Consider the following 57671-nt stretch of genomic DNA (forward strand, 5'->3'; position numbering starts at 1 on the left):
TGCGCTCCCCGGTGGCACGGTTGCCGATCTGGTCGTGGTTCTGCAGGCAGCCGACGAAACGTCGCCCCGGCACGTCACTGGCCGGCCGGCCGTGAGCGCGCCGGCGGTAGCGGGAGTAGCGGCCGTCCAGGGCGAAACCGCGGGTAAGCACGCGGGCAAGGTGCTCAAGTCGGCCGAAATCCGCGAAATAGCCCTGCGTTTCGCCGGTCAGCAGGGCATGCAGGGCATGGTGAAAATCCTCGTTCCACTGCGCATCCAGGCCGTACCCGCCGACCTCGACCGGCCGGATCAGGCGCGGATCGTTCGCATCGCTTTCAGCGATCAGCACCAGCGGTCGGCCGGTCTGCGTCTCCAGACGCCGAACCTCGTCGGCCAGGGCCTCCATCAGATGGACGGGGGAGGTGTCGACGATGGCATGGACCGCGTCCAGGCGCAGGCCGTCGAAGTGATAGTCGCGCAGCCACATGCGGGCGTTGTCGAGGAAGAAGCGTCGCACCTCGTCGCTGTCGGGGCCGTCGAGGTTGACGGCATCGCCCCAGGGCGTGCTGTAGGTGTCGGTGAAATAGGGACCGAACTGACCGAGATAATTGCCGTCCGGGCCCAGGTGGTTGTAAACGACATCCAGGAGCACGGCGAGGCCGCGCCGGTGGCAGGCGTCCACCAGGCGCTTCAGGCCGTCCGGGCCGCCCAGGGCGTGATGCGGGGCGAACAGGCTGGTCCCGTCGTAGCCCCAGCCGCGGTCGCCGGGGAACTCGGCCACCGGCATCAGCTCGATGTGGGTGATGCCCAGCCGGACGAGGTGGTCCAGACGGTCGATCACCGCATCGAAGGTGCCGGCCGGCGTGAAGGTCCCCACGTGGATCTCCATGATGACCGCGGAGGCCAGCGGCGGGGCGCGCCAGCCCGCATCGTTCCAGTGGAATCGGGAATGCTCCAGCCAGCGCGACGGCCCGTGGACGCCCTGTGGCTGCCAGGGTGAACGCGGGTCCGGGAAGGGGCCGCGATCGTCGACCCGGAAGGCGTAGTCCACGCCGTGCGTCAGGGCGGGCGCGTCCACCGCCCACCAGCCACCCTCGCGGCGCGCCATCGGGAAGCGTTCGCCGGCGCATTCCAGCGTGACGTGGCCGGCGTGCGGGGCCCAGACCGTCACCCGCGTCACTGCGGCTCCCCCACCCGCTCCAGAAGGGCGACCGGGAACGCGGCCAGCAGATCCGCGAGCGGGATGTCGCCGCCTTCGAGGTCTTCCCCCGTGAGGACGTTCCGCCAGTGCCCCGGTGGCAGGGGAAGCACGGTGTCCTGCCAGTCGTCGGCCAGTCCGAGTATCAGCCGGGGCACCAGGGTCAGCACCTGGTCGCCGCGCAAAAAGGCTACGGCGTGGTCGGCCCGGGGGCCCCGGGCGGCGACTGGCTGATAGCTGCCGTCGGCGGCCCCGAACGCCCCGGGCCGGCGCCGACGCAGGGCCAGTGCCTCGCGCAGCAGCCACAGCTTCGGGAGGCCTTCATCGGCGCGCCCCAGGATCTCGGCGGGGGACAGCCCGTCCAGTCGGGCCAGCTGCTCACGGCGCAGCCTGAAGTCCACCGGCCGCCGGTTGTCGGGATCCACCAGGCTGAGGTCCCACAGTTCCGTCCCCTGGTAGGTGTCCGGCACCCCGGGTGCCGTGCACCGGATCAGGGTCTGCGCCAGGCTGTTGACTCGCCCGGGCGCCACCAGCGGCCGGACGAAGGCCTCGAGCGCCTCGACGAATGCCCGGTCGTCCAGCAGGCTGCGGGCGAAATCCATTACGGCCCGTTCGTAGTCCGGGTCGGTCCGGGTCCAGCGCGTGTGCTGCTTCGCCTCGCGGATGGCCTTCTCCAGGTAGGCGCAGAGGCGTTCGGGGTCGATGGGCCAGGCACCCACCAACGTCTGGTAGATCAGATACTCCGTTGCGGGGTCGGGACCGGTACTCGCACGGTAACGGGCGTTGCGCTTGCGCCATTTCTCCACGGTGCGGCCCCAGTCCTGCGGGATCTCCGACAACAGCAGCAGGCGGGCGCGTACGTCTTCGCTGCGCTTGGTGTCGTGGGTGGATGTGGCGAGCATGGCGTCCGGGTGCTGTTCCAGGGCGTCGCGACAGGCGCGATGGAAATCGGCGGGGGATACCCCGAACCGGTCCGGCGCGCCGCCCACCTCGTTGAGCGCCACCAGCCGATGAAACCGGTAAAAGGCGGTGTCCTCCACGCCCTTGGCCATCGCCGGGCCGGTGAGCTGCTGAAAGCGCAGGGCCAGCTCGGACTCCTGCTCCCCTTCCACCTCCAGCGAGAGCAGGGCGCGCAGGAAGTCCAGGAGCTCGGCATCCAGCTCCGGGGCTTCGGCATGCGCCTGTTCGATGGCGCTGCGGATGTAGCGGGCATCGGCCTCGGTCACGTCGGCGCCCCGGGCCAGATAGGTGCGGTAGACGGGAAAGCGGGCGGCGACCTCCAGCAGCACGTGATGCAGCTGCTCGCGGGTGTAATCACGGTGGCGGCGATGGCGCTCGCAGATCAGCACGAACAGCGAGGTCAGCCGGTGGAGTTCACTGCCCAGAAGCTCCCGCAGGACCTGGCGCTTGCTCGCGACCACCACGGTGTCGCAATCCGCGGGTTCCCCGGTGAAGCTCTCGTACAGCGAGGTCATCGGGGGCTCCCCGGCGGGATCCACGAACAGGCCCTGGACCCGGTTCAGAAAGTCGTAGCCCGTGGTCCCCGCGATCGGCCACTGTGGTGGCAGGCGCTCGCCGGGTTCCAGGATCTTCTCCGCCACGATCCAGGCCTCCGGGCAGGCCTTGCGCAGGCGCCGGAAGTATTCCCCGGGGTCGCGCATCCCGTCGGGGTGGTCGACCCGCAGACCGTCCACGGTGCCTTCGGCCGTCCAGCGCAGGGGCAGCTCATGGATCGCGTCAAAGACCTCGCGCCGCTCCACGCGCAGCCCGGCCAGATCGTTGATGTCGAAGAAGCGGCGGTAGCCCAGATCCTCTGCGGCGGTGCGCCACCAGGCAAGCCGGTAGTTCTGTTCACCGATCAGGGCGTCCAGCGCATCGGGGCTGGCGTTGATGGCATCGACCTCGGCCTGCACGGCGGTGCGGGTCCCGGCGTTGTCGCGACAGGTCTCGTCCAGTAGCCGCTGGATCACATCCTGGTCGCGCCGGCGCCGTTCGGCCGGCTCGCCGCCGGTCACCCGCGGGCGTGGCAGGCGTGCGCAGGACTCGGCCAGAAAGCCGAGCAGCTCCGGGCCGCTGCGCCGGTAGACCCGCTGGAGCAGGTCATGCAGCGAGGAGGGGTCGACGGGAAAACGGTGTTCGTAATAGTGCAGCATGAACCGGCCTTCGGCGAACCGCAGCTGCAGTTCGCCCGCCTCGAGGATACGGCCGTAATGGTCGCCCAGGACCGGCAGCAGTACCTTGTCGGGCCAGCGTTCTTCCGCGGCTTCCCAGTCGACGTCGAACCAGGGGGCGTGGCGGCTGGAGGGCCCGTTTTCGAGGACATCCCACCACCAGGGGTTCTGGTCGCCGGCGATCGCCATGTGATTGGGAACGATGTCCAGTACCTGCCCCATGCCGGCGCGGGCGAGGGCGACGTTCAGCCGTTTGCGCGCCGCCTCGCCGCCCAGTTCGGGATTCACGCGGCCCGGGTCGACGACATCGTAGCCGTGGGTGCTGCCGGTGACGGCCTGCAGGAACGGCGACAGGTAGACATGGCTGATGCCCAGGTCGGCCAGGTACGGCACGACCGCGGCCGCGTCATCCAGGGTGAACCCTGGATGCAGCTGGAGACGGTAGGTTGCGACGGGTCGAGCGCTCACCCCTCTCTCATAGCACGAAAGCGCCGCCACCGGAACGCCCGGTCGGCCCGGTTGCGGATCAGGTCCGGCCCAGGTTGATGCCGGTGGAGATCAGCCCGACGTGACTGAACGCCTGCGGGAAGTTGCCGAGAAAGGCCCCGCTGGCGGGGTCGATCTGTTCCGGCAGCAGGCCCAGCGGGCTGGCTCGGGCGCACAGCGATTCGAAGAGCTCCATCGCGGCGTCCCGTTCGCCCTGGCCCAGAAGGTTGTCGGCCAGCCAGAAGCTGCACAGCAGGAAGGCACCCTCGTGGCCGGCCAGTCCGTCGGGGGATTCATCGGGAAGATAGCGGAACAGCAGTCCGTCGCCGGCGCCCAGCCGACGCACCACCGCGCGAGTGGTAGCGACCATGCGTGGATGGTCGGCGGGAATGACCCGCCGCAGGGGCAGGGCCAGCAGGCTGGCGTCGATCCCGCCGCCGCCGAGGTGTTCGGTCAGGGTCTGCTGGTGCGGGTCCCAGGCCTGCTCGAGGATGGCCGTGCGGATCCGCTCGCACTCCATTTCCCAGCGTCGGGCATCGGTTTCCATGCCCATGGATCGGGCCATGCGCGCCCCCCGGTCCAGTGCCACCGCGCACAGCGCCGCGGAATAGGTGAACGGGCGCCCCGGTGTACGCACCTCCCAGATCCCGTGGTCGGGTGTCTGCCATTCTCTCGCCGCCGCTTCCACGAGGCGCCGCAGCCGGTCCCATAGCGCGGGTTCGAGTGCGCCGCCGCGACGCACCCATTGCCAGGCGCAGTCCATGATCTCGCCGAACACGTCATGCTGGCGTTGCTCGGCGGCGGCATTGCCCCACCGCACCGGCGCAGACCCGCGGTACCCCTCGAGTCCGGGGTCGTGCCATTCCGGTGGGGGGGCGTGGCCGTCCACGTCATACAGCACGCGTGGCCGCCCGGCCCGGTCCACCGCATCGAGTACCCAGCCAAGAAAACCCTCGGCCTCGTGCCCCATGCCGATCTGGGCAAGCGCATAGACCGAGAACGCCGCGTCGCGGATCCAAGCATAGCGGTAATCCCAGTTGCGCGGTCCCCCGATCGCCTCCGGCAGCGAGGAGGTGGGTGCGGCGATCATCGCGCCGGTCGCGGTGTAATCCATCATCTTCAGGGTGATCGCGGAGCGGCGGACCAGTGCCGTCTGCGGACCCTGGTAGCGGAACGAGCGCATCCAGTCGCGCCAGACCGCGATGGTGTCCGCGAGGAGTTCTTCCGGCGGGCGGGGATGGAAGCGGTGCCCCGCGGATTCCCAGCTGAGGATGAGGTGGTGGCGTTCGCCCGCGGACAGCTCGTGGGTGGTGTCCAGCCCGGCCAGCGGAAGCGAGGAGGCCAGGTGCGGCTCGAGATCCGGGCGGCGCTGCAGGCGCAGTTGCAGGCCCGCGGCATGCGGCCGGCACTCGGCGTCACCGCGCGGTTCCAGCCGGACCCGCAGGCGCACGCGCCCCTCCACTACCTCGACTATCCGCAGGAGTTCGCCGCGCCCGGCGGGGGCATCTTCGGACAGGTCGGCGCCGGCGCGGAAAGTCAGCGCGTCGGTCACGCGGACGCGCCCCTCCGGCCCCGAAAGGTCCGTTACGAGCACCCCGGTGTCCGGCTCGTAGCGCTGCGTGGCACCGGTCAGGTTTTCCGGAGCTACCGTGAAGGAGCCGCCGTTGCGATGGTCCAGCAGGCCGCAGAACAGGGCGTCGGAATCGAACCGCGGAATGCAGAGCCAGGAGATGGAGCCGTCGCGCCCCACCAGGGCCGCGGTGGTGCCGTCGCCGATCAGCCCGTGGTCCTCGATCGGGAGGTAGCCATCGCGCGGGTACGGGGGCAGCTCGGTGGCGTTCAACGGAACCCCCTGAAGTCTTGTCGTTAGCCAGAAGATTGGGGTTTCGTGACGAATCCTGTCAATGCGTATGATGGAAGTCGCACTGCCCACCACGTTGCGCGGGCGCCGTCCCGCCGGAGGCCAGCGGATGAGCGTTCAGACCGTCGACGAACTCCTCGCCTCGCGTTCCCCCGAGTCGGGACGCGAGGCGGTGGTGGCCATGACCCGCGATGGCCACGAGGCCACCGAGCGGGCGGAGCTGCTCGAAAGGGCGGCGAGACTGGCGGCCGGGCTGCGCGAGGCGGGCCTGGAACGCGGGGACCGCGTGGTGCTGCTGGCCCCCAACAGCCCGGACTGGATCGCCTCGGCGCTGGGCGTGATGAACGCCGGCGGCAGTGTGGTGCCCCTGGATACGCAGATGCCGTCCGAAGACCTGCACCACGTTCTTGCGGACTCGGCTCCGCGCTTCGTTTTTACCACCTCGGCTCTGGAAGAACGACTGGCGGATGCCCATGGCGAGTGGCAGGTCCGCCTGTTCGACGCCGCAGAGGATGCCCCGAACGCCTGGGCGACCCTGCTGCAGGCCGAGCCCGCCGACTCGATCGCTCAGGCCGGGGATGTGGCCGCGGTGTTCTACACCTCCGGCACCACCGGTCCGCCCAAGGGCGTGCCGCTGACCCACCGCAATCTGGCCAGCAACGTGGAGGCCCTGTGCGCCGAAGAGGTCGCGGACCATAAGGATCGAGTGCTGGTGCCGCTGCCGTTCCACCACGTGTATCCGTTCACGGTCGGCATCCTGGTGCCGCTGACCCTGGGCGCCTCCATCATCGTGCCGTTTTCCCTGGTCGGGCCGCAGATCGTGCGCGGCTTGCGTGATGGCGAGGCGACCGTGATGCTGGGCGTGCCCCGGCTCTACGAGGCCGTGTGGAAGGCGCTGCAGAATCGTGTCGCCGGACGCGGGCGGGTACCGGCGCTGCTGTTCCGCGCGATGCTGGGGCTGTCAAAACTGGCGCGCCAGCGCTTCGGCCTGCGTCTGGGCCGTCGCCTGTTCGGGAGCCTGCATCAGCGCCTGGCGCCGCGCCTGCGCATGGTGGTGGCCGGGGGCGCGGCGCTCGACCCCGCGCTGGGCCGCAACCTGCAGGCACTGGGCTGGGAGGTGGCGACCGGCTACGGCCTCAGCGAGACCTCGCCCATCCTCACCTACAACCCGCCGGAGCGGGTGCGTCTGGACGCCGCGGGGGTGGCGCTGCCGGGGGTCGAACTGGCCATCGACGACGGCGGATCCGGCGACGGCCGGGGCGAGGTGATGGCCCGCGGGCCGAACGTATTCGCCGGCTATCTCAATCTCCCGGACAAGACCGCGAAGGTCCTGGACGCGGACGGCTGGTTCCGTACCGGAGATACCGGCGAGATCGATGCGGATGGATTCCTTTATCTGCACGGTCGTGAATCCGCCATGATCGTGCTCTCCGGTGGCGAGAACATCGATCCGGAACGCGTGGAGGGCACGCTGCAGTCGGCCGAAGGCGTCCGTGAGGCGGGCGTGCTGGAGCATGACGACCGGCTGGCGGTCGTGGCGGTGCCGGATGCGGGCCTGATGCGTGAGGCCGCCGGCGAAGAGCTCGAACGGCGGACCCGCGAGGCCGTCAACGAAGCGGCGAAGTCGCTGCCCACCCATCACCGCCCGGGCGTGGTACGCCTCGCGCTCGATCCCCTGCCGCGCACGCGTCTGGGCAAGCTGCGCCGGCACAAGCTGGAAGAACTGTTCGAGGAGCTGGGGCACGAAGACGCGGTCTCGCGGGCCCGTCCGGAGCCGGTCTCGCCGGAATCCATGGCCCCGGAGGACCAGCAGCTGCTGTCCGACCCGGGCGCCGAGCGCACCTGGAACTACCTCGCCGAGCGTTTCCACGACCGGCGTCTGACCCCGGACACCGGCCTGGCCGACGAACTGGGCATCGATTCGCTCAGCTGGGTCGACCTGACGCTGGCGCTGCAGGACCGCGCCGGGATCGATCTGGACGACTCGGCGATCGAACGGGTCGAGACGGTGCGCGATCTGCTGCAGGAAGCGGCGGCCGCAGGTGCGGCCCGCGAGGGGCAGGCCGATCTGAAGGAACAGCTCGCGGATCCGGAGTCGCTGCTGGAGGCCGACCAGCAAACCGCGCTGGAACCCCCGGGGGCACTGCGCCGCGGCGCCGGGGTGCTCCTGCTGGGCGGGGCGCGTCTGCTCTCCCGGCTGCTGATGCGCGTGGAAGTACACGGTCAGTTCCCCGCGAACGGCCCGTACGTGATCGCCCCGCGCCATCTGAGCTTCGTCGATGCGCTCGCGCTGCTGCCGGCCCTCGACCGGCGGCGTCTGGAATCGCTGTACTGGGCCGGGCTGCAGGGCTATCTGTTCACTGGCCCGCTGTCGCGGGCCTTCAGCCGCACGGCGCGGATCCTGCCGGTGGACCCGGGGGCCGCACCGCGTCGCAGCCTGGCCCTCGCGGCGGCCACTGTGCAGCGCGGTCACGGACTGATCTGGTTTCCCGAGGGCCAGCGCTCGCCGGACGGCAGCCTGCAGCCCCTGCGTCCCGGCATCGGGCTGGTGCTGGCCGCGCAGCCCGTCCCCGTCGTACCCGTGTGGATCGAGGGCACGCGCGAGGTGATGGCCCCGGGGCAGCGTCTCCCGCGGCCGGGCGGGAAGGTGCGCATCGTGATCGGGGCCCCGGTGGATCCGACGACCGCCGGCGGAGATGAACGGGCGATCGTCCGTGAACTGCAGACGGCACTGGAGGAACTGGGGCAGAAATGCCCCGGTTGACGCATGCCGAATGCCGGAAGTGCTCGGCAAGGAGCCTCCGGGGGTACTGGAACGATCCCGGGGTGTGTGAGGATCCGGGTCGCCGCATGGAGCAGCGAGGTCGTGCTCGGGAAGATTCTGGCATGCGTTTCGCTTGGAAAGGCTGCCCCGGCTTCGTTCATGCGGAGCGGGAAAACCCTTCGAGCAGGAGCACGCCATGATCAACAGCATCGGACCCAATCCGGCCACCATGGCCCAGACGGCGGGCATGAACGGACCGAATGGCGCCGGGAACCAGGGCCCCGCGGCCGCGGCCGGGCAGAACCCGGCGGGCCAGGCGACCGGGCAGGCCGCCGGCATGGCCGCGGCGCAGCAGGCCCAGCCGGCCCAGGCGGGCGCGCAGGGCGGCATGCAGGCAGCGCAGCCGGCTCAGGCCGCGGCCAGCCCGGCCATGGGACAGGCCCAGCCCGGACAGAACGCCACCCAGGCGGCCGCTACCCAGAGCCCGGCGGCTCCGACCGGTTCCACCGGCAATACCGGGAGCACTTCCGGAATTGGCGGCACCGAAGCGACGCAGTCCGCGGGCGAGATCGATACCGGACTGTCCGTCGATTCGGAGATGCAGGCGGGCGACTCCTCCACGGACACCGGCTCTGGCAACCCGGATAACGGTGCCGCGCAGGACGAACCGGGCGCCGAGGAAGAGATGGGCTCCACCTTCATGGCGGACGGCAGCCTGGCCAGCACGGGTCCGGACACCACCGGTTCCAGCGTCAACATCCAGGCCTGATCGACCCGCAGACCTGTCCGTCCCCGGAGTGGCCGGCGATTTGCTAGCCCCTCCGGCATGGACTGCCCAGGGACAGATCGAATACGCGGGCGAGCCCGGCGGCGATGCCGTACGGCCGGGTACCGCCGGCGTGGCAATGTGCCACATGGGTCGTGCGGATCCGTCGCGTTTCGACACATAACCCCGAACTTCGAGTTCGGGGCCGAAGTTGCTGGCGCGAGCAGGGTGGCCGCATGACCGCCGTCTCGGCATCGCGCCTGGAGGGCCTGGATCTGGCGCGTGTGCTGGCCGTGGCCGGCATGCTGTCGGCGCATGTGGGGCCGGTGGGCCTGGAGACGCTCGGCGGGCAGCTGTACGCGTTGCCTCAGGGTCGGGCGTCGGTGCTGTTCATGCTGCTGGCCGGGGTGGGAGTATCTTTCCTGGCCGCCTCCCGGCGTCCGCGACGCGGCGGGGCCGAGGCCCAGTTGCTGTGGCGGGCCGCGCTGCTGTTCCTGATCGGGCTGGGGCTGCAGGCCCTGGAGCCCGACGCCATCTACGTGATCCTGCCGGCCTACGCGGCACTGTTCGTGCTGGCGATCGCCATGCTGCGCATGCCGTCACCCGGACTGCTGGCCATCGCTGCATTGATGCTGGCCCTCGGTCCGGCGATCTTTCTGCACGGGCAGCTGACCAGCCCCGACGTGTTCGACCGTTCGCCCGTGATGCCGGGGCTTGCTGCGGGCGAGATGCTGCACCGTCTGGTGCTGTCCGGCCCGTATCCGCTGGTGACCTGGATCGTGCCGTTTGCGGTCGGGATGTGGCTGGGCCGGCTCGACCTGCGCAGTACCGCCGTGCGCCGGCGTCTGGTCGTGGTCGGGGCGGTAGGGACGGCCGGGGTGCTGCTGGCCAGCGCCGGGCTGCAGCGGGCGCTGGGGGTGGATGCCGACGACTGGGGCTGGAACCGGTTGCTGGTCACGCAGCCCCACAGTCAGATGCTGTTGTGGCTGGCCGGCTCCGTGCTGACCGCCGGCGCGGTGCTGGGGCTGTGCCTGCTCCTCGCCGATCGGGCGCGCCGCTGGCTGTGGCCCCTGATCGCGTCCGGGCAGCTGGCGCTGACCTTCTACGTGACCCACCTGCTGGTGCTCTGGCTGCTGCGGGAAACCCTCGAGAGTTCGGGCCTGGACGACCACGTGATGGACTCCCCCGCGATCGCGACCGTGGTGACCCTGCTGGCGATGGCGGCCTTCGCCGCTTTCGCGGTCCTGTGGCGTTCACGGTTCCAGCGCGGTCCGCTGGAGAGCCTGCTGTTTCTGCCGTGGATCGCGCGGCGGCAGAGCCGGGACCGGCCACGCTGAGCGGGCTCTGAGCCGCGTCGCCCCCTCCTTTTGGAGGGGGCGTTCTTTTGTGCATTGCGCGATCCTCTCAAGGGGAACATCGGGCCAATCAATGGCACTGAGGGGAGCGGACAATGTACGGAAAACTCTGGCGCCGGGCCGTGGCCGGCGGTTTGCTGGCCGGCGCATTCGGCGTGGCGTCGCCGGTGATGGCCGATGATCACGTGAGCATCATGGTGTTCGATGCCTCGGGGTCCATGTGGGCGCGGATGGAAGACGACAAGTCGCGCATCGAGGTGGCGCGCGAGGTGGTCGACGAGTTCGCGGCCAGCCGCGACGCCAGCATCCCCTTTGGCGTGGTCGCCTACGGACATACCCGGCGTGGCGACTGTGACGATATCGAGGCCGTCCTGCCGCTGGACACCCACGAGGGTCACGAGATCGCGCGTACGATCCACGATCTCAACCCGCAGGGCATGACGCCGCTGACCGACTCCATGGCCAGGGCTCGCGAGATGATCCCGCGCACCGCGGAGTCCGCGGACATCATCCTGGTGACCGACGGCCTGGAAAACTGCGGTGGCGATCCCTGTGCGCTGGCCGCCGAGATGGCGGAGGAGGGGATCGACCTGCGCGCCCATGTGGTCGGCTTTGCGCTCGAGGAGGAAGAGGTTCAGACCCTTTCCTGTGTGCCGGAGCAGACCGGTGGCCAGCTGTTCACCACGCAATCCGGCGAGGAGCTCAGTGCCGCCCTGGACGAGATCGCGGTAGCGGAACCCGAGGCGCTGCGCGTGCAGCTGCGCGCGCTCGACGAACGCAATCCCGAAGAGCACGTGCGCCGGGTGGACTGGGAGGTCGCCGACGAGGCGGGCGAGTCGATCTTTTCCGGGGAGTCGCGGGGGATCATCGACCTGGAGCTGGTGCCCGGTCGTTACACGGTCGAGGCCGAAGCGGAGGTCTTTGCCGGCGAGACCGAGTTCGAGATCACCCCGCAGACCGACGAGCCGGTCGACATCATGATGGCGAAGACGCAGGCCACGCTGGAGCTGAGCGCCGAGGACGCCGAAACCGGGGATGCCCTGGGCGGGGTCGACTGGGTCGCGCTGAACGTGGAGACCGAGGACGCGATCGAGGTCCGCAGCGAGGATGCCGATCCGCTGGAACTCCACCTGGAGCCCGGGGAATACCGCATCATTGCCGAACGCGGCGCGACGAGCGGTGATGCGCGGGAGATGGCGACCCTCGCGGAAGACCGGGAAGTGGTCGTGACGCTCGAACAGGAACTGCCGGACGCCGAGCTCCATGCCCCGGACACCGCCGGCGTCGGTTCCATGGTCGATGTCGGCTGGGACGGGCCCGGCGAGGATCGTGACTTCATTGCCGTGGTGGAGCCGGGCGCGCCCGAGGATGATACGGGCCATTCACGTCGCGCCAGCGACCGCGTGCAGGGCGAGGAGCAGGTAACCCTGCAGATGCCGGATGCCCTCGGGCCCCACGAGCTGCGTTACGTACATCGGGAAACGGGGGCGGTTCTGGCCACCCGGACCATCGAGCTGGAGCCGGTGGAGGCAGCCGTTTCCGCATCCGAGGAGGTTCCGGCCGGGGCGCAGTTCGAGGTCGAGTGGGAAGGTCCGGTCAACCGCAACGACTACATCGCGATCGTGGAAGCCGGGGCCCCGGACGACGACACCGGGCATGGCCGGCGGGCCACTGCGCGGGTTTCGGAGGACGGCGAGCCGGTGACCCTCCAGGCCCCGGATGCGCTGGGCACCTACGAGGTGCGCTACGTTCTCCGGGACAGTCGGCGGGTGCTGGCCTCGCAGGAAGTGACGCTGACCCCGGTGGAGGCTTCCGTCTCCGCACCGGAGGAGGTCCCGGCCGGGGCCTATTTCGAGGTCGAGTGGGAAGGCCCGGTCAACCGGAACGACTACATCGCGATCGTGGCGGCGGGCGCGCCGGACGATGAAACCGGGCATTCCCGCCGCGCCACGAGCCGGGTTTCGGAGGACGGCGAGCCGGTGAAGATCCAGGCGCCGGATGCGCTCGGCACCCACGAGGTGCGCTACGTGCTGCGCGACAGTCGCCGGGTGCTGGCCTCGCAGGAGGTGACGCTGACTCCGGTCGAGGCGTCGCTGGAAGCGCCGGACACCGTGCTGCCGGGTGCCGATTTCGAAGTGCGGTGGGAGGGACCGGAGAATCGCAACGACTTCGTGGCCATCGTGGAGCCGAACGCGCCCGAGGGTGACAGCGGCGACAGCCGCAGCGCCAGCAGTCGTGTCTCCGGCGACACCGAGACCCTGACCGCGCCGGACGAGGAGGGCGAGTACGAGATCCGCTACGTGATCCGCGATTCCGGCCGCACCCTGGAGGCCATTCCGATTGCCGTCGGTGGTACCGACGTGACCCTTTCGGCCGAAGATACCGTGGCCGCCCGGAGTACGGTGGAGGTGAGCTTCACCGGGCCGGGGCGCTTCGAGGATCTGATCGAGATCGTCGAGGCCGGCGCGGACCCGGACGCCAGCGCGGTGCAGGATGCACGGGCCTCGCAGGGCAGTCCGGTGCAGCTGTTCGCACCTTCCAGTGCGGGCAGCTACGAGATCCGCTACCGCGCTTCCGACAGCGGCGAGGTGCTCGAAACTATCCCTCTGGAGGTGGAATAGGGGGCCGGGGCTCAGGCCGTCTCCAGGGGCAGGCGCCCCTGGGCGGCGAGGCGCAGGCAGGCATCGACCGCCTGCGGGTCATAGAGGGTGCCGCGGCGTTTCTGAACCTCTTCCAGGGCGACGTCCAGCCCGAGCCCGGGACGGTACGGGCGGTGCGAGTGGATGGCCTCCACCACGTCGGCGACCGCCAGGATGCGCGATTCGAGCAGGATGGAGTCACCCTGGAGGCCATCCGGATAGCCGGAGCCGTCGAGGCGCTCGTGATGCTGGCGCACGATGGTGGCCACCGGCCAGGGGAAATCGATGCCCTTGAGAATCTCGTAACCGGACGCGGGGTGCCCCTTGATCAGCTCGAATTCCGTCGCGGAAAGACGTCCGGGCTTGGCGAGGATCTCCACCGGGACCGAGATCTTGCCGATGTCGTGCACCGCGCTGGCCACGTGCAGGCCCTTGCGCCGTTCCGGGTCCAGGTCCAGTTCCACCGCGATCGCGTCGGCGAGCTGCGTGGTGCGCTGCTGGTGCCCGGCGGTATACGGGTCGCGGACTTCGATGGTGGCGGCCATCGCCTCGATGGTGCGTTCCAGCGAGTGTTCCAGCGCCGCGCGCGACTGCTGGGTGCGCAGGCCGTACACGAGATCGCCGGCGAGTTCGCTCAGCAGGGCGACGTCGTCCGGCTCCGCGAAGGCATCCCGCGAGCGGGCCGCGACCTGCAGATCGCCCAGCGGCCCCCGGTCGTCGCTCAGCGGCAGCACCAGGACCAGAAGGGGGAGATCGACGGTCCTGCGCACCAGGCAAGGACCGTCCGGTTTCGTCCGGTCGGGGCCCGGTGTCACCGGTTCCGTGTCCATGCCCGCGAGCTGTTGCCGACCGTCCCGCAGCCGGACCCGAGCGGCGGCGTAGCCACCGGTGGTGGTGATGGCGGCGGTCATGCCGCGCAGGAGCTCGTCCGGACTTTGCGCGTGTACCAGCGCACGGTTGCCGGCGGAGACGGTATGCAGTGCACGGGTGCGCTCGTGGACCAGGGCCTCGAGCGCCTGGTGGGACTGGTGCATGGCCAGATGGCTCTTCACCCGCACCAGCACCTCCTCGGCGACGAAGGGCTTGGTGATGTAGTCCACCGCCCCGGCGGCGAAGCCCCGCAGCTTGTCTTCAGGCTCGCGCAGGGCGCTGAGGAAGATCACCGGGATGTCGGCGGTTTCAGGGGCTTCCTTCAGGCGCCGGCAGACCTCGAAACCGTCGAGGTCCGGCATGCGGATGTCCAGCAGGATCAGCGCGGGCCGCCGCTCGGCGACCGATTCCAGCGCCATGCGGCCGCCCGGCGCCACGCGCACCGCCAGCCCCGCCTGCTGAAGCACGTCGACCATCAGGCGCAGGTTGCTGGGGTTGTCGTCCACCACGAGGATCCCGTCGCCGGCATCGGAGGACATGGCCGGGTGCGGGTGGCCGGAATCGTTCTGCGGGTTCACGTCCGGTTTTCTCCAAGCGCCTTGAGGAGGTCTTCGTAGCGGAACGCCTCCGCGGCCTTGTGGATCACCCGGGCGCGCTCGGGGTCCTCTTCGTGCAGCGTTGCGACCCACTCGTTCATGCCCTGAAGGTCGCCGGAACGTACGGCGCGTGCCAGTGCCTCGCGGCGTTCCGGAGAAAGGGGCCGCAGCTGTGCGGCCAGGGTTTCCGGCGCGGGCGCGTCGTCCGCCGGGGTCGGGGTGTCCGTTTCGGCATCGGCGTAGCGGAATTCCACGCCCAGGTGGCGTTCCAGCGTGCCGAAGATGTCGTTATCGCTGTAGGGCTTGCTGATCAGATCGGCACAGCCCGCCTCGCGGATCTCGCGGGCCTGGGCGAGGGAGGCCGAGGCGGTCAGGGCGACCACCACCGTGTCCTGGCCGCCGGGGGCCTCGCGGATAGCGCGCGTGGCCTGGTAGCCATCCATGCGCGGCATGCGCATGTCCATCCACACGAAGTGCGGCTGCCATTCGCGGTAGACCTCCACGGCCTCTTCACCATCCGCCGCCAGACGGACATCGAATCCGGCCTCTTCCAGCTGCCGCTGCAGCAGGATGCGATTGGATTCGGAGTCGTCGGCCACCAGGATGCGCCAGGCCGGCTGACCCGGCGCCAGGCCCAGCACCCGACGCGCGGCGGGGGCCGGTGTATCGGCGGTGTCGTCGGCCGCTTCCAGCGGCAGGTCCACGCTGAAACGCGACCCCTGACCCGGCGCACTCGAGACATCCACCGAACCGCCCAGCAGTTCCGCGAACTGGCGAGTGATCGACAGCCCCAGGCCGGTCCCCTCGGTGGTGCCGGCCGCGCCACCCTGAACGAAGGGTTCGAATATGGATTCCTGCTGTTCCGGCGGGATGCCGGGGCCGGTGTCCTCCACGCCCAGCTGCAGGCGCCGTTCGCCCGCCGGATCTTCCCGCGTCTCGGCGCGGAGCTCGACGCCCCCGGTTTCGGTGTACTTGATGGCGTTGCCCACCAGATTGATCAGGATCTGGCGCAGCTTGCGCGCATCGCTGCGGATGAAGCGGGGCAGCTCGGGATCGGTGTCCAGGGTCAGCGTCAGGTTCTTCTCCCGGGCTCGTGCGCCCAGCGTTGCAACCACATCCTCCAGGGTCTGCGGCAGGTCCAGCGTGACCGGCTCCATGGTCAGGCGGCCGGACTCGATCCGGGCCATGTCCAGCACGTCGTTGATCAGCGACAGGAGGTGATCGCCGTTGCGTTCGACCAGGCCGAGGTGGTCGCGCTGTTCGCCCGTGAGGTTGCTGCCCCGTGCCGCCAGGCGCGAGAACCCGAGGATCGCGTTCAGCGGGGTGCGCAGCTCGTGGCTCATGCTGGCGAGGAAGACGCTCTTGGCGCGATTGGCGTCTTCCGCCTGTCGCCGGGCCTCGTCCAGTTCGGCGGTGCGTTGTTCGACGCGGCGCTCCAGTCCGGTGTTCAGCTCGCGGATCTGCTGTGCGGCGGCATGCTGGGCACGGACGTCGCGACTCAGGCGCCGGGCGCCCGCACTCAGTCCGGCCAGGCCCAGCAGCCAGACGCCGGACAGCGCTGCCAGCGTGACCGTGGCGGTCTCCGCCTCGCGTTCGCGGTAGTCGTCCAGGGGCACGGCCACGGACACGCCGCCGCGGATGTCGCCCACCTCGTATCCCTGATGGGCATGGCATTCCAGGCAGCCGCGCTCCACGCGCATGGGCGCCATGTAGCGCAGATGGGGCTCCTCGTCGATGTCCGCCACTTCCAGGCGTTCTTCCGCGCCTTCCCGGAAGGCCTGCAACGCCTCCTCCTCCCACGGATCGGGCGCATTCTCCGGGCGCAATGGCTGCAGGCTGGTGATATTCCCGCGTACTCCGAACAGGTCGCCGAACTGCTCGTTGAGATGGCGCAGCATGTAGGCGGGGTTCATCAGGGTCAACTCCTGACCCGAGGGCGTAGTGATGTTCCGCTCCGGCAGGTGTGCCAGGTACGGGTTGGGCTGGACCAGATCGCTCACCGGCACGTAGACCCCGCTGTGCAGGGTGCCCCAGAAACGGAAGGCCTGATCCTTGTTGAAGTTCGCCTGCGCCTCCTGATAGGCGAGATCCAGGGTCATCGTCCGGAAGTGGTCCAGCAGCCACAGGCTCAGCCCGGCAAAGAACAGGGTCCACACAAGCGCCGCCAGCGCCACGTACTTCCGCAGGTGTCGCAGTTGCGCCCGGAAGGCGGTGTCGGCATGCGCGTCGGACATGGGACTGTGAACATCCATCGTGATGGAGTTCACAGTCTAACAGTTCACTCGGGCAGCACCCCTACTGACCGATGCGGTAGCGCGAGGCGAGGTCGCGCACCCGCGAGGCGATATTGGTCAGCTCGTGGCTGGCGGTCTCGGTCTGGTTGGCCCCGCCAAGGCTCTCGCTGGTCGCCTCGTTGATGGAAATGATATTGCGGTTGATCTCCTCGGCCACGGAGTTCTGTTCCTCGGCGGCACTGGCGATCTGGGTGTTCATGTCGCGGATGCGTTCCACCGCCGCGACGATCCGGCTCAGCGCGTCACCGGCCTCCTGCGCATTGCTGGCGGTGTTTTCGGCCATCTCGCGGCCCCGGCCCATGGCATCCACGGCGTTGCGGGTGCCGGCCTGCAGGTTCTCGATGGTCGACTGGATGTCGGCGGTGGAATCCTGAGTGCGGGAGGCGAGGGTGCGGACCTCGTCGGCCACCACCGCGAAGCCGCGCCCCTGCTCGCCGGCGCGCGCGGCCTCGATCGCGGCGTTGAGCGCCAGCAGGTTGGTCTGCTCGGCGATGCCACGGATGACGTCCAGCACGCTGCCGATCTTCTGGCTCTGTTCGTCCAGGGACTGGACGGCTTCGGCGATCTGCCCGACCTCGGTTGCAAGCCGGCCGATGTCGCCGACGACCGATTCCACCACCTTGCCGCCCTCCCGCGATTCGCGATCTGCTTCGTGGGTGGCGCTGGAGGCGTCCGAGGCGTTGCGTGCGACTTCCTGCACGGTAGCCGTCATCTCGTTCATCGCGGTGGAGACCTGTTCGGTCTGTGATCCCTGTTGATCCAGGTTCGTCTTGGTCTGGGTCGACACCGCCGAGAGTTCTTCCGCCGCCGAGGCCATCTGGTCGGTCATGCCGCGCAGCTCGCCGATCGTGTTCTGGAACTCGTCGAGCATGGTGTTCAGGCAAGTGGCCGTGGAACCCAGTTCATCGTGGCTTTCGACGTCCACTCGTCGGGCGAGGTCATGGTCACTGACGATGCCCTCCATGGTTTCGCGCATGCGGCCCAGAGGGACGGCAACCCCCCGGTAGGTCATCCATCCGGTGCCGAGTACGACGATGAATCCGGCGAGGGCGACCGCGATGAAAACGAGGACCGAGCGGTTGTACAGCTCGGCGATCCGGGTCGCTTCCTCTCCGGCGACACGGAGTTGCAGGTCCACCAGTTCGTTGATCTTGTCGCTGATCGGATCGATGGATGCATACAGCGGGCCGTTGAATTCGCTCAGTTCGCCCGAGACGTTGCCGGACATCCCCGAAAGGGCGCGTTCCAGTCGGTCCAGATCCGCGTTGGCATCGCGAAACAGGCCGCGGGCTTCCTCGGCCAGGCGCGCCTCCTCTGCGGTGAGTTCGGTCGCCATGTAGGTTTCCCACTGCTGATCGATATGCGAACGGGCGCCGCGCACGTCCTGCAGGGCCTCTTCGGCGGTGAGCATCCCGTGATCGGCCTTGTTGACGGCGTCAATCACCAGCACCGCGTAATCGTCGGCGATCTCCTTGAGCTGCTGCAGCGGGATGACGCGGTCCTGGTGTACGCGGTCCACGCCGGCCTCGATGTCCCCCATGAAGCGCACCGAGAGCAGCGCGATCACGATCAGCGCGATCAGCGGGAGCGCCACCAGGAGCTGGATTTTCGCGCGAATACTGAGAGTTTTACCCATCGGGGATTCCTTGATCATTTGGGCGGGCAGAGTCGGCAAAGAGGGCGGATCGTACAGGTTGTGACGACTCCCCTGCCGAAAACTAAAGCGGATCAGTGTTTCCTCAAGGCCTGCACGACGCCTCGGACGGCACCCCGGACATGGATCATCTGCAATGACGGCTTTATCACCCCAACGAGAAGTCCGGGCGGCGGTGGAGCGGTATTTCGATCTCTACTTCCGGACCAGGCTCTGTATGCCGCCAGGGCCGGCGGACGCGATCGCGTGGAACGAGGCTGACCCCCCACGGCCCTCGCGTTTCGTGTATAGTGCGCAGCTGACCGTGTGGTCATTCCTTTTCGCCGGGCCCGGGGCACTCCTGTGCCGTCGCTGTTTCCGGCCCGTGTGAGTACTGTGTGATGTCCGAATCTCCCTCCTTTGACCAGCTCGGTCTGTCCGAGTCGCTGGTCCGTGCCCTGTCGAATCTGGGCTTTGCCACCCCCACCGCGGTTCAGGCCGCCTGCATCCCCGCCCTGCTGGGTGGTCGCGACGTGCTGGGCGAGGCCCAGACCGGCACCGGCAAGACCGGTGCGTTCGGCCTGCCGCTGGTGGATGGCGTGGACGCGGCCCTGAAGGCGCCGCAGGCCCTGGTGCTGGCCCCCACCCGCGAGCTGGCCGGTCAGGTGGCCGACGCCCTGAGCGGTTTCGCGGCGGGTCTGGACGGCATCGAGATCCTGCCGGTCTACGGCGGCCAGCCGATGGGCCAGCAGCTGCGCGCCCTGCGCGACGGGGCCCAGGTGGTGGTTGGCACGCCCGGCCGCGTGGCGGATCACGTCCGCCGCGGGAGCCTCGATCTGTCCAGCCTGCGCATGGTGGTGCTGGACGAGGCCGACGAGATGCTGCGCATGGGCTTCGTCGAGGAGATCGAGTGGCTGCTGGAGCAGACCCCGGCCGAGCGCCAGACCACGCTGTTCTCCGCGACCATGCCGGCGCCGATCCGGCGCATCGCGCACCGCCACATGCGCGAGCCGGAAGAGATCCGCGTGGGTGCGGGCAACGAGGCCGGCGTCGACATCGACCAGAGCTACTGCCTGGTCGATCAGCGCAACAAGCTCGAGGCCCTGACCCGCCTGATGGAGACCGAGCCGGATCTGGACGCGGCGGTGGTCTTTGCCCGTACCAAGGCGGCGACGGTCGAGATCGCCGATCGGCTGGGCGCCGCCGGCGTGGCCGCATCGGCGCTCAACGGCGACATGGAGCAGGGCGAGCGCGAGCGCGTGGTCGCCAACCTGCGCGACGGTCGTCTGGACGTGATCGTGGCCACCGACGTGGCCGCACGGGGGATCGACGTCCCGCGCATCAGCCACGTGTTCAATTTCGATGCCCCGGGCGATGCCGAGGTCTACGTGCACCGCATCGGGCGGACCGGCCGCGCCGGGCGCAAGGGCCGCGCGATCCTGTTCCTGGAGCCGCGCAAGCGGCGCATGCTGAAAGACATCGAGCGCCTGACCGGCAAATCCGTGCGTGAACAGGCCGTGCCCGACCGTGAGGCGGTGCGGGCACGGCGCGAGGATCGCTTCGCCGAACGCGTGCGGGCTGCCGTGGCGGATGACGCCGGGGTGCGTCACGCGGCCCTGGTGGAACGCCTGCTGGCCGATGGCGAGACCTCGCCGCAGGATCTGGCCGGTGCCCTGGTGGCGCTGGCCACCGAGGGCTCCCCGCTGGATGCCTCCGCCACCGCCGGTGCCGACCCGCTGGCCGGCGCGGCCCGTGCTGCGCGCGACGAGCGCTCCGGTGGCCGCGACAAGGGCGAGCGCAACAACAAGCGCCGCGAAGGCGGCCGCCAGGGCGATCGTGATGCAGGTCCCGAATCCGGCATGGTGCGCTACTACATGCCCGTGGGCCGCACCCACGGCGTGGCGCCGGGCGCGATCGTCGGCGCGCTGGCGAACGAGGGCGGGCTCAAGGGCCGCGACATCGGCCGCATCGGCCTGCAGCAGGAACACTCGCACGTGGATCTGCCGGAGAGCCTGGACGAGGGCGCGATCCGCAAGCTGGGCGGCATTCATGTCGCGAACCGTCGCCTCGGGCTGACGCTGGAGATCCCGGCGCCGCAGGGCCCGGGCGGTGATCGCGGCAATGGCAATGGCGCACGCCACGACGCGCCGGCGCGCAAGTCGAAGCCCGCATCCCGCAAGCCCGCCGGTGGCAAGCCGGCGACCGGCAAGCGCCCCGCGTATCAGGCGACGGGCAAGGGCTCCGGAAGGGCTTCGGGCAAGGGCCAGGGCAAGAACAGTACCGGAACCCTGGGCATCCGCCGCAAGGCCGCCAACGGCTGATCGCCGAAGAGGCGGCCGGGGGCCGGCTCAGATCCTCAGCTTTCGCAATGCTCGCAGACGGCGTCGGCGGAGGCGTCGTCCGGATATCCGCCCAGCCGCCGGCGGACCTCCTCCTCGTCCATCGCCCGGATATCTTCGGCCAGGCGGTCGAGGTGCGTGAGGATAGTCGCGGAGCACTGCTTGAGATGGGGTAGCAGCTCCCGAGCCCGGTCCAGCCGCCGGGTGTCGTCGAACCCGGTGGAACCGAACAGCCGTGCCAGCGGTGTCGGCTTTTCGGTCTGTTCCTCGAACAGGATGTTGAAGATCCGCCGGTAGGTGGCGTGGAGTTCGTCGTGTGGCGGTTCGATCCGGCAGTAGGAAGCCAGATCCGACAGGCCGCGCCCTTCGCCGTAGTACCCACTGGCCGAACTTGCAGTCGGTGGGGGCGACCGGGACCTTGTCCTGGTCCAGCGGGATCCCTTCGATCAGTCCGTGGGCGTAGCTGACCCACATCTTGTGGCTCAGCCGGGCGCGGTGGATCCGCTTGATCACGTCCGCTTTGGTCATCTTCGTCTCTCCGAGCGACGCGGAGCGCCGCGGCAGAGGGGGTATTCAGGGATGAAGCGATCCCAATTCTGGCCTGCCTGCGGCGCGGATGGGACGACCGGAATGCGGAACCGTTCACGGTTCCGCACATCGTCCGGGAGTCAGTCGGCGGTTTCGTGCTCGAGGTGGTCGATCAGGTGCTGGATGTCGGCGGGGTCGGCCGCGGCGGGGAGGCGCTCGAGGACGCGCTGGCGGCGTGCTTCCGGCGTGAGGGGGGCGCGTTCGTCGACTACGCCACGCTCGCGCAGGAATTCGTGCAGCTGTTCGCGATGGCCGGCCCGCAGGCGCTGTTCCGTGCCGCTGGCCATGGTGATCGGGTGCTGCTGCAGGCTTTCCAGCAGGGCCTGCGGGTCGCCTTCGAGTTCCGTGGCGCGCTGCGCCACGCCCTCCAGCGCGTTGTCGGTGAGCACGCCGGCATCACGGGCCTCTTCCAGCAGGCCCCGGTCCACCGTCCGGTTGCGGCCGATGCGCCGGGCCGCAAGCCAGTGTTCCAGCGCGAGGGAGCGATATGCCAGCGCGGCGCGCCGGTGCTCGTCGGGCAGGGCGCGGCGTGCGATCCGTCCATCCAGCAGGCTGCGCAGCGGGCCCACCCGATCGACCCGCCAGACCTGCATCAGGTCGCGCGCGGTCGCGGGATCATCGAACAATACATGCAGCAGGTGGACGTCTTCGGGGGGCCCCGTCGGGTCCGGTCGTGTCACCCCCAGTTCGCGTGCCCAGGCGGCCAGGTCCTTGCCGGCCGGCTCCGGGATGGCGGGAACCGCGGGGAGCTCGAACCGGGCAGGTTCGGTCGCCTCCGCGGGGAGCCCGCGCAGCGCCTGCAGATCCACGCGGTGCGGCCATTCGCCGGTGGCCTGGTGCCATAGCTGCATCTCGTAGTCGCTGGCGGCCAGGTACAGGATCTGGCGATCCCCGTCGCGGGCCAGTTCCTGCAGGGTACGGAACATCACGCGGGCGCGTTCGGGGTCGGTGGTGGCCAGGGCCTCGTCGATCAGCAGCGGCCAGTGCCCTGCTCCCTCGGTCGCCTCGCGCGTCTCGACCCGGGCCAGGCGCAGCGCCAGCAGCAGCTGCATGCGGGTTGCAGTGGAGAGTTCGCCGGGGGGACGCAGCGCGCCCTGCACGCGGTCCTCGCCGACAAAACCGTCCTCGTCCTCGCTCAGCCGCAGCGCCCACTGGTGGTGGGTGAAGCGGGCAAAGGCCTCGCGCGCGCGGCGCAGCAGTTCCGGTTCTTCCTCGCGGCGGAACTCCTCCTGGATGTCGTCGAGCAGGAAGCGCCCGGCTTCGGCGTCCAGGGCTTCGTCGCGCCGACGTTCCAGGTCTTCGCGGGCATTCTGCTCGGCCGCCAGGGCCTGCTCGCGCTCCTGCTGGCGTCCGGTCTGCTCGATGCGTTCGCGGATCTGGCTGCGCTCCTCCTGCAGGGCCTCCAGTCGTGCGGCCCGGTCGGCGGCCTCGTTCCGGCGCCGCTCGAGGGTGTCGCGATCGCCGGGGCCGTCTCGGGAACCGGCCAGGGTCAGCAGGTCCGGGCGGGATTCCAGCTCGCGAACCCCGTCGTCCCGCCGCCGGCGGGCGTCGTCCCGTTCCTGCCGCAGCGCCTGCCAGGCTTCACGTTGCTGCAGACGGTGATCGAGGAGATCGCGCTGGTCGGGTTCCAGACCGGCATCGGCCATCTCGCGCGCCTGCTGACGGTCGATCTCCTCCAGCGAGGTCTCCAGGCGGCGGCATTCGCGGTCCATCTCCGCGATGCGGCGTTCGGCCTCGGCGGCGTCGCGGGCGCGGGTCCGCAGGGCCTCCACCGCCGGGGCCCGGGCCTCGGGGTCGGGCCAGCGGGCCAGGGCGTCCTGCAGTTCGCGTGCGAGCGTGCGGGTGCGTTCCGCGATCTCCGCGCGTCGGGCCTCGGCCTGGTGCAGGGTCAGCTCCGCCTGCTGCAGGGCGCGGGTGCGCTCGAGGAAGTCGTCCAGCCGTCCGGCCAGCGCGGGGTCGAAACCGGCCTCGCGCGTGAATGCCGCCGCTTCCTCCTCGAGTTCCCGCAGCTCGGCATCCACGCGGTCGCGTTCGCCCCGCAGGGTTTCGGCCTCCTCGAAGCGCCGGCGGGTCATGCGCAGCTCGTCGCGCCGGCGTTCGACGGTCTCGAGCAGGGCGCGCACGGCGTCCGCATCCGCTTCCCGCAGTGCTTCGCCGGCAGCCGGCTCCAGGCCCAGCGCGGCGAAATCCCGCGCAAGGCCGTCGCGCCGAGCGTCGCGCGCGCGGCCCTCGTCGGTGCGGCGCAGGCGTGGCGGCAGCAGCCGGGGAAAGACCAGCGGCAGCAGCGCGAGCAGCATCAGGCCGCCGCCGAGCGCGGCCAGCCAGCCCGGTCCCAGGATCCCGCCGACCACCGCGATGCTGCCGCCGAGCCCGGCCCCGACCACCGTGGGGAGCACGGGACGCGCGGGTTCCGCGGGCTCCGCCAGGGTCAGCCAGTCGTGCAGCAGACGGGCGCCGCGCTCGTGGCGCTGCAGGTCCTCTTCCGGCGAGTTGTCCGGGGCGCCCTGCAGACGGGTCTGCAGGGCTGCGTGGCGGTCTTCCAGCTCGCGGCGGCGGCGGGCGAGATCGCGCGCGCGGTCGAGGCTGGCGTCGTCCAGACGGGGCAGCTCGCGGGCCGCGGCCGCGCGGGTGTCCAGCCGGGCGATCGCGTGCTCGCGCGCGCTGCGGGCGTCGGTGCATTCCCGCTCGGCGGTGGCCAGCGCCTGTTCCTGCTGGTGCAGTTCGTCGAGGCGCCCGCGCAGGCGGTCGAGTTCGGCCTCGTCCGGCCGCCGTTCCTGCAGGCCGGTGGCCGCGAGCTGCTCGCGGGCCTGCTCGCGGCTGCGCCCGGCGCGGTCCAGGTCGTCGCGGACGCGTTCGCGCTGCTGCTCCAGCTCGTCCAGGCGTGCGGCTTCGCGGCCGGTGAGGCGGTCCATGTCCGGCGGGAATTCCGCCAGCCGCGCATCCAGGCCGCGCAGGGCCTGCTCGGCTTCGTACAGCCGCAGGGCGGCGTCCAGGGCACGGCCTTCCTGCTCCGCGTCGCGGGCCTGTGCAATGGCCCGGTCCAGCTCCGGCAGGCGACGTTCCTGCTCGGCCACCCCGTGCTGGTGGCGTTCCACCTCCTCGCGTTGCCGGCGCGCCTGCTCCAGCGCGCGGCGCTCCCGATGTCCGGCGCGCGGGGCGGACGTAAACAGCGCCTCGCGCAGGGCCGGCAGGTCGAGCCCGCCGTTGAGTTCGCGCCGCAGGTGGCGGGCCAGGGCCTGTTCCCCGCGCCCCTGGATGCGGACCAGGTCCTCGACGCCGATCAGGTAGCTGTCCAGCAGGTCGGGGGGCGGCGGAGCCGGCGGATCCGCGGGCCGGCCGTCGCATTGCCACGTGACGTGGGTGCCGTTGCGGTCCACCGTCCAGCGGTGCTCGCCATCGTGAAAGCCCGCGGTCAGGGACAGCTGGTGCGGATCGCCCGCGCGGTGACCGGCCAGCAGGTAGCGCAGCGCACGGATCAGACTGCTCTTGCCGGAGGCGTTGGGTCCGGTGACGAAATTGATGGTCGGGTCCAGCTCGTTGACGGAAAAACTGCGGTCGATGCCGGGCAGTCGGCGGATGTCGATATGCTGCAGTTTCACGGGCGGGCCTCCGTGTCCGGATCGGCCAGCAGGTGTTCCAGTAGCCGGCTGCCGCTGTCGGCCAGGCGCGCAGCGACGGCCTCGTCATCCAGTCCGGCCTCGGGCAGGCCGCGCCAGCGGGCGTCGGTGGCGACCGAAGCCAGGCGCTCGCGTGCCTGTTCCAGCAGGGCGCGGCGGTCGGGATCGTCGACGGGATGTTCCAGCAGCCGCAGGCGGCGGGCGAGCAGGCCGGCGTGGTCCTGGCGCCGTGCCAGCTCGTCGAGATCGACGGGCGGGCGGGTGTCGGCAAGGATGCGTTCGATGAAGGTGAAGCGCTCGGGGCTGGCGGCAATGCTTTCCTCGCGGTGCTCCTCCAGTTGCTGCGCGACCTCGCCGGCCAGGGTGGTTTGTCCGGTCAGGCGCAGGCGCAGGCCGAGGGCGCGTGGCGGGGCGGGGCGCGCATCGAGTTGGGCTTCCAGCTCGCGCAGGCCCTGCAGCAGGCGCGTGCGGGCCTGCTCCGGGGCCTCGAGCCCGGTGAGGTCCAGATCCAGTCGCGCCCAGTGCAGCGGCGCCAGGCATTGCTGTTCGATCGATCGGATGCGGTCGCCTTCGACGGTGATCAGCCACGGGCCGCGGGGGCCGTGTTCGCCGGGGTGCAATCCGGTAACGGACCCCAGGTAGCCGCCCGAGTAACGCGGCGCAGCCGACGAGGTTCCCGGTCCGGCGAGCGTGTCCAGGGCATCGGGTCGATGGATATGCCCCAAAAGCCATGCGTCCAGCCCGGCGGCGGCGAGTTCGGCGGAGCTGACCGGGGCGTAGTGCGAGTCGCGCGCGTCGCGGTCGGCGTGCAGCAGGCCCAGTTGAACGCCGGCCGCCGCGCCTTCGCCCCGCGCATGGAAGTCATGTCCGGCGAGCGGGCTGGTGGTCACCCGCCGCAACGGGAACGACCAGCCGTGCAGGGTCACCCGGTCCTCGTCCGTACCGAGGGTGAGGCGCTCCCAGGTCCCGCCACGGCCCAGCAGGTGGAAGCCCTCGAGTTCGTCGGCCAGGCGTGGCAGCACGGTGACATCGTGGTTGCCGGCGACGCCCACCACGGTGATGCCGGCCTGATCGAGCTGCCGAATCCCCTGCAGCAGGAGGCGGTAGGCCTCGAAGAAGTCGTCCTCGCGCTCGACCAGGTCACCGGCCAGTGCTACCGCGTCCACCTGCTGTTCAATGGCCAGGCGGACACAGCGCTCCCAGGCCTCGGCCGGGCCCAGTTTGGCGCCGTCGTCGGCCAGCGCGGCTGGCAGGCTGGCCGGCCGGCGCCCCAGGTGCATGTCGCCCACGGCGAGGATTCGAACGGGCATGGAGATCCCTTTCCGGTATTCGGGGCCCTATGGTCGCATCGCCGCATACAGGGGAGAAGTGGGGCCGCCCCCTGTATCCGGAGGGGGACAGGAGTGTCCCAGGTGGGTGATGCTGGTGGAGATCACAACGGAACCTTTTCGGGGGGCAACGCCATGAAGGACTTCAGCATGCGGGAGACCCTGGGTCTGCTGCGCAGTACCGCACCGTTTCTGGTGTTCCGTTTCGTCATCTACGTGGGGATCACGCTGGCGTACGTGATCGGCACGGGGGTCGGTGCGGGCCTCGGCTACGGGATCGGATATATCGGCGACAACCCCGGGGTATTCGGTCTGTGGGGCGGCTTCATCGGCTTCGGCCTGGTGGGCGCGGTGGTGTACTTCTTCCGCGAATACCTGCTGTACATCGTCAAGGCCGGGCATATCGCGGTGCTGGTGGAGCGCATGGACGGGCAGGAGCTGCCGCAGGGCCGCGGCCAGATCGAGCACGCGCGCGAGGTGGTGCAAGAGCGCTTTGCCCAGGCCTCGGTGCTGTTCGCGGTGGATCAGCTGATCAAGGGCGTGCTCAAGGTCTTCAACCGGGCCTTCTTCAGCATTGCGGCGCTGATCCCGCTGCCCGGTACGAAGGGTCTGGCGAGCTTCATCAACACGGTCATTAACCTGTCGCTCACCTATCTGGACGAGGTGATCCTCGCCTACAACATCCGCACCCGGGCCGAGAACCCGTGGGCAGCCAGCCGCACCGCGCTGATCCTGTATGCGCAGAACTACAAGGCGTTCCTGAAGAACGCGTTCTTCCTTGCCTTCTTCATCTGGGGCATGACCTTCCTCGTGTTTCTCGTCATCCTTGCCCCCGTCGCCGGCCTGGTGGCGCTGATCCCGGCGCTGGCCGGCCCGCTGACGGTGATCATCGCCCTGGTGCTGGCCTGGGGCGTGAAGCAGGCGGTGATCGAGCCGGTCGGCATGGTCGCGCTGATGCAGGTGTTCAACCGCGTGACCGAAGGACAGGAGCCCGACCCGGAATGGGAAGGGCGGCTGGAAAAACTGACCGGCAAGTTCGGCGAGATGCGGCAGAAGGCCGCGGCCTGGACGGGCGGCTCCGGGCGTTCCGATGAGACGGACGATATGGCGACGGCCGGTGCCGCCAGCAGTGGTGGTGAAGGGGCTGACAGTGATGCCCCGACAACAGGCCCTGGCGAGCAGGATCCCGAAGATCGTGGGCGGGACGCCCCGGATCGGGGCGTTAGGTAAACGCCGGTTCATCGACCCGGGTTTATCGACCCGGATTTATCGCAGTTTCGCCGAGGCACACGGATGTGCCCCGATCAGCCGACCCTCCGTTTGGAGGGGGGCACCGGCTGGCCTACAATCAACGGAATGCGCCTTCGTCCCGAGCATATAAAAGCAATCCGCGAGGTCGTGCGCCGAGAATGCGGTGCGAGCGCCCGTGTTCGGCTGTTTGGCTCGCGTCTGGACGATGCAGGGCGAGGTGGCGATGTCGACGTGCTGGTTGAGCTGGATGACCCGGTCGAGCGCCCGGCCATGCTTTCCGCCCGTCTCTCGGCCATGATCAGCCGCCGGCTCCAGGGGCGTGCAGTGGACGTTGTCCTCTCCGCCCCGAACATCACCCGGAGCCCGGTTCATGACATTGCCGAAAGAGAAGGGCAGCTTCTGTGAAGCTCGGGCACGAACAACTGGAACGTCTGCGGTTTCTCGCGCGTGTCGTACAGCGTGAGCAACAGCATCTTCTGACCACCGACCAGCGCGTATTCAACGAGCCATTCACCCAGGCCCGTGCGCGCGACCTCGCCGAGAAAGTAGACGAGGCCGAACGAGTGGAAGCCTTTGTCAGCCGATTTGGCCGCCTTCAGGATACCCTGGGGGACAAACTGCTCCCGCTCTACCTCGAAGCGCTGGGAGAACATGTTGGCGCCGCCATTGACAACCTTGACCGAGCCGAAAAGCTGGGGCTGATGCCTTCGAGTGACGACTGGCTGGCCATGCGGAAACTGCGCAACCAGATGGTGCACGAATATATCGAGGACCCAGTGACCCTTGCCGACGCCCTGCAAACGGGGCACGAATTCGTGCCGACGTTGCAGTCTGTCGTTCAGGCATTCCTGACTGACATGCGCGCCCGTGGCTGGACCATTGCGGAGACATGACAGACGACCCGTTTAGAGATCACGGTGGCCCTCTCATGTCATTGGCTGCTTCTGGTTCTGCGGGCTAAGATCGCCAGTGATCAGCTCCCGTGGAAAGCATTCCGTGCCCGAATCGGCCCGTCCGCCATCCGATGTCCCCGAAGCCGATTCCGAAGTGGAGGGCGCGCGCCGGCTGGCGGAGCGGCTGAAGGCGCGTTACCGCAAGCGGATCACCGGCGAGCTGGTGATGCCCGCGCGGCCGGCCAGCACCGCGCCTATCCCCGACGACCTCGATCCGGCGATCGCCACCGCGCTGCGGGCGCGCGGCGTCGAGCGGCTGTACAGCCACCAGCGGGCGGCCTGGGATCGGGTGCGTGCCGAGCATCACACCGTCGTGGTCACCCCCACCGCCTCGGGCAAGACCCTGTGCTACAACCTCCCGGTGCTGCAGGCGGCGCGCGAGCGCAAGGCGCGCGCGCTGTACCTGTTCCCCACCAAGGCCCTGTCACAGGACCAGGTGGCCGAGCTGATGGAGCTCAACGAGGCCGGCGATCTGGGCGTGCGCGCCTATACCTTCGACGGCGATACCCCGGGCGATGCGCGCAAGGCGGTGCGCACGCGCGGGGACATCGTGGTCACCAACCCGGACATGCTGCATCAGGGCGTGCTGCCGCACCACACCAAGTGGGCGCAGTTCTTCGAGAGCCTGGAGTACGTGGTCATCGACGAGACCCACAGCTACCGCGGGGTGTTCGGCTCGCACGTGGCGAACGTGATGCGCCGGCTGCGCCGGGTCTGCCGCTTCTACGGCGCGGATCCGGTGTTCATCCTGAGCTCCGCGACCATCGCCAACCCGCAGGAGCTGGCGGAAGGGCTGGTGGGCGCACCGGTGGAGGCGATCACCGAGAGCGGCGCGCCGGCCGGCGAACGCCACCTGCTGCTGTGGAATCCGCCGGTGGTGAATGCCGATCTCGGCATCCGCGCCTCGGCGCGCTCGCAGGTCACGCGTATCGCGCGCACGGCCATGCGGGCGAAGCTGTCCACCATCATCTTCGCGCGCACGCGGCTGATGGTGGAGATCATCACCCGCTACATGAAGGACGTGTTCGACAACGACCCGCGCAAGGCGGCGCGGGTGGCCGCGTACCGTGGCGGCTATCTGCCGAACGAGCGCCGCGAGACCGAGAAGGCGCTGCGCGGCGGCAACGTGGACTGCGTGATCGCCACCTCGGCGCTGGAGCTGGGCGTGGATATCGGCAGCCTGGACGTGTGCCTGCTGACGGGCTACCCCGGCACCATCGCCAGCACCTGGCAGCGGCTCGGTCGCGCCGGACGGCGCAACCGGCCCTCGCTGGGCGTGCTGGTGGCCAGCTCCGAGCCGCTGGATCAGTACATCATTCGCAACCCGGAGTTCTTCCTCGGGCAGTCGCCGGAGCAGGCGCGCATCGCCCCGGACCAGCTGCTGATCCTGCTGGACCACGTGCGCTGCGCGGCGTTCGAGCTGCCATTCCGGCGCGGCGAGACCTTCGGCGGCGAGGACCTGGAGGCCCTGCTCGACTACCTGGAAGAGGAGGGCGTGCTGCACCGCGAGTCCGACACCTGGCACTGGACCGAGGACAGCTACCCGGCGCAGAGCGTCAGCCTGCGCTCGGTGGCCGAGGGCAACTTCGTGGTGGTGGATACCAGCGACGGGCAGCAGAAGATCATCGCGGAGGTGGATTTCTCCAGTGCCGCCGAGACCCTGTACGAGGGGGCGATCTACCTGGTGCAGGCGGTGCCCTACCAGGTCGAGCACCTCGACTGGGACGGGCGCAAGGCCTTCGTCACCCGCACCCGCGCCGATTACTACACCGACGCCATCGACTACACCCGGCTGAAGATCCTCGACGACTTCGAGCGCAGCGCGGCCGGGCAGGGGGAGGCTGCGCGAGGCGAGGTGCATATCGTCCGCCGCATCCCGGGCTACAAGAAGATCCGCTACTACACCCACGAGAACATTGGCTACGGCAATATCAATCTGCCGGATCAGGAGATGCACACCACCTCGGTGTGGTGGCAGATGGCGCCGGAGGCGCTGGAGGAGCATTTTGCCTCCCGCCACGAGGCGCTGGACGGCTTTCTCGGCGCGGCCTACGCGATGCATCACGTCGCCGCGCTGGTGGTGATGTCGGAACCGCAGGATCTCGGTCGTGCGGTGGGTGACGGCGACGCCCGCTGGTTTGCCACCGTGGGGGCCGGCGGGCGGGGACAGCTGCGCACCCTCGACGGCGGCGAGCGCGACCCCGAGCAGGAAGCGCGCTTCCGACCGGCGGTGTTCCTGTACGACAACTATCCCGGGGGCGTGGGGCTGTCGTCGCCGCTGTTCGATGCGCGGGCGCGGGTGGTCCGCGACGCCCTGGCCTTGATCCACAACTGCGGCTGTGCCCATGGCTGTCCCGCCTGCATCGGCCCGATTCTCGCCAGCGACGAGGTGCGCGGGTTCTCGCCCAAACAGGCGGCGCTGACTGTGCTGGAGGCCCTTGGCGAGGGGGCGGCGGCATGAGCCTGTCCGACCGGCTGAACACCCTGCGACGGCAGGCCGGCGTGACCCCGGAACGGCGCACCGCGGACGAGGTTGTCCGGGACGGGGCCGGACCCTCCGGTTCGGCCCCCGGGGGTTCGGAAGCCGGCCCTGCGGATGCCGCAGGCGGGACGGCCCCCGGGACCGAATCCGGGCAAGAAACCGGTTCGATGACGGACGCCTCCGCAGATCCGGGGGGTGCGTCGGGAAACGAAGGGTCCGTGCGCGAAGGCCGGGCGCCAGCGACCGGGCAGGGCGAAAGCCCGCAGCGCGCCCGCGCCCTGGCCGAGCTGCGCGAACGGATCCGGCGTATGGGGGCTGCGCCGAAACAGCCCAGCGCGCAGGATGTCAGGCACTCCGCCGTATCCCCCGCAGATGGGAAGTCAGACGGGGCGACGGCACCGACCGCGATCCCCCATGGCCCGGCCGTATCCGTTGACGAACTCGCCGAACGTCTCGGCGGCAGCCGCATTGGCGAACACGTGATCCTGCTGGATCGCGAGCTGCCACCGGGGCACGAACATGGCCGGCTGGCTCTGGGGGAGGCCCTGGAGTCGGCGTGGCCGTTCTGGGAGGCCGGCGAACGGGTGGGCTTCATCGACACCGAGACCACGGGGCTGGCCGGCGGTGCCGGGACCGTGGCGTTTCTGGTGGGCCTGGCGACGCCGACCGGCGAGGGCCTGCGCCTGCGCCAGTGGCTGATGACCGCGTTCGCCGGCGAGGCCGCCATGCTGGAGTCGGTGGATGCCGCGCTGGCCGGCTGCGAGCGCCTGGTCAGCTACAACGGCAAGACCTTCGACCTGCCGCTGCTGCGCGACCGCCGGCGCATGCAGCGTCGAAACGATCCGGCGGACAGCGCCCACACCGACTTTCTCCATCCGGTACGCGCGCTGTATGGCCATGCTTGGCCCGACTGCCGCCTGCGCACCGCGGAAGAACGGCTTCTGGGCCTGCAGCGCCCCGATGACCTCCCCGGTTCTGACGCGCCGTGGGCGTGGCAGGCGTATCTGCGCTTCGGTCAGGCGGATTTGCTGCAGCGTGTGGTGCGGCACAATGCCGACGATATCTTCAGTCTGGCCGTTCTGGGTCCCGCGCTCGCCGGGGTGCTGGCCGACCCGCCGGCGCAGTTGGCTTCGCCCGAGGGCGCCGCGCGTCTGTTACACCGGCTTCGGGGGCCGGTGGAAGCCCGCCGGCTGCTGCAGCAATGCGAACAACGGCTGAACCCCGCCGGGCGGTTGTGGCTCGCCCGGGAATGGCGCCGCGCGGGTGTCTGGGAACGCGCGGTCGCTCTGTGGCAGTCTCTGGCCGAACAGGGACACCCGGAAGCCATCGAGGCCCTGGCCAAATACCACGAGCATCAGCGCCGTGACCCCGCGACCGCCCTGGAGTGGGCGCGTCGCCTGCCGGATTCTGCCGCCGCGCGTGCACGGTGTGCCCGGCTGGTACAGCGCCTCGGCCGGGATGCAGGCCTGCTCGCCGACGCGAGCCCGGACTCGGCGCCCGATCGGCCAGAGGGCTGGCCTCCCACCGGTTGAAGCCGGGCTGGGCCCCGACCGGTCCGTTCCGGTGCCGGGGATTTGTTACGATCCCGGAATCCCTCGCCACGTCGAGTCCATGCCCATGCGCCTGTCGAACGAAACCCGCGAGACGATTCGCACCACGGTGCGGGAGGTCTTTGGCGAGGAGGCTCGCGTGCTGCTGTTCGGTTCGCGCACGGATGATGCCGCGCGCGGCGGGGACATCGACCTGCTGGTGGAGCTGCCGCAGTCGATGCCGGATCGGCGGTCGCGGGAGCTGACCCTGGTGGCGCGCCTGCAGAGGCGCCTGGGGGATCGCGAATTCGATGTGGTCACCATCGATCCCGATACGACCTGCGAGCCGATTCATCGCGAAGCCCGTCGCACGGGGGTGCCGCTGTGAACGAGGAAAGTTTGCTGCCAGTCGATCGCTTTCTGCAGACGCTGGAGATCGTGCGCCGGGAGGGAGAACATCTGGACTGGAGTCGCGGGCGGCTGGCAGCGGAATCGATCGACGCTGAATGGGTGCGAGCGCTGGACGACGCCCCGGAGCGAGCGGAGCGCATGGAAGCATTCGTGTCCCGTTTCGGCCGCATGCAGGACACCATCGCCGACAAGCTCCTGCCACGCTGGCTTCTCGCGCTGGCGGAAACACCGGGCAGTCAGATCGAGGTCCTCAATCGGGCGGAACGTCTGGGTGTGATCGAGGACCTGGAAGACTGGCTTGAAGTGCGGCGGCTGCGCAACCGGCTGGTGCACGAGTACATGCGCGATCCGGAGACCTTCGCCGAAGACCTTTGTCGTACCCGCGCGCACACGGATATGCTGCTGGACACCTACGAGCGGGTGCGGCGTTTCGCGGTGGAGCGCATGGGACTGGATTCCACGGCGGTGCCCGTATCGCTTGTGGGAGCGAAATAGTGCCGGCATGTCGCTGATCCGGCGCTATCCGCCGAAGGCGCCGGCGCCCCGCCGGGAGATCTTCGGCTGGGCGATGTTCGACTTCGCCAACCAGGCCTACACCCTGCTGATCATCACCGTGATCTTCGGCGATCTGTTCACCCGCGTGATCGTGGGGGACGGGCCGGATTACCGCCTGGGCAATCTGCTGTGGAGCGTGGCACTGGCGGTGAGTTACGGGATGGTGGTGGTGCTGGCGCCGCTGGCGGGGGCGATCATGGATGCGACGGCCACGCGCAAGCGGTTCCTGCTGGGTTCATGGCTGTTGACGGTGGTCACCACGGGACTGCTGTATTTCGTCGAGCCGGGGCTGATCTGGTTCGGCATGGCGCTGATCATTGCCTCCAACTTCGGGTACGCCATCGGCGAGTCGTTCATCGCCAGTTTCCTGCCGGACCTGGGCCCGCCGGAGCGGCTGGGCTGGATCTCGGGGCTGGGCTGGGGGCTGGGGTATCTGGGCGGTCTGGTGGCCACGGCGTTTGCGCTGGGGCTGCTGGGCGAGGTGACCGAGGAGAACTTCGACCGCATCCGCTGGGTGGGGCCGTTCGCGGCGGCGTTCTTCCTGGTCTCGGCGCTGCCGACCTTCCTGTTCCTGAAGGAGCGCGGTACGCGCCGCGAGCTTGCGCGCCGGGTGCAGCTGGGGCTGGGCTGGCGGCGCGTACTGCAGGCGCTGCAGCGCCTGCGCGAGGATCGCGCGCTGCGCAGCCTGTTCGTGTCGATCTTCTTCCTGATGGCGGGGATCTACATCATCATCGCCTTCACCTTCATCTATGGCTCGCAGGTGATCGAGTGGGATGAGTCCACGCGGGTGACGATGTTCGTCATTACCCAGATCACGGCGATCGTCGGGGCGATCGGGTTCGGCTGGCTGCAGGATCGCGCGGGGCCGGTGCGGATCTACCGCCTGACGCTGATCATGTGGTGCCTGGCGGTGCTGGCGATCTACGCCACGCCCACGCTGGCGGACGCCCTGGCCGCGCTGGTGGGCCGCCCGGTGGAGGCGCAGGAGGTGTTTCTGGTGGTGGGGGCGGTCGCCGGGCTGAGCCTGGGGGCGGCGCAGTCGGCCGGCCGCGCGCTGGTGGCGATCATGTCCCCGCCGCGCGAGGCCGGGCGCTGGTTCGGATTCTGGGGCCTGGCGGCCAAGGCCGCGGCGATCTTCGGCCTGCTGGGGCTGGGCCTGCTGCAGGCCTGGCTGGGGCTGGCCAACGCCATCCTGTTCTGTCTGGTGCTGTTCGTGATCGCCCTGATCGCGTCTGCCCCGGTGCGCACGCCCGACCACATCGCGGGCGTGTGAACCGTTGAGCCGGCCGGAGCCGGCTCGCGGTTTGTGGCTCAGTGCGCGTGGTGGCCCTTGTGCAGGTATTCCACGCCGTCGAGGCTTTGCAGATGGATCTCGCGCACCGGGATGAAGCGGGCGCTGCCCGGGGTCACGATCTCTTCGGTCACGCGCACGCGGTAGGGCGGCTCGTGGTTGAGCAGCTGGCCCACGTAGCGCTTGCCCTCGGCCTCCACGCGCACCGGAGTGGTGTCCTCGTAGCGGCTGAAATTGTAGGAGACGTTGCGCGGGTACTGCAGGTTGCCTTCCGAAAAGGTGCTCATCGCCGGATTCTCGCTGTTGGGTTCATGGTCGCGGCATATTCTACCCGCTCTGCTTGATGGTGGCGAAGGCATCGAGGGCGGCCTGGCGGCTCTGTTTCAGGTCGACCATGGGGGCGGGATAGTGGGCGCCGAGGCGGGGGCGCAGCTGGTGGATGTCGCGCGCGGAGGCGCGGGCGAGTTCGGGGACGAAGCGCCGGATGTAGGCGGCGTCGGGGTCGAAGCGTTCCCCCTGGCGCTGCGGGTTGAAGATGCGGAAGTAGGGCGCGGCATCGGCGCCGCAGCCGCCGGCCCATTGCCAGCCGAGGGTGTTGGCGGCGAGGTCGGCGTCGACCAGGGTGTCCCAGAACCAGCGCGCCCCGGCGTGCCAGTGCAGCCGGAGGTTTTTGGTCAGGAAGGAGCCGACTGCCATGCGCATGCGGTTGTGCATCCAGCCGGTCTCCCACAGCTGGCGCATGGCGGCGTCGATCACCGGGATGCCGGTGCGGCCCTGCTGCCAGCGCTCCAGGTCTTCCGCCGACTCGCGCCACGGGAAGGCCTCGAAGCGCGGGTTCAGGGGCTGCTCCGGGGTGTGCGGGAAGTGGTACAGCACGTGGTGGGCGAAGTCGCGCCAGCCGAGTTCGCGCACGAAGGGCTCGGCCGGGCCGTCGGTCGGCTCGTGCCCGGCCTGGCGCAGGGCGCGCAGGATCTGCGTGGGGCTGATCTCGCCGAAATGCAGATGCGGCGACAGCCGCGAGGTGCCGTCGGTGTCGGGGCGCTCGCGGCGTTCGCCATAGGCGCCCACGCCGTCTTCGATGAAGCCCTGCAGACGTGCCAGCGCGGCGCGCTCGCCCGGGCTCCAGGCCGCGGCCAGCCCGCTGTCCCAGCGGATGCGTGGCAGCAGCTCGAGGGCCTCCAGCGGTTCCGAGGCCGGGGGCGACGGCGGCGAGGGGATGCGCGTCGGGGCCGGCAGCGGGTCGCGTTCCAGCCCGCGCTTGCAGGCGGCGCGCCAGTACGGGGTGAAGACCCGGTAGGGCGTGCCCTGGCCGGTGGCCAGTTCCCAGGGTTCGTGCACCAGGGCAGCGGCGAAGCTGTGCACCTCCAGGCCGTCCTCGCGCAGCGCGGCCTTGATGGTGGCGTCGCGCGCGGTGATCGCCGGTTCGTACAGGCGGTTCCAGTACACCGCGCCGGCGCCGGTTTCGCGTACCAGCGCGCGGAGCTGTTCGAGGCTCGAACCCCGGCGCAGGGTCAGCGTGGCCCCGAGGGCCTCGAGCTCGCCCGCCAGCGCCTGCAGGCTGTGATGCAGCCACCAGAGCGACGCCGCGCCGGGGGCCCAGGGCGCTTCTTCGTGCGGGGCGTGGATGTACACCGGGATCACCGGGCCGCCGCGGCTGAGGGCGCCGTGCAGCGCGGGCTGGTCGGCCAGGCGCAGGTCGCGGCGCAGCCAGACGAGGGCGGGGGACGGAGTACTCACAGGCGGTCTCCTTCGCGCAGGCGCCGGCGCAGCTCACCCGCGCGAGGTCGTGTTCCCGCGCGCCGCCGAGGACGATCAGCAGCGTGCGCAGGGGCGTCGCCATCGCCTCGGGCCCATCCAGGGGTTCAGCCGCGGCCCAGGTACTGCCAGAGCCGGTCGGCGGCTTCCAGGGGCGCGCCGGGCAGGATTTCCACCGGGCGCTGGCTGTCGAGCTTTGACAGCTCGAGGGCGGCGGAGCCGGCCAGGTAGACCGGCGCTCCGGGTGCCGCCAGGATTCCCTCCACCTGATTGAGGTCCGGGCTGCGCAGCAGGCGCGACGAGCCGTGCAGGACAATCCCGCGCGCACCCAGGGTGCCGACCAGCGACTCCAGCGCGGCCGCACTGGTCGCGTCGAACAACGACAGGGTGGCGAGACCGCGCCGGGCACAGCTGACCTGGAGCAGCATGCCGCCGACCTGCTGATGACCGCCGCCCAGCACCAGGCAGGGCGCCACAGGCCCTTCGCAGGCCCGCAGGGCATTGCGCAGCTGGTCGGCCAGGGCGGCGGTGGCCCAGGCGGAGAATACCGCCAGGCGTACCTCGCCCTCGGGCGAATGGCGGGACTCCTCGCGCAACTGACGATAGACCTCGAGGAAGGCCCGTTCGTGCACCCCGTCCCATCCGTGACGCATCACCAGCCGCGCGTAGGCGCGGTCCAGCTGCTCCACGTCCAGCGGGTCCACCGCGTGGTACAGCGCGTCGGCGATCGGGTCGGCCGTATGCGGGGCAATCCCGGGGCCACTGATCGCGGGCCGTCGGCCGGGTGCCGGCGAGGCGGGTCCGTCGTCCCCCTCGGGTTCGGCGGGATCCTGCGCCGCGGCGTCTTCGTCGCGCTGCAGCACGCGATGGACCTGCGAGACCGGAATGCCCTGGTCCAGCAGTTCCATGATCCGACGGACCCGCCGGATGTCCTCCTCGCTGTAGAGGCGGTGTCCCTTGGGGGTGCGCATCGGGCGGATGAGCCCGTACCGACGCTCCCACGCGCGGAGGGTGACATCATTGATGCCGGTCTCCGCACAGACGTGCCGGATCGGGTACAGCCCCGCCTGCTCGTTCGAGTCGTTGTCGGTTGCGATGGCCATGCTCCGAACTATACAGGATCTGTACAGACCATGTACGAAAAAGGTGGATGCCGGCTCGGGAATTCCGCGAGGGAATGCTTGATCAACTTGAGCGGTCTCACAGACATTACACGTCCGGATTGAGGTAGGCCATGAGTTTCATGAATCCCGTGTCCGAAATGCGCCGCACGCTTGCGGTTCTGGCGGCAGGTCTGGCGCTGGTCCTGGCCGGAGCCCATCCGCTGGCGGCCGAGCCGGCGAATCCGGAGATGGCCGACAGCATTTCCCCGTATCTGCGTCTGCACGCGGAGGACCCGGTGCAGTGGCGGGCCTGGGATCGGGGCCTGCTGGACGAGGCCCGCGAAAGCGGCCGGCCGCTGCTGATCTCCAGCGGTTATTTCTCCTGCCATTACTGTCACGTGATGCACGAGGAAAGCTTTCTAGACGAGGGCATTGCCGAACGGCTCAACGAGCATTTCATCCCGGTCAAGCTGGACCGCGAGGTGCATACCGCACTGGACACCTATCTGCTGGAGTTCCAGCGCGCCACCGGGGGCAGTGCCGGCTGGCCGCTGAACGTGGTGGTGATGCCCGAGGGCCATGCGCTGACCGGGGTGGTCTACGCGCCGCGGGATGGCTTTGCCAACTTCCTCGATGGGGTGGTGGAGCGGCTGACGGCGGATGAGGAGCGCCTGGCCGAACTGGCCGCCGCCGGCTCGCGTGAGCTGGAACAGCGTCTGCGCGACGGGGAGCAGCCCCTGTCGGCGGAGCGTGCGGCACGCCTGCCGGACGTCCTCTGGAGCCGCATGGAACGCGAAGCGGATGATCTGGGCGGGGGCTTCGGGCAGGAGACCAGGTTCCCGCATTCCCCCTATCTGGATGCACTGCTGACCGCACAGGAAGACACCCGCGCGCCGGACTGGGTCGGGGAATTCCTGAGCATCACTCTGGAAGAGATGGCCGGATCCGGGCTGCGCGACGTGCTGGGCGGCGGTTTCTTCCGTTATTCGGAAACCCCGGACTGGGGTACCCCGCACTTCGAGATCATGCTGGAGGATCAGGCGCAGCTGGCGCGTGTCTACCTGCGTGCTGGCGAGCTCTTCGGGCGCGAGGACTGGACGCGGATCGGCCTGGAGACCCTCGATTTCGTCGGCCGCGAGATGGCCCTGCGCGATTCCGACCCCGGCGCGGCGGGCGCACCGGAGAGCGATTTCCGGGGCTTTGCCTCCAGCCTGTCGGCGCTGGACGACGAGGGCCGCGAGGGCGGTGCCTACCTGTGGCCGGGCACCGCGCTGGACGCCGCGCTGGAGGATCACCCCGAGCCGGAGCTGGTGCGGGCACGTTTCGGCATGGACGGCTCGCCGTCGTTCAGCGACGGCCACCTGCCGGCCGATGGTATGGATACCGCGGCACTGGCCGAGCGCTTCGACCTCGACGAGGACCGGGTGCGCGAGTACGTCGACCGGGGCCGCGAGGCGCTGATCGAGGCGCGTCAGGAGCGCGGCCTGCCGCGTGACGAGAAGGTGCTGACCGGCGCCCACGGCATGCTGCTGTCGGCGCTGGCCGAGGCGGTGCGTCAGGACCTGGGCGAGGAGTACGAGACCATGGGCCGGGACGTGCGCGACTGGCTGGCGTCACGCGCCGACGAGCCGGAGGACCTGCCGGCGCTGCTGGGTCTGCCGGCCAAGGAGGTCGGCCCGGCCACGCTGCCGGACTACGCGTACGTGGCCCGCGGCCTTCACGACTGGGACGCCGCCACCGACAGCGGCGACGGCGAGCGGGTGCGCGCCCTGCTGCGTACCGCCTGGACGCGTTTCTCCGGCGAGGACGGGTTCCGCACCACCGAGGACCCGCCGTTGCCGGGCATGATCGCCGAGCGTTTCCATCCGGCCGTGCACCGCCCGTCGGGGACCACCGCCGTCCTGCAGCTGACGGCCGAACACGCCGCCGCGGATGCGGATCTGGAGTCCGCGCTGGCCGACTATCCGCTGGAGCCGGGGCAGGGCATCGAGAGCAATCCGCTGCACCACGCGGGCCTGATCCTGTGGCTGGAGGAACGCGGGGACGAAGGCTAGACTGCGCCTTTTCCACGCAAGCAGGAGTGCGCGCATGTCCGGTCAGCCCACGGCGCTGAAATCCGTCACCTTCCACGGCCTGGAGCCCGGGCCGCGCCTGATCGTGCTGGGCGCGGTGCACGGCAACGAGCTGTGTGGCACCGAGGCGACCGAGCGGCTGCAGGCGGAGCTGGAATCCGGCGAACGCGAGCTGCTGCGCGGCACGCTCACGCTGGTTCCACGCACCAATCCCCTGGCGGTGCAGCGCAACCAGCGCATGGGCGAGCGCAATCTCAATCGCAACCTGCGGGTGACCGAGGATCCGCAGGATTTCGAGGACCGTATTGCCAACCGGCTGTGTCCGCTGCTGGCGGCGCACGACGTGCTGCTGGACCTCCACTCGTTCCACACCGGCGGGCAGCCGTTCATCATGCTCGGCCCGCGTGACAACGATGGCGAGCTGGAGCCGTTTGCGCAGGCGGCCGAGGAACAGGCGCTGGCGGCCTGCCTGGGACCGCGGCGCATGGTGGAGGGCTGGCTGGACACCTATGCGCGCGGGGTGGAGAAGCGCATGAAGAACCCCAACGCCAGCCACCGGGCGCAGATCCTGTCCACCGATCCGAGCTACGGCATCGGCACCACCGAGTACATGCGCAGCCAGGGCGGCTACGGGGTGACCCTGGAATGCGGCCAGCACGACGACCCGCAGGCGCCGGAGGTGGCCTACAACGCCATCATCAACGCGCTGGCGCAGCTGGCGATGCTGCCACGGCGTGCCACGCCCGGGCAGGCTGACCCGGAAGTGCTGCGCCTGGTAGAGGTGATCGATCGCGACCACCCGGATGATGCCTTCGCCCGCGAGTGGAAGAGTTTCGATCCGTTGACCCGGGGTGATCTGATCGGCGTGCGCGCCGATGGCACCGAGGTGCGCGCGCCGGAGGACGGTTTCATCGTGTTCCCCAACCCCAACAGCCTGCCGGGGAACGAGTGGTTCTACCGCGCGGAGTTCAGCGACCGCGAGGTGCCCCCCGGTCCGCAGTAGACCCCGGGGGCACAGCGGGCCCGGGGGCCACGGCAGACAGAGTGCGGCTCAGTCGTCCGCGGGCAGTCTGGCGGCGCGCCGCAGGGCGCGGTCCACGGCGTTGAGCGCCTCGAGCTCCTCGCGGCCGCCGCGGTCGCCGCTTTCGGCACGGATCAGCTCCAGGCGGGGCGGGGTGGTGTCCGGGGGCGTCGCCAGGGCTTCCAGGCCGCCATCGCGCTCCACCCGGTTGATCTGCTGCCAGCCGCGTTCGGTCTGCAGCACGCCCTTGAGGCGGTCCGCGTCCTGTTCCCGGATCAGGGCCTCCAGCGCCGCGTGATCGAACACGGTGGACGTCGGGAAGCGCCATGAACGGCCGACGAATCCGTCGCCGCGGTTGTCGATCACGACCCAGTCGCCCGTGTCGGATGCGGGCGCATGGTCATGTTCGTGTTCATGCGTATGGTTGTGGTCATGGTCATGATCGTGGCCGGTGTCCGCGGTCGCAGCCAGGAACGCCCGGGCCTCCGGGAACAGGGCGCCGCCGTGCTCCAGGCGCGCGGCGTCCAGCAGCGCCGCATCGATGTGCCCCTCGCGGGTCTCGATCACCCGCGGGCGCGGAGCTGGCAGGCCGGCCACGAACGCATGCAGGGCCTCGCGGTCGGCCTCGCTCCAGGCGTCGGCCTTGTTCGCGATCAGCACGTCGGCCACCGCGATCTGGTCGTTCCAGTTGGGGTGCTCGCGATGGCGCGGCGAGGCCAGGTGGCGCGCGTCCATCACCGTGACGGTCGCGCGCAGATCCAGCGCGGTGTCGTAGGGTGGGGCGGTCAGGGTGCGGATGATCTCGGCCGGATGCCCGAGGCCGGTGGGCTCGATCAGGATGCGGTCGGGCTGCTGCTGGCGGATCAGACGGTTGAGGCCCACGGTGAACATCTGCGCGGAGACGCAGCACAGGCAGCCGCCGGGGATCTCCTCGGTGCGCACGCCGGTGTCGGCCAGTAGGCCGCCGTCCACGCCGATCTCGCCGAATTCGTTGACCAGTACCGCCCAGCGTTCGTCCTGCGGACGCTGCTCCAGCAGAGCGCGAATGGTGGTGGTCTTGCCGACCCCGAGGAAGCCGGTGACGAGGTTGACCGGGATGTCCCGGTGGGCGGGTTCTGTGCGGCTCATGGCGGTCTCCGTGATTCGACGGTGAAACATGATAACAGTGGTGGTTCGCGGATCCCGCGGTGACCGGACCCGGCGCGATCGTTTGATTCGTACCCGCACCGGTTCGCGAACCCGTTTACGCACCCGCCCCCGTTCATGTTCGCGCGACGCCATTCGCGTCCCCGTCATCGCGATTCGCATGGCCCTCCTTTTCCCGTCATCGCGAGTCGCGCAGTGACGTGGCGATCTCCTCCGAAGCCGTCTGTGCCAGGGTGCAGGCATCTTTGACCGATTGCCGCGTCGCCTTCGGCTCCTCGCAATGACGGGGTGGAGGGGAGGGCAGAGCTTCGGTTCCTCGCAATGACGGGGTGGGCGCTTCGCGGCTTGGTCGGTATTGTCCGGGCGCGCGAACTCACACGCCGCTGCGGGGTCGATTGGTTCAGATCCCCGGACGAGGAAGACCCCATGCTGATACGAGTGCGCCGGCGCAGTGACATCCCGCGCAGCGAGGTGACCCCCGAGGCGGTCTACCGGCGCCGCCGCGAGTTCATGAAGGGCGGTCTGGCCCTCGGGGCGGGGCTGGGCCTGGGGGCGCTGGGGCTTGCGGGCCCGGCGGGTGCCGACCTGCGCGACGAGCTTAAGCCCCTGGACGCGGAGCCGGGCGAGTTCTCCACCGACGAATCGCTGACCCCGTTCGAGGACGCGACCACCTACAACAACTTCTTCGAGCTGGGCTCCGGCAAGGAAGATCCGCACCGCCTGGCGGACAAGCTGCAGACCGATCCCTGGAGCATCCGCGTGGAGGGGCTCTGCGACAACCCCGGGGAGTATGCGCTGGAAGATTTCATCGACCCCTGGTCGCTGGAGGAGCGGATCTACCGCCTGCGTTGCGTGGAAGGCTGGTCGATGGTGATCCCGTGGATCGGTTTCGAGCTCAACCGCATCATCGACCGTGCCGAGCCGACCGGCAGCGCCCGCTATGTCGCCTTCGAGAGCATCCATGATCCGGACAACCTGCCGGGGCAGCGTCGCAGCGTGCTTGAATGGCCGTACGTGGAAGGGCTGCGCATGGACGAAGCGCGCCATCCGCTGACGATCATCTCGGTCGGGATGTACGACCATGTGCTGCCCAACCAGAACGGGGCGCCGATCCGGCTGGTGGTGCCGTGGAAATACGGCTTCAAGAGCATCAAGTCGATCGTGCGCATCCGCTTCGTCGAGGACGAGCCGCCGACCTCGTGGAACCGCATGCAGCCGAACGAGTACGGCTTCTACAGCAACGTGAACCCCGACGTGGACCACCCGCGCTGGTCGCAGGCCACCGAGCGGCGCATCGGCGAGTTCCGCCGCCGGCGCACCGAGATGTTCAACGGCTACGGGGAAGAGGTTGCATCGATGTATGCCGGAATGGACCTGACCGAGAAGTTCTGAGTGGAAAGACGCCGGCGCGCATCGGCCCGGCCTCCGCGCGGGGTGTGGACCCTGGTGCTGGCGGTCTCGCTGGCGCCGGGGGTGTGGATCGCGCTGCGCGCGGCCGGGTGGTTCGGCGGGCTGGGGGTCAACCCGATCGAGCGGCTGCTGGAGGATACCGGTACCCACGCGATGATCGCGCTGCTGGTGGCGCTGGCGGTCACGCCGTTGCGCCAGTGGACGGGTCTCGCCTGGATCAGCGCGCTGCGGCGGATGCTCGGGCTGGTGGCCTTTGCCTGGGTCAGCGCGCATCTGCTGGTCTGGGTCGGGCTGGATCTGTTCTTTGACTGGGTACTGATCCTCGATGACATCCGTCACCGGCCCTATGTCACCGTCGGATTCACCGCCTGGGTGATCCTGCTGGCGCTGGCGCTGACCTCCACGCGCGGGGCGCAGCGGCGGCTGCGGCGCTGGTGGCCGCGTCTGCACCGCCTGGCCTACGCGGCGGGCGGGCTGGCCATCCTGCACGTGCTGTGGCTGACCCGGGGTGCGGACTATATCGAGGTCGGGATCTACGGCGGGGTGCTGGCGCTGTTGCTCGGCTGGCGACTGTGGCGTTGGCTGCGGTCGGTGCCAAGGCCCCGGGCGGGATGAAAGATCTCCCCGCGGCCGGCGTCGCATCGCTACAATGGGGAAAACGTCTGACTGGAGCAGTTCCTTGGCCACCTTTACCCTCACCCTGCATGCCCCCGATCCCGAGCAGCCCGAGCTGCAGACGGTTTCGGTGGACGAATCCGGCGACGAGCTGCCCGAATACGGGCAGGTGTGGGTGTGGGACATCCTCTACGCACAGCAGCTGTTCGCGCTGGGTGACACCCGGCCGGCGCAGGATCTCAAGGAGATCCTCGAGCTGTGGGCGGTGAACATGTCCAGCAAGGTGTTCCAGCCGCACCTGCACATCCTGAACAAGGGCTATCTGGACCTCTCCGAGAACCTGAAACTGGTGACCGACGAGACGGAACGCCCCGCACCGGCCGACGGCGACCGACGGATCGAGGTGCAGGTGACCGGGCAGGTGGGGCAGATGCCGGAGGTCGCCGTGTCGCCCGAGTCACTGGAGGCGAACGATCGGGTGCATCTGGTACTGGGGCTGGCGCAACATTTCAATTATGCCAACGACAAGTTCGGGCGCGAGCTGCCGATCCATGTCCTGGCGCTGCGCAAGTACCACGCCGACATTCAGCTGCCGCATACCCGCGAGGCGATGGATGACGGGCCGATGTACGCCATCCAGAAGGCCATGGAGTACTTCCAGGCCGCCAACCAGGGCACGGTCCAGTAGCGCCGGGCGGGCATGGGAAACACTGATCCATGAAGACCGTCTACCACAACGCCGATCCGGTGATGGCCGAGTTCATCGGCGGCATGCTCAACGACGCGGGCATCCCCGCCCACGTGCATCAGGCCGGGCTCTATGGCGCCTCGGGCGAGATCCCGCCCAACGAGTGCTGGGCGCGCATCGTGGTGGTGCACGAGGAGCAGGCCACCGAGGCGCGGGAACTGGTGATGGAATACCTCGAGGGCGATCCGGTGGGTGACGCGACCGAATGGACCTGCCCGAGCTGCGGCGAGCGGATCGAGCCGCAGTTCACCCAGTGCTGGAACTGCGGGCGCGAGCGGCGCTGAAGCGGCGTCAGCCGGAGCCGGCGCGGACCAGCGGCTGGTCGCCGTTATAGTGCCGACCGATGCGCCGGATGTATTCGCGGGTTTCTTCGTAGGGCGGGACGCCGCCATGGCGTTCCACCGCACCGGGACCTGCGTTGTAGGCCGCCAGGGCCAGGTCCAGGTCGCCGTCGAAGCGCTGCAGCATGGCGGCCAGATAGCGCACACCGCCCTGGACGTTCTGGACCGGATCGAAACGGTCGGTCACCCCCAGCTCTGCCGCGGTGGCCGGCATCAGCTGCATCAGACCGTGGGCGCCCACCCGTGACACGGCCTCGGGATCGAAGCAGGACTCCACGTGGATCACCGACAGGACCAGATCCGGATCCACTCCTTCGCGGCCGGCGGCGTCGTGGATGATGTCGGCGTATTCCCCGCCGCCGCTGGCCATCGCCCGTTGCGCGTTGCGGCCGCAGCGGGCGCGCGCCGGCGGACGGCCGTACTGGGCGATCAGCTCCATGCCGGGCCCCTGGTTGCGCAGGTTGGTGACCAGACGTTCGCCGTCGGGTCCCTCGAAGACGAAGATCTCGGTCGGCGACCAGCCGTCGTCACCGCCGGTGGCCGTGTTGCCGCGCGTGGACGAGGGACCGGGAACGTCCTCGTAATCGCCGTGTTCGGGCGGTTCGTCACTGATGACGCGGGCGCCATCGTCATCGATCCAGGTGTAGAAATCGGCCTGCGCCGGTAGCGGGGCCGCGAGGCCCCCTGCCAGGGCCAGTGACCCGACCGCAAGGGTCAGGGCGGACAACCCCCTGCGCAACGCCGTAAGATGATGGACCGTGTTCAAGCCGGTTCTCCCGTCGATCTGCCGATCCCCATGACCGCCTTCTCCTCGACTGCCGCCATTATGGCGCCGGAAACCACGGCGCTGGAAGGCCTTTTGCGCGATGAATTCGCGCACGCGGGGCCGGCCCGGGTGGAAGTCCTGGATCGAGTGGATTCCACCAGTCGCTATCTCCTGGAGGACGTGTCCGCGGATGCGTTGCCGCGGGCCGGACGGGTGTGTCTGGCGCGCGAGCAGACCGCCGGTCGGGGCCGGCGTGGCCGGGACTGGGTCGGGCACCCGGAAGACGGCATTGCACTGTCCGTGGCGTGGCCGCTGGAACCGGGCGAGTGGGTGCCGCCGGCGTGGCCGGTGGGCGCCGGACTGGTGCTCAGCGAGACCCTGCACGAGCTGGGCTACGCCGCGGTCGGCCTGAAATGGCCCAATGATCTGGTGGTCGGCGAAGCCAAGCTGGGGGGCATCCTGGTCGAGCAGCAGGCGCCGCGTGTCGCGAACGGTGTCGGCGGGCGGCTGGTGGCGGGCGTGGGACTGAACCGCGCCGGGTCGCAGCGTCTGCAGCTGGGGCGTGCGGTGACGGACCTGGCCGCGCAGGGTGTCCCGCCGCCGGGCTGGCTGGAACTGGCGGGGCGCCTCGCCGCGAGTCTGCTCAGGGCGCATCCATGGCTGATGGCACACGGTCTGAGTCAGGCCGGCGAACGGCTGGGTGCCGTGGATGTACTGGCGGGGCAGCGCGTGGAACGCCTGGAGACCGGCGAGCGATTCCTCGCGCTGGGGATCGATCCGCAGGCCGGCACGCTCCGGGTGCGCGACGAACAAAGCAGAGAACGGGGCGGGGAACAGGCTCTGCATTCCGGAGAGGTCAGCGTGCGCAGGTGGAATCATGCCGAGTGACGGGAACCCGAGTCTGACGGTACTGCTGGATCTGGGCAGCAGCCGCCTCAAATGGTCCCTGCGCGACGAGTCCGGGGTGGAACAGGCCAGCGGGGCCGACGCCGATATCGCGGCCGGCGTGGCGGAGCTGGCGCAAACGGTGTCGGTTCCGCTGGGGGCCGCATGGCTGGCGCGGGTCGGGGCACCGGAGCGCTCGCGGCGCCTGCGCGAGGCCCTGGCCACGGCCTGGCCCGGTCTGACGGTCGAGGAGGTGGAACCCCGTCTGGAGGCGGAGTCCGGCGTGGGCCCCGGGGCGGCGGCGCAGTCGGGCGTGCTGGTGTCGCGGTATGCCCACGGCCAGCTGGGCGTGGATCGTTATTGTGCCCTGCTGGCGGCGCGCGCGCGTGACCCGGGGCAGCCGGTGGTGCTGGTGGATGCCGGAACTGCCGTCACGGTGGACGTGCTGCGCGCCGACGGTGTGCACATCGGGGGCTACATCCTGCCGGGGCTGCACGGCGGCTGGGCCGGGATGCAGAAGCTGTTGAGCGATCGCATCGCCCCGCGTGCGCCGGGCGCGGGTTTTGATCCGTGGCCCGAGCGCTCGCCGGGGCAGAGTACGGCCATGGCGCTGGACCGGGGCTGGGCCACGGCCTGGGCGGCGGGCGTGGCGGCCGTGGTGGCGGCCGGCCGTGAATCGCTCGCGGACACCCCGTACCCCGAGGAGGGGAGTACCGGCTCTGCGGGGGTGGCGCGCGTGCCGGTCTGTCTCCTGACGGGGGGGGATGCCCGGATGCTGATGGAGGATCTTCCGGGGCCGGTCAGAACGGATCCCCGGCCTGTGCTGGACGGGCTGGCGGTGCTCGCCGGGCTGGAGCTGGCGGACGAGTCACGGACGGGGAGGGCGGGGGAATGATTCGCTGGACGATTTTTGCGTTGCTGCTGGCCAACCTTGGCTATCTGGGCTGGGCCTACCAGAGCGGACACCTGGACCCGGATCCCTGGTCCGATGCTCCGCCCCCGGAGGCCGGGGGCGAAGGCATCGAGGTGCTGGAGGTGCGCACCGGGGCCGAGGCGGAGCGTTTGCGCCAGCGCCTGGAGGCCCGGGAGGATCCCTCCGCGTCGGCCGGGGGCGGAGAATGATCACTTCTTAATCCTCGCCCGGCATGCCGCGCTGCAGGGCGGCGAATCCGAGCGCGATGTCATCGGGGTCGGCACCGGGATGGATCTGCAGCTGGGCTTCCACGGCCGCCGGGTCCACGTGGCTGGCCGCCACCGCCTCCGCCGGCAGGTAATGCAGCCACCAGGCCAGTGCGGCCTGGGTGGGCACCTCGGTCCAGGGTTCGAGTTCCCCGTCCAGTCGCTCGGCATGGGCGTTCAGATCCTCGTCGAAGAACGGCTGCAGCCGGTCCAGGCGCGCCTGCGGGTCGGGTTCGCCGGCGGCGGTGTCCGTCGGATCGCGCTCCAGCGCCCGGGCGGCCCGGCGCAGTTCCAGACGGGCGATTTCCGGCCAGATCTGCGCGGGCAGATAGCCTTCCAGTTCGGGCTGGCCCTCCTCAGTGACCGCATGCAGGAAACCGGCCGGGATGCCCAGATAGGCATCCACGCCGCGCAGGGCGGTGTCGGCCCACTCGAGCAGCTCGTCATCGTCGAAGATCCGCGCACTGGCGGCCAGTGCCGCGATGGCCTGCCCCGAGGTATGGGCGTAGGTCGTGCGATCGACCCGCGGCGGATCGGTGGCGCGGCGTTCATCCGGATCCAGTCGGTAATAGGCATTGTCGGCGTACTGGGAGTTGCCGAAGCGCCGCTGGTCCTCGTCCCACATCGAATCGTGCAGCCAACGGATTACATCTTCTGCGACCTCGCGGTAGCGTTCATCCCCGGTTTCCTCCCAGGCGCGGGCGAACAGCCACAGGAACGCGGCATTCTGATCCAGGCGTTTGGAGGTCTCGAGGGCCCGGTCCGGGTCGCGCTGGTCGAAGTCATAGAAGAAAAAGAAGCCGCCATCCACCGGGTCGTGCAGGTCTTCGGCCACCTGATCCAGCAGACCCGGCATGCGCCCGGCCCATTTCTCCTGATCCAGCAGGAAGCGGTAGGTCCAGGGTTGCGGGCGCTTGCTCAGGGTACCGAACAGCGCGCTGCCGCTGAGGCGGTCAGCGTCGGCGACGTACACCTGGTCGAGCATCTCAAGAAAGCCGTCGACCGTGGTGATCGGCTCCTCGGCGGGGGTTTCCTCGCGCCCCGTCACCGACACCACCCGCTGCTGGCGCTCCAGGATCCGGTACAGGCCGTCGGCGCGGATATGCCCGGTGAAGCGCGAGATCACGTCATCGTCCGGGGTGGTGATGACCACGAAGGGGAGACCACGGCCGCCATAGCGCGTGAAGAGGTCGGCGCGCCGATCCAGGTCGATCAGGACCGGGATGTACTCCTCGTTCAGGATGTCCACCACCATGGGGTTTTCCAGCGACTCGTTCTGGAAGTCGATGCACCAGGTGCACCATTGCCCGTGGAAGTAGAAGAACAGCGGCTGGTTCTGATCCTCGGCCCGGTCGAACAGTTCGGGATCGAAGCTGTTCCATTCGATCTGCGAATCCGCGGGGTAGTCTTCCGCCGACGCCGCACCGACGAACAGCCACAGCGCCGCGATCAGCAGGGTACCTGCGGCGCGCAAGCCGTTGCGGGCAGATGAAACGTGTTGAGTTGCGGTTCCCATGTCGGGCTCCTGGACCGCGTCTCGCGGTCGACTCTTTCGTAAAGCATAGACCCTGGCTGCGGGGCTTCTCCATGATCGCCGCGCTCGGCTGCTACCATGCGCGGGTTCATCCGAGGGATCCTTGCATGAGAGACGAAAGCGCGCGGTTGGCTGTTCCGCGGAGGTGGCTGCGATGAGCGACGTGCGGATTCTGGTGCCGGGGCTGCGCGATGCCCTGGTGGCGGCACGCGCCGCCGGGGGCGGCGGGCTGGCGGTACGCTGGCTGCGGCAGCTGCTCGCGCGTTCGCGCGCGGCGACGCCCGCTGAAACCGTCACGGGGGTGCGACCGGACGAACCGCCCGGCTGGGAGCGGACCCTCGCGCAGGCGCTGGGATATACGGAACCCGGAAACGGAGGAGAGACGGGGTCCGCCTTGCGTACCTGGCTGGCCAGTCCGGTAGCACTGAATGCCGGCATGCGGGACCTGACCGCCCGTCCGGTGGACGGGGTCGCCGATACCGATCGGGAGGCCCTTTGGGCGGCCGCCGCACCGGAGCTGGAAAAGGTCGGGGCGCGGCTGGATCAGTCGCCGCAGGGCTTGTGGCTGCTGTCGATGGCCGCCGCGGGTGCCGACGGCACCCGCAGCCCGTCGGCAGGCTGGGGCCGGCCGATGCCGGCCGCCGGCCTGGACAGCGAGGCCGCCCGCTGCCTGCAGGTGCTGGGCAACGCGATCCAGATGGCCTGGTTTCAGCATCCGGTCAACCAGCAGCGCGAACAGAGCGGTCTGGACCCGGTGCAGGGGCTGTGGTTCTGGTCGCCGGGCGAGCCGCCGCCCGCTGCGCCGGCCGTGCGGGTCGCCGGCGGCGGCATCCACGGCCGCTGGCTGGCGGAGACCGCGGGGGCGGACTGGAATCCCGATCCGGCGTCGGGTGGCGACGTGATCGTGATGGATTCGCTGGACGGTCCGGCGAGCCCGGAACGCATGGCCGAGCTGCTGACCTCGCTGGTGCTCGAGGTCATCGCCCCGCGTGCCGCCGGCCTGCGCTTCGGCCGAACCGGGCGTCTGGAGATCGAGGATCCACTGCTGCCACCGGCGGAGGGCCCGCGTCGCATACTGCGCGGACGCGATACCTGGGCGCTGTGGCGCCGGCGGATGCCCTGGCCCGGTCTGTAACTCCGTGCATGAGTGATACCACGCAGGCGGCCGGGCTTGGTATACTCTCGGGCTTTTTCCGCACGGGGACACACCATGGAACTGAGTCCGCTCTACAGCCGGATCGAAGACCTGCAAGGCCGCATCGACGGCCTGAGGGGGTATCTTTGACTACGCTGGCAAGGAAGAACGGCTGGAAGAAGTCCAGCGCGAGCTGGAAGAAAACCCGGACATCTGGAATCAACCGGAGCAGGCCCAGGCCCTGAACAAGGAACGGGCCCAGCTGGAGGGCATCGTCCTCAACATCCGCGAGATCACGGATGCACTGAAGGACAGTCGCGAACTGCTGGAAATGGCCGAGGCCGACGATGACGCGGAAACCGTGTCTTCGGTCGAGGCGGATGTCGCGGGGCTGACCGCGCGCGTCGAGGCCCTGGAGTTCCGCCGCATGTTCTCCGGCGAGATGGACGAGGCCAATGCCTACGTCGACATCCAGGCCGGTTCCGGCGGCACCGAGGCGCAGGACTGGGCCAACATGCTGCTGCGGATGTATCTGCGCTGGGCCGAGAGCAAGGGCTTCAAGGTGGAGGTCACCGAACTCTCCGAGGGCGAGACCGCCGGGATCAAGAGCGCGACGGTGCGTGTCGAGGGCGACCATGCATTCGGCTGGCTGCGCACCGAGACCGGCGTCCACCGCCTGGTGCGCAAGTCGCCGTTCGACTCCGGCAACCGCCGCCATACCTCGTTCGCGTCGGTGTTCGTCTCGCCCGAGGTGGACGAGAACATCGAGATCGAGATCGATCCGTCCGACCTGCGCGTGGATACCTACCGTTCCTCCGGGGCCGGCGGGCAGCACGTCAACACTACCGACTCGGCGGTGCGCATCACCCACGAGCCGACCGGCATCGTGGCCGCCTGTCAGGCCGGACGCTCGCAGCACAAGAACCGCGAGATGGCGATGAACCAGCTGCGGGCCAAGCTGTACGAGCAGAAGATCCAGGAGCAGAACGCGGCCAAACAGGCGCAGGAAGAGACCAAGTCGGACATCGGCTGGGGCAGCCAGATCCGCTCCTATGTCCTGGACCAGTCGCGGATCAAGGATCTGCGCACAGGCGTGGAGGTCGGCAACACCCAGGGCGTGCTCGACGGCAACCTCGATCCCTTCATTGAAGCCAGCCTGAAGAGCGGGCTGTAACCCCCGGAAAACCCTCGATGACCGAAACAACCGACGAGAACAAGCTGATCGCGCAGCGCCGCGCCAAGCTCGACGAGCTGCGCACGGCCGGCAACGCCTTCCCCAACGACTTCCGCCGGGATGCCCTGGCCGGCGAGCTGCACGCCACGCACGATGAAACCGAGGGCGAGGCGCTGGAGGCCGAGGGCATCGAGGTCTGCGTAGCCGGGCGCATGATCGGCAAACGGGTGATGGGCAAGGCCAGTTTCGTGCGCCTGCGGGACATGAGTGGGGACATCCAGCTGTTCGTGCAGCGCGATGCCCTGCCGGAAGGGGTGTATGCGGCGTTCAAGCAGTGGGATCTGGGCGACATCGTCGGCGCGCGCGGCACGCTGTTCCGCACGAAGACCGGCGAACTGACCGTCAACCTGACCGAATTCCGCCTGCTGACCAAGGCCCTGCGGCCGCTGCCGGAGAAGTTCCACGGCCTGACCGACCAGGAGGCGCGCTACCGCCAGCGCTACGTGGACCTGATCACCAGTCCGGAATCGCGCGAGCTGTTCCGGCGGCGTACGCGGATCATCCGCTTCATCCGTGACTACTTCGAGGATGCGGGCTTTCTCGAGGTGGAGACCCCGATGATGCAGGTGATCCCGGGCGGGGCGACCGCACGCCCGTTCGTCACCCACCACAACGCGCTGGACATGCCGCTGTACCTGCGCGTGGCGCCGGAGCTGTTCCTCAAGCGCCTGGTGGTGGGCGGGTTCGAGAAGGTCTTCGAGATCAACCGCAATTTCCGTAACGAGGGGCTGTCCACGCGGCACAACCCCGAGTTCACCATGCTGGAGTTCTACGAGGCCTTCGTGGATCACCATGCGCTGATGGATCGCACTGAGGCGTTGCTGCGTGGGCTGTGCGAGCACGTGCTGGGGACCACCACCGTGGAATACCAGGGCGTGACCTACGAGTTCGGCCGGTCGTTCGCGCGCATGACCGTGCGCGAGGCGATCCTGGCCCATAACGACGATATCGCGGATGCCGACCTGGACGACATCGAGCGCGTGCGTGCGCACTGCGAGCGCAAGGGCATCGAGGTGAAGCCGGGGGTCGGGCTTGGCAAGCTGTGGACCGAGCTGTTCGAGGCCACCGCCGAGCACCAGCTGCACGACCCGACGTTCATCACCGCCTATCCCACCGAGGTCTCGCCGCTGGCCCGGCGCAACGACGACAACCCGTTCGTCACCGACCGCTTCGAGCTGTTCGTCGGCGGGCGCGAGATCGCCAACGGGTTCTCCGAGCTCAACGACGCCGAGGATCAGGCCGAGCGTTTCCGCGAGCAGGTCGCGGAGAAGGACGCCGGTGACGACGAGGCCATGCATTTCGACGCCGACTTCATCCGCGCCCTGGAGCACGGCCTGCCGCCCACCGCCGGGGAGGGCATCGGGATCGACCGCCTGGTGATGCTGCTGACGGACTCCAGCTCCATCCGCGACGTGCTGCTGTTCCCGCACATGCGCCCGGAAGCCTGATTCCTCAGCGTTTGTCCCGGGCGATGACGCCCCGTGCGAGCAGTCCGGCGCACTGTGCCGCGGGAGCGGGGCGGGCGAGCAGGAACCCCTGGAGAGTGTCACAGCCGGCGGCTTCCAGGAAACGCTGCTGTTCGATGTTTTCCACGCCTTCGGCGACGGTTTCCAGGCCCAGGTTTTCGGCAAGGCTGAGCACCGTGCGCACGATGGCCTCGCCGCTGCCGCCATTGTCGAGGTCGCGCACGAAGCTGCGGTCGATCTTGAGCACGTCCAGCGGGAAACGCTGGAGGTAGGCGAGTGACGAGTAGCCGGTGCCGAAGTCGTCCAGGGCCACCCGCAGCCCCATGTCGCGAAATGCCCCCAGGGTGTGGATGACCCGCTGAATGTCGGCCATCAGCATGCTCTCGGTCACCTCGAGCTCCAGCGCATCGGCCGGCGTGCCGGTTTCGGCCAGGATCCGGCGGATCCGGCGCGGCAGATCCTGATCACGGAACTGCGGGGCGGCCAGGTTGATGGAGATCCGTGGCGAGGGCAGTCCGCTGGCCTTCCAGCGCTGATGCTGCAGGCAGGCCTCGCGCAGGATCCATTCACCCAGTTCACGGATCAGTCCGGTTTCTTCCAGTACCGGGATGAAGGTCCCCGGCGACAGCACCTGTCCGTTGGGATCCTGCCAGCGGAGGAGGGCTTCGAGACCGGTAATGCGCCCGTTCCCGGCCTCGACCCGCGGCTGATAGTGCAGGAAGAAGCCTTCCTGACGGTAGACGGCGCGCCGTAGCTGGCCTTCCAGGGCGACCCGTGCGCGCGCCGTGGTGTTGCGCTCGCCGGAGCAGAAACGCAGCCCGTTACCGCCTTCCCGCTTGGCCTGATCCATGGCGGCACCGGCGCGGCGCAACAGCTCGTCGGGTTCGCTGCCATCGTCGGGGTAGAGGGCCGCCCCGGCCGATCCGGGGACGTAGACCTCTTCGCTATCGATCGCGAACAGGTCCTTCAAATGATCGACCAGGCCGGCCGCCTGCCGGACCAGGGTTTCGGCCTCGGCACTGTGGCCCAGCACGATGCCGAATTCGTCGCCACCGATCCGGGCCAGGGTGTCGCCTTCCTCGAGGGCACCTTCCAGACGCTGGCTGACGCGCTGCAGCAGCGCGTCGCCGGTGGCGTGGCCAAGCCCTTCGTTGATCCCCTTGAAGCGGTCGAGGCCCAGATGGAGGATCAGCAAGGGCGAACCGCGGTCGCGGGCGTATTCCATGCTTTGGTTAAGCCGCTGCAGGAACAGTTCGCGGTTGGGCAGGCCGGTCAGGGGATCGTGCCAGGTCAGGTATTGCAGCCGGTCTTCGGTCTCGCGGCGTTCGGTGATGTCATGCACGATCCCGGCCATGCGCCGTGGACGGCCCTGATCGTCGAAACGCACGGTGCCACGCTGATAGACCACCCGCGTGGTGCCGTCCGGGCGGCGAATGCGGTGTTCGATGTCATATTCCGGACCGTCCGGACGCAGGGCGGCATTGATCGCCTGCTGGACCCGCTCCCGGTCGTCGGGGTGAACGGCCGCCATGAACGACTCGTGGTTGGCGCCCCACTGCTCCCGGGTCATGCCGAAGATGCGGTAGACCTCGTCCGACCAGCGGATCTCGTCGTTTTCGAAATCGGAGATCCAGGAACCCAGATGGGCGATGCGCTGCGCCTCGGCGAGTTCGGCCTCGCGCTGTTCCAGCGCTTCGCGGGCACGGTGGCGCTCGGTGGAGTCAATGCCCAGGGTCTGCAGGTGGGTGATCCGCCCATGCTCGTCAAAGAAGGCACGGGAGGTCCACTCGACCCAGCGCTGTGTACCGTCTGCCCGAATGACCGGGTTCTCGATGATCCGGACCGGCTGTTCCGGCGTGAACCGGGCCAGGTCGGCGAGGTTGGCCTCCTGGTGTTCGGGGGGCAGATCCTCGATCCAACGCCGGCCGACCAGATCGGCGCCGAAGTATTCCCGCGCCATGCGGTTGGCGAACAGGATGGTCGTGTCCGGCCGGTACACCGTGATGATGTGCGGGTGGTCCTCGATCAGGCTGCGGTAATCGATGACCAGCGTATCGTCGGGCCCGTATTGCTGTTGATCCGTTTTCATCCTTGATTCCTGCCTGGTACCCGACCGCTATTGGCTCATTATGGCGATGGGAATCCGCCCGGTGCAATCGCGCCGGATCCGCCCGGCGAGTCCGGTTGCGCGAAACGCCATGCGCAGATCGGGTATCCTTGTGAATCTGAATCCGTACTCAGGGAGCCATCAATGCAGCCCTTTGCCTCGCGCAATGTCTTCGGTGAGGAACTCGAGCCCTGTGGCCGCGACCCGGTGACCGGGTTCTATCGCGACGGGCGCTGTGCCACCGGACACGACGACACCGGTATCCATACGGTCTGTGCCGAAGTGACGCAGGCGTTTCTCGATTATTCCCTGGCGCAGGGCAACGATCTGGTGACGCCGATGGAGGCCTTCGGCTTCCCCGGGCTCAAGCCCGGAGACCGGTGGTGCCTGTGCGCCGGCCGCTGGGTCGAGGCGTATCGGGCCGGTGTGGCGCCGGGGGTGTATCTGCGGGCGACCCACGAAGAAACCCTGGCGATCATCCCGCTGGACGTGCTGCAGGCGCACGCCCGCGATCCGGCAGAGTAGCGCGGACGCGTTCGCGGGCGCCTCAGACGGGGCGGGCCAGATACCAGCGGATGACCGCCCAGTCGTAGGCCGCGTGCGCGATCATCACCACCACCAGGTTCTCGGTCACGTGGTAGACCCAGCCGAGATAAAGGCCGATGAGGGTGGCGAACACGAAGTACAGATGGCTGACGTAGTGCGCCAGCCCGAACAGCACCGAGGCCAGCAGGATCGCGGCCCCGGGCGGCAGGTGCAGACCCAGCCACTGCTGTAATACGCCGCGTACCAGGAGCTCCTCGCCGACCCCGGCGAGCACCGCGATCAGCACTACCGAGCCGGCCGGGGCCCCGCGAAACAGCAGATCCAGGAATTCCTGCAGCTGTGCCCGAATGTCGCGAAACGCCGGGTGGTCGGTCCAGCCCAGCACGGCGACCAGCAGGAACATCGGGGTGGTGACCAGCAGGCCCAGGGCCACGGCCTCGATGCTCCAGTCCATCGCGCCCAGAAGCGGCACTCCGGCGAGCGCCGCCAGCGCGAACGCCACGGGGATGAGTGCACCCTGGAACAGGGCTCCGGCGAGCAGTGGATGACGGGCGATGAACGAACGCAAGGCAGCGGGTCTTCAGGCAGACGGTGAATCGGGATTATGCCGACGTGAGCGATCCCGGGACACGGGCGTGTTGCGAGACAACCCTAATGATACCATGCTCTGATCGAGGGCATGACCTTGTGTCCCCGGGCAAGGGGATGCGCGATTGAGTCTTGAGACGTACGACACGGGGGCATCCATGGGGCGCGACGTCAGCAAGCAAGCGACCGTAGCGCAGGAAGCCGCGCCGGCCTTCTGGCGACGCCCGGTCGCCTGGGTCCTGACATGGCTGGTTTACTCCATGTCCATGCTTGGCTATCTCGCGTATGAAAGCGCCCAGCGCGGAGTCTTCTGTCTGAGTGCCGGCGCATGAACCTCTTTCCCCGCTGGCTGGAACACGAGGCCCGCTTTGACGTCCTGCTGAGGACCTATCGCGAGCGCGCCGATCACATCATGATCGGCATGAACGCCTTCCTGCTGGCAGTCTGTGTGGCCCTGGCGCCGTGGTACGGGACCTGGCTGGCCGTGCTGACGGTGGGCGTGCCGACCCTGATCCTCGCCTTCATACTGGGGACCCGCTACGCGGGGACGCTGATCACTCGGCTGTACATGGCAGCCGCGTTCATGGTGTTCACCGGGCTGATCATCCATCAGAGCGAGGGGATGACCGAGGCCCATTTCGCCGCCTTCGGCCTGATCGGCATCCTGCTGTATTACCGCGACTGGCGCACTATCGCCATGGCGACGCTGGTGATCTACCTGCATCACTTGATCCTGGGGTATACCCAGACCCTGGGCGTGCCGGTGTACGTGTTCGACGGACCCGAATTCTGGACCCTGTTCTGGGTCCACGTTGCCTATTTCCTGCCGTTCATCGCAATGATGATCTACCTGTCCATCTGGCTTCGCCGCGAGGCCTATCAGGACCAGCACGTGATCGAGATGGCACAGGACATCATGCAGGGGGATCTGATCTCCGATCAGCAGCTTCCGGACGATGTGCGGGATGCGCCCCTGATCCAGGCCGTGGTGCAGATGAAGAACCGGCTGCTGGATCTGCTCCGGGTCATGCCCGTGCCGGCGGCGGTGATCCGCCTGGACAACG

General features: G+C 69.2%; 44 protein-coding genes (2 of these 44 cut by a window edge). 28 read left to right on the forward strand and 16 right to left on the reverse strand.

Translation table 11 applies throughout. The annotated features are described in order from the left end of the window. The 3 genes in view from treZ to D577_RS0101450 are tightly spaced (at most 58 nt apart) and all read right to left on the reverse strand, a layout consistent with a single transcriptional unit that may run on beyond the window. Positions 1-1159 carry the 5' portion of a malto-oligosyltrehalose trehalohydrolase gene (gene treZ / locus D577_RS0101440; protein ID WP_018945823.1) on the reverse strand. Its footprint begins 596 nt before the window's first position, so 1159 of the gene's 1755 nt are visible here — the first part of the coding sequence; it begins with the start codon at positions 1157-1159; its stop codon lies off the left edge, out of view. Continuing rightward, entirely contained in the window at positions 1156-3816 is a 2661-nt protein-coding gene (gene treY / locus D577_RS0101445; protein ID WP_018945824.1) for a malto-oligosyltrehalose synthase, read from the reverse strand. Before treY ends, treZ begins: the two co-directional genes overlap by 4 nt. A 58-nt stretch (positions 3817-3874) precedes the next feature. Further along, positions 3875-5677 (reverse strand): glycoside hydrolase family 15 protein, encoded by a 1803-nt coding sequence (locus tag D577_RS0101450; protein WP_018945825.1) that lies wholly within the window; start codon positions 5675-5677, stop codon positions 3875-3877. A 127-nt stretch (positions 5678-5804) separates the two neighbouring features. Between D577_RS0101450 and D577_RS0101455 the strand changes: the two genes are divergently transcribed. The 4 genes from D577_RS0101455 (at position 5805) to D577_RS0101470 (ending at position 13201) form a co-directional block, all read left to right on the forward strand. Continuing rightward, complete coding sequence (locus tag D577_RS0101455; protein ID WP_018945826.1) at positions 5805-8459, forward strand: AMP-binding protein; 2655 nt, start codon at positions 5805-5807, stop codon at positions 8457-8459. Positions 8460-8655: 196 nt separating this feature from the next. Further along, entirely contained in the window at positions 8656-9228 is a 573-nt protein-coding gene (locus D577_RS0101460) for a hypothetical protein (protein WP_018945827.1), read from the forward strand. Between the two features lie 233 nt (positions 9229-9461). Beyond that, positions 9462-10562 (forward strand): acyltransferase family protein, encoded by a 1101-nt coding sequence (locus D577_RS0101465; RefSeq protein WP_018945828.1) that lies wholly within the window; start codon positions 9462-9464, stop codon positions 10560-10562. 113 nt (positions 10563-10675) lie between these two features. Then, complete coding sequence (locus D577_RS0101470; protein ID WP_018945829.1) at positions 10676-13201, forward strand: VWA domain-containing protein; 2526 nt, start codon at positions 10676-10678, stop codon at positions 13199-13201. 11 nt (positions 13202-13212) lie between these two features. Here D577_RS0101470 and D577_RS0101475 read toward each other — a convergent pair whose 3' ends face one another. The 3 genes from D577_RS0101475 to D577_RS0101485 all read right to left on the reverse strand — a co-directional run bounded on the left by D577_RS0101475 (position 13213) and on the right by D577_RS0101485 (position 18615). Further along, positions 13213-14667, reverse strand: a complete 1455-nt coding sequence (locus D577_RS0101475; protein ID WP_018945830.1) for an HD domain-containing phosphohydrolase — start codon at positions 14665-14667, stop codon at positions 13213-13215. Beyond that, positions 14664-16919, reverse strand: a complete 2256-nt coding sequence (locus D577_RS0101480; RefSeq protein ID WP_018945831.1) for an ATP-binding protein — start codon at positions 16917-16919, stop codon at positions 14664-14666. The genes D577_RS0101475 and D577_RS0101480 overlap by 4 nt, the downstream gene beginning before the upstream one ends. Positions 16920-16980: 61 nt before the next feature. Continuing rightward, positions 16981-18615 carry a methyl-accepting chemotaxis protein gene (locus D577_RS0101485; RefSeq protein WP_018945832.1) on the reverse strand — a complete coding sequence of 545 codons (1635 nt, stop codon included), beginning with the start codon at positions 18613-18615 and terminating at the stop codon, positions 16981-16983. 398 nt (positions 18616-19013) lie between these two features. Here D577_RS0101485 and D577_RS0101490 point away from each other — a divergent pair, with 398 nt between their 5' ends. After that, on the forward strand, positions 19014-20933 hold the full coding sequence (locus tag D577_RS0101490; protein ID WP_018945833.1) for a DEAD/DEAH box helicase: 1920 nt from the start codon (positions 19014-19016) through the stop codon (positions 20931-20933). Between the two features lie 686 nt (positions 20934-21619). Here the strand turns inward: D577_RS0101490 and D577_RS0101500 are convergent. Together D577_RS0101500 and D577_RS0101505 are read right to left on the reverse strand one after the other, a co-directional pair. After that, positions 21620-25138: a hypothetical protein gene (locus D577_RS0101500; RefSeq protein ID WP_018945835.1), complete on the reverse strand. Its 3519-nt coding sequence runs from the start codon at positions 25136-25138 to the stop codon at positions 21620-21622. Then, positions 25135-26466, reverse strand: a complete 1332-nt coding sequence (locus D577_RS0101505) for a DNA repair exonuclease (RefSeq protein ID WP_018945836.1) — start codon at positions 26464-26466, stop codon at positions 25135-25137. The genes D577_RS0101500 and D577_RS0101505 overlap by 4 nt, the downstream gene beginning before the upstream one ends. Before the next feature lie 153 nt (positions 26467-26619). Between D577_RS0101505 and D577_RS0101510 the strand changes: the two genes are divergently transcribed. From D577_RS0101510 to D577_RS0101545, 8 genes are all read left to right on the forward strand, one after another. Then, on the forward strand, positions 26620-27714 hold the full coding sequence (locus D577_RS0101510; RefSeq protein WP_018945837.1) for a hypothetical protein: 1095 nt from the start codon (positions 26620-26622) through the stop codon (positions 27712-27714). 168 nt (positions 27715-27882) lie between these two features. After that, positions 27883-28140, forward strand: a complete 258-nt coding sequence (locus D577_RS0101515; protein ID WP_051073614.1) for a nucleotidyltransferase domain-containing protein — start codon at positions 27883-27885, stop codon at positions 28138-28140. Then, positions 28137-28628 (forward strand): hypothetical protein, encoded by a 492-nt coding sequence (locus D577_RS0101520; RefSeq protein ID WP_018945839.1) that lies wholly within the window; start codon positions 28137-28139, stop codon positions 28626-28628. Before D577_RS0101515 ends, D577_RS0101520 begins: the two co-directional genes overlap by 4 nt. A 103-nt stretch (positions 28629-28731) precedes the next feature. Beyond that, the gene (locus tag D577_RS0101525) at positions 28732-31149 is read left to right on the forward strand and encodes a DEAD/DEAH box helicase (RefSeq protein WP_018945840.1); all 2418 of its coding nucleotides are present in this window, start codon (positions 28732-28734) and stop codon (positions 31147-31149) included. After that, complete coding sequence (locus D577_RS0101530; RefSeq protein ID WP_018945841.1) at positions 31146-32702, forward strand: ribonuclease H-like domain-containing protein; 1557 nt, start codon at positions 31146-31148, stop codon at positions 32700-32702. Before D577_RS0101525 ends, D577_RS0101530 begins: the two co-directional genes overlap by 4 nt. A gap of 85 nt (positions 32703-32787) precedes the next feature. Beyond that, positions 32788-33087, forward strand: coding sequence for a nucleotidyltransferase domain-containing protein (locus D577_RS0101535; protein WP_018945842.1), 300 nt, complete (start codon positions 32788-32790; stop codon positions 33085-33087). Continuing rightward, the gene (locus tag D577_RS0101540) at positions 33084-33605 is read left to right on the forward strand and encodes a hypothetical protein (RefSeq protein WP_018945843.1); all 522 of its coding nucleotides are present in this window, start codon (positions 33084-33086) and stop codon (positions 33603-33605) included. The genes D577_RS0101535 and D577_RS0101540 overlap by 4 nt, the downstream gene beginning before the upstream one ends. A 7-nt stretch (positions 33606-33612) precedes the next feature. Then, a complete protein-coding gene (locus tag D577_RS0101545; RefSeq protein ID WP_018945844.1) occupies positions 33613-34938 on the forward strand; it encodes an MFS transporter in 1326 nt (441 codons plus the stop codon). Positions 34939-34976: 38 nt separating this feature from the next. Here D577_RS0101545 and D577_RS0101550 read toward each other — a convergent pair whose 3' ends face one another. The 3 genes from D577_RS0101550 to D577_RS0101560 all read right to left on the reverse strand — a co-directional run bounded on the left by D577_RS0101550 (position 34977) and on the right by D577_RS0101560 (position 37814). After that, positions 34977-35243, reverse strand: coding sequence for a hypothetical protein (locus D577_RS0101550; protein ID WP_018945845.1), 267 nt, complete (start codon positions 35241-35243; stop codon positions 34977-34979). A gap of 40 nt (positions 35244-35283) precedes the next feature. Beyond that, complete coding sequence (locus D577_RS0101555) at positions 35284-36693, reverse strand: deoxyribodipyrimidine photo-lyase (protein WP_018945846.1); 1410 nt, start codon at positions 36691-36693, stop codon at positions 35284-35286. 125 nt (positions 36694-36818) lie between these two features. Continuing rightward, the gene (locus D577_RS0101560) at positions 36819-37814 is read right to left on the reverse strand and encodes a MerR family transcriptional regulator (RefSeq protein WP_018945847.1); all 996 of its coding nucleotides are present in this window, start codon (positions 37812-37814) and stop codon (positions 36819-36821) included. Positions 37815-37945: 131 nt separating this feature from the next. Between D577_RS0101560 and D577_RS0101565 the strand changes: the two genes are divergently transcribed. Together D577_RS0101565 and D577_RS0101570 are read left to right on the forward strand one after the other, a co-directional pair. Then, entirely contained in the window at positions 37946-39868 is a 1923-nt protein-coding gene (locus D577_RS0101565) for a thioredoxin domain-containing protein (protein WP_018945848.1), read from the forward strand. Positions 39869-39902: 34 nt separating this feature from the next. Beyond that, on the forward strand, positions 39903-40889 hold the full coding sequence (locus tag D577_RS0101570; RefSeq protein WP_018945849.1) for a succinylglutamate desuccinylase/aspartoacylase family protein: 987 nt from the start codon (positions 39903-39905) through the stop codon (positions 40887-40889). A 48-nt stretch (positions 40890-40937) separates the two neighbouring features. Here the strand turns inward: D577_RS0101570 and D577_RS0101575 are convergent, their stop codons facing one another. Beyond that, on the reverse strand, positions 40938-42035 hold the full coding sequence (locus D577_RS0101575; RefSeq protein WP_018945850.1) for a GTP-binding protein: 1098 nt from the start codon (positions 42033-42035) through the stop codon (positions 40938-40940). Positions 42036-42479: 444 nt separating this feature from the next. Here D577_RS0101575 and msrP point away from each other — a divergent pair, with 444 nt between their 5' ends. From msrP to D577_RS0101595, 4 genes are all read left to right on the forward strand, one after another. Then, positions 42480-43445, forward strand: a complete 966-nt coding sequence (msrP, locus tag D577_RS0101580; protein ID WP_018945851.1) for a protein-methionine-sulfoxide reductase catalytic subunit MsrP — start codon at positions 42480-42482, stop codon at positions 43443-43445. Then, positions 43446-44078, forward strand: a complete 633-nt coding sequence (locus D577_RS0101585) for a sulfite oxidase heme-binding subunit YedZ (RefSeq protein ID WP_018945852.1) — start codon at positions 43446-43448, stop codon at positions 44076-44078. Between the two features lie 64 nt (positions 44079-44142). Further along, positions 44143-44766: a hypothetical protein gene (locus tag D577_RS0101590; protein WP_018945853.1), complete on the forward strand. Its 624-nt coding sequence runs from the start codon at positions 44143-44145 to the stop codon at positions 44764-44766. Positions 44767-44795: 29 nt separating this feature from the next. Beyond that, positions 44796-45110: a DUF2007 domain-containing protein gene (locus D577_RS0101595; protein WP_018869615.1), complete on the forward strand. Its 315-nt coding sequence runs from the start codon at positions 44796-44798 to the stop codon at positions 45108-45110. Between the two features lie 7 nt (positions 45111-45117). Here D577_RS0101595 and D577_RS0101600 read toward each other — a convergent pair whose 3' ends face one another. Beyond that, the gene (locus tag D577_RS0101600) at positions 45118-45894 is read right to left on the reverse strand and encodes a lytic transglycosylase domain-containing protein (protein ID WP_018945854.1); all 777 of its coding nucleotides are present in this window, start codon (positions 45892-45894) and stop codon (positions 45118-45120) included. A 99-nt stretch (positions 45895-45993) separates the two neighbouring features. Between D577_RS0101600 and D577_RS0101605 the strand changes: the two genes are divergently transcribed. The 3 genes from D577_RS0101605 to D577_RS0101615 are packed head-to-tail and all read left to right on the forward strand — an operon-like array spanning position 45994 to position 47940. Continuing rightward, positions 45994-46821, forward strand: coding sequence for a biotin--[acetyl-CoA-carboxylase] ligase (locus tag D577_RS0101605; RefSeq protein ID WP_026288847.1), 828 nt, complete (start codon positions 45994-45996; stop codon positions 46819-46821). Beyond that, entirely contained in the window at positions 46811-47713 is a 903-nt protein-coding gene (locus D577_RS0101610; RefSeq protein WP_018945856.1) for a type III pantothenate kinase, read from the forward strand. The genes D577_RS0101605 and D577_RS0101610 overlap by 11 nt, the downstream gene beginning before the upstream one ends. Then, entirely contained in the window at positions 47710-47940 is a 231-nt protein-coding gene (locus tag D577_RS0101615; protein ID WP_018945857.1) for a hypothetical protein, read from the forward strand. The genes D577_RS0101610 and D577_RS0101615 overlap by 4 nt, the downstream gene beginning before the upstream one ends. A gap of 7 nt (positions 47941-47947) precedes the next feature. On the opposite strand, the gene D577_RS0101620 is transcribed toward D577_RS0101615, so the two are convergent. After that, positions 47948-49513, reverse strand: a complete 1566-nt coding sequence (locus tag D577_RS0101620; protein ID WP_026288848.1) for a DUF255 domain-containing protein — start codon at positions 49511-49513, stop codon at positions 47948-47950. 172 nt (positions 49514-49685) lie between these two features. Between D577_RS0101620 and D577_RS0101625 the strand changes: the two genes are divergently transcribed. The 3 genes from D577_RS0101625 to lysS all read left to right on the forward strand — a co-directional run bounded on the left by D577_RS0101625 (position 49686) and on the right by lysS (position 53348). Further along, complete coding sequence (locus D577_RS0101625) at positions 49686-50666, forward strand: hypothetical protein (protein ID WP_018945859.1); 981 nt, start codon at positions 49686-49688, stop codon at positions 50664-50666. A 75-nt stretch (positions 50667-50741) separates the two neighbouring features. Further along, positions 50742-51840, forward strand: a protein-coding gene (gene prfB, locus D577_RS0101630) for a peptide chain release factor 2 (RefSeq protein WP_099049988.1) whose coding sequence is annotated in 2 segments (ribosomal slippage) — positions 50742-50813 and positions 50815-51840 — 1098 coding nt in all. Because the reading frame shifts where the segments join, the coding sequence is not laid out codon by codon here. A 17-nt stretch (positions 51841-51857) separates the two neighbouring features. Continuing rightward, entirely contained in the window at positions 51858-53348 is a 1491-nt protein-coding gene (gene lysS, locus D577_RS0101635) for a lysine--tRNA ligase (protein WP_018945860.1), read from the forward strand. A gap of 4 nt (positions 53349-53352) precedes the next feature. Here the strand turns inward: lysS and D577_RS0101640 are convergent, their stop codons facing one another. Then, positions 53353-55455, reverse strand: a complete 2103-nt coding sequence (locus tag D577_RS0101640; protein ID WP_018945861.1) for a bifunctional diguanylate cyclase/phosphodiesterase — start codon at positions 55453-55455, stop codon at positions 53353-53355. 162 nt (positions 55456-55617) lie between these two features. On the opposite strand from D577_RS0101640, the gene D577_RS0101645 reads away from it, so the two are divergent. Continuing rightward, on the forward strand, positions 55618-55998 hold the full coding sequence (locus D577_RS0101645) for a DUF2237 family protein (protein WP_018869605.1): 381 nt from the start codon (positions 55618-55620) through the stop codon (positions 55996-55998). 22 nt (positions 55999-56020) lie between these two features. On the opposite strand, the gene D577_RS0101650 is transcribed toward D577_RS0101645, so the two are convergent. Beyond that, the gene (locus D577_RS0101650) at positions 56021-56587 is read right to left on the reverse strand and encodes a CPBP family intramembrane glutamic endopeptidase (RefSeq protein ID WP_018945862.1); all 567 of its coding nucleotides are present in this window, start codon (positions 56585-56587) and stop codon (positions 56021-56023) included. A gap of 145 nt (positions 56588-56732) precedes the next feature. Here D577_RS0101650 and D577_RS0101655 point away from each other — a divergent pair, with 145 nt between their 5' ends. Together D577_RS0101655 and D577_RS13785 are read left to right on the forward strand one after the other, a co-directional pair. Next, positions 56733-56939 (forward strand): hypothetical protein, encoded by a 207-nt coding sequence (locus tag D577_RS0101655; protein WP_018945863.1) that lies wholly within the window; start codon positions 56733-56735, stop codon positions 56937-56939. Then, positions 56936-57671 carry the 5' portion of a GGDEF domain-containing protein gene (locus tag D577_RS13785; protein WP_051073604.1) on the forward strand. Its footprint extends 824 nt past the window's final position, so 736 of the gene's 1560 nt are visible here — the first part of the coding sequence; it begins with the start codon at positions 56936-56938; its stop codon lies off the right edge, out of view. The genes D577_RS0101655 and D577_RS13785 overlap by 4 nt, the downstream gene beginning before the upstream one ends.

The organism is Thioalkalivibrio sp. AKL17 (genome assembly GCF_000377885.1).
In the GTDB taxonomy this organism is placed as follows: Bacteria; Pseudomonadota; Gammaproteobacteria; order Ectothiorhodospirales; family Ectothiorhodospiraceae; genus Thioalkalivibrio; species Thioalkalivibrio halophilus.

What these genes read in the sequence shown, in the direction of transcription:
- msrP (WP_018945851.1), top strand. Translation starts at nt 42,480, where the DNA reads ATGCTGATACGAGTGCGCCGGCGCAGTGACATCCCGCGCAGCGAGGTG.
- D577_RS0101620 (WP_026288848.1), bottom strand. Translation starts at nt 49,513, where the DNA reads ATGGGAACCGCAACTCAACACGTTTCATCTGCCCGCAACGGCTTGCGC.
- D577_RS0101575 (WP_018945850.1), bottom strand. Translation starts at nt 42,035, where the DNA reads ATGAGCCGCACAGAACCCGCCCACCGGGACATCCCGGTCAACCTCGTC.
- D577_RS0101645 (WP_018869605.1), top strand. Translation starts at nt 55,618, where the DNA reads ATGCAGCCCTTTGCCTCGCGCAATGTCTTCGGTGAGGAACTCGAGCCC.
- D577_RS0101485 (WP_018945832.1), bottom strand. Translation starts at nt 18,615, where the DNA reads ATGGGTAAAACTCTCAGTATTCGCGCGAAAATCCAGCTCCTGGTGGCG.
- D577_RS0101545 (WP_018945844.1), top strand. Translation starts at nt 33,613, where the DNA reads ATGTCGCTGATCCGGCGCTATCCGCCGAAGGCGCCGGCGCCCCGCCGG.
- D577_RS0101470 (WP_018945829.1), top strand. Translation starts at nt 10,676, where the DNA reads ATGTACGGAAAACTCTGGCGCCGGGCCGTGGCCGGCGGTTTGCTGGCC.
- D577_RS0101465 (WP_018945828.1), top strand. Translation starts at nt 9,462, where the DNA reads ATGACCGCCGTCTCGGCATCGCGCCTGGAGGGCCTGGATCTGGCGCGT.
- lysS (WP_018945860.1), top strand. Translation starts at nt 51,858, where the DNA reads ATGACCGAAACAACCGACGAGAACAAGCTGATCGCGCAGCGCCGCGCC.
- D577_RS0101605 (WP_026288847.1), top strand. Translation starts at nt 45,994, where the DNA reads ATGGCGCCGGAAACCACGGCGCTGGAAGGCCTTTTGCGCGATGAATTC.
- D577_RS0101455 (WP_018945826.1), top strand. Translation starts at nt 5,805, where the DNA reads ATGAGCGTTCAGACCGTCGACGAACTCCTCGCCTCGCGTTCCCCCGAG.
- D577_RS0101510 (WP_018945837.1), top strand. Translation starts at nt 26,620, where the DNA reads ATGAAGGACTTCAGCATGCGGGAGACCCTGGGTCTGCTGCGCAGTACC.
- D577_RS0101625 (WP_018945859.1), top strand. Translation starts at nt 49,686, where the DNA reads ATGAGCGACGTGCGGATTCTGGTGCCGGGGCTGCGCGATGCCCTGGTG.
- D577_RS0101490 (WP_018945833.1), top strand. Translation starts at nt 19,014, where the DNA reads ATGTCCGAATCTCCCTCCTTTGACCAGCTCGGTCTGTCCGAGTCGCTG.
- D577_RS0101550 (WP_018945845.1), bottom strand. Translation starts at nt 35,243, where the DNA reads ATGAGCACCTTTTCGGAAGGCAACCTGCAGTACCCGCGCAACGTCTCC.
- D577_RS0101530 (WP_018945841.1), top strand. Translation starts at nt 31,146, where the DNA reads ATGAGCCTGTCCGACCGGCTGAACACCCTGCGACGGCAGGCCGGCGTG.
- D577_RS0101565 (WP_018945848.1), top strand. Translation starts at nt 37,946, where the DNA reads ATGAGTTTCATGAATCCCGTGTCCGAAATGCGCCGCACGCTTGCGGTT.
- D577_RS0101640 (WP_018945861.1), bottom strand. Translation starts at nt 55,455, where the DNA reads ATGAAAACGGATCAACAGCAATACGGGCCCGACGATACGCTGGTCATC.
- D577_RS0101460 (WP_018945827.1), top strand. Translation starts at nt 8,656, where the DNA reads ATGATCAACAGCATCGGACCCAATCCGGCCACCATGGCCCAGACGGCG.
- D577_RS0101615 (WP_018945857.1), top strand. Translation starts at nt 47,710, where the DNA reads ATGATTCGCTGGACGATTTTTGCGTTGCTGCTGGCCAACCTTGGCTAT.
- D577_RS0101535 (WP_018945842.1), top strand. Translation starts at nt 32,788, where the DNA reads ATGCGCCTGTCGAACGAAACCCGCGAGACGATTCGCACCACGGTGCGG.
- D577_RS0101480 (WP_018945831.1), bottom strand. Translation starts at nt 16,919, where the DNA reads ATGTCCGACGCGCATGCCGACACCGCCTTCCGGGCGCAACTGCGACAC.
- D577_RS0101595 (WP_018869615.1), top strand. Translation starts at nt 44,796, where the DNA reads ATGAAGACCGTCTACCACAACGCCGATCCGGTGATGGCCGAGTTCATC.
- D577_RS0101570 (WP_018945849.1), top strand. Translation starts at nt 39,903, where the DNA reads ATGTCCGGTCAGCCCACGGCGCTGAAATCCGTCACCTTCCACGGCCTG.
- D577_RS0101560 (WP_018945847.1), bottom strand. Translation starts at nt 37,814, where the DNA reads ATGGCCATCGCAACCGACAACGACTCGAACGAGCAGGCGGGGCTGTAC.
- D577_RS0101505 (WP_018945836.1), bottom strand. Translation starts at nt 26,466, where the DNA reads ATGCCCGTTCGAATCCTCGCCGTGGGCGACATGCACCTGGGGCGCCGG.
- D577_RS0101610 (WP_018945856.1), top strand. Translation starts at nt 46,811, where the DNA reads ATGCCGAGTGACGGGAACCCGAGTCTGACGGTACTGCTGGATCTGGGC.